This is a genomic window from Pseudophaeobacter leonis (genome assembly GCF_002087335.1).
Lineage (GTDB): Bacteria > Pseudomonadota > Alphaproteobacteria > Rhodobacterales > Rhodobacteraceae > Pseudophaeobacter > Pseudophaeobacter leonis.
Genome location: NZ_MWVJ01000105.1, coordinates 57,672 through 115,342 on the forward strand (window position 1 = coordinate 57,672; position 57,671 = coordinate 115,342).

Below are 57,671 nucleotides of genomic sequence, written 5' to 3' on the forward strand. Positions count from 1 at the left end.
GATTGACCGTGTGGCACACAAAACCAGCGCCAGAGAGCGCGAAGTACAGCTCCAAATGGCGCAGGTTGTTCCAGGCCAGGGTGCCGCAGCGTGATCCCGGTGTCGCCCCAAGGGCTTGAGTTGCCTGCGCCAGGTTTTTTGGCCCGCTCCTCGACCATCGGCCAGTTTGACGTTGTGATCTGTCCGTCTGTCTCAACCGACACAATGCGGGCGTTTTGGTGGTAGCGCGCCGCGTGCGTTAATAGCGCGTGGGTGGTGAGTTGGCAGGTCATCATGTTTCCGAGCCCTGGGTATTCCCTTTTGTTATTCCCCCGTTGCGGTGGGGCGAATTTATCCGATGAGGTCGCTGAAAACGTAAGGGTGTGTCGCCAGATCTGTTGCCAGGCGCCCTATCCTCTGGGGTCTTGTTGCAATCTCGCCCGTCATTATCAGTACGAATGTACAAAATAAAGATGGAAAATATTCACCATCCATATGTGGTGTGAAAAATTCGCTGAATTTTAGAATTTTAGGGGGAGTTTCGCGGCGCTTCTTAGTAGTACAAAAAAATAAATATTGTTTTCTCTGCGTGAAAGTCGGCCAGGCTCGGTGAGCTCCAGCTCGGAAGCTCGGAAGCTCTGATGCAAAGAATGGCGCGTGAAGGAGGGAGGAAGAGGGGGTGTGAACGGGGACGTGAAGGGAGCGCGCGGCCTTGGCTGCCCCCCCCCGACGTCACTTTAAGATGGCACAAGCAGTCAAGCCTCGGCCCTGTGCTCGCCAATCACCTGTGCTCGCCAGCCGCCAGCCGCCAGCCAGCCGCCAGTCGACTGGCAGCTGTCAGGTCAGCCCTGGATGGATCAAAACCCGCAAACTGCGGGTCTCTTATGGGCAATCTCTGCAGGCCGCGCAGCCCCATCGGGTCACTGCCTGGGCATCCCTTTCGGGCGCATCAGTCGTTTTTGGGCCGCTATTCGGAAGGGCGCATTTGGCGCGCCATAGCCTTTATAGCCGCCACGCCGCTCTACAATCTCAAAAAACATTCCGCCTGTGTAGGGGCGGGAATAGAGCTGAAAGAACGCGCCATCTGCGTCTTCGTCATAGAGAATATTGGCAGCTTTCAGCTCCGCCAGCATGGTCGCAGACAGATCAAAACGCGCGTCCAGGTCGGCGTAGTAATTTTCCGACATCGGCAGGGGTTCAAACCCTGTCTTTGCCATCGCGGCTGAGGTCGTAAAGATATCGTTTGTCGAAAGGGCGATGTGCTGCACGGACGCCCCAACGCTGTCGGCCAGGAAATTCCCGGCCATGGTGCGATGGGTTTCTGCGCCATTTAGGGTGATGCGGAACGAGCCATCGGCCGTTTCCAGCGCCTGACTGCGCACCAGGCCGTCCGGGTCGACAAAATCCCCCATGGTGGATGTCTGCATCTGGAAAAGCGTCGTATAAAACAGCGACCAGCTGAGCATTTCATCATAGCTCATGGTCTGGGCCAGGTGATCAATCCGAGACAGGCCTGCGCCTGTCTCGGCATCCTCAGGGGTGGTCGCGACAAATTCTACCGACCACACGTCGTTCAAACCGCTGGTTGGGTCTATGAAATGCAGAACACTGCCGCTTTGGCCGCGGATCGCCGGAATGTTCAGCTCGCCCGGGTCGGTCGCCTGCTCAAACGGGGCGGCCCCCAGAAATTTCGCCCGTGAAACCGCCTCGGCCGCCGCATCCACAGAAAGCCCGATATCGCAGACGGTCGTGCCATGCATGGTGTAGGCGCTGCTGGCATAGCCAGAGGTTTCGCGGTTTATGATGATCCGGATGTCTCCCTGCGTCCAAAGCGAGAGCTTTTTTGCGATGTGGGTGCCGGAGTGTTGAAAGCCAAGCGTTTCCAGAAGCGCTTCGAGCGTTTCTGCTTCTGCGCCGCGGCTGGCGAATTCAACAAAGGCCACGCCTTCAACCTGGGCGCGCTGCGGGATTGCAACCAGACCTTCGGCTGCTATCGGCTCTTGCCGCCGCACGTCGTCCATCAGGGCGACAAGAGAGCGATGCCCGTCTTTGGCAATGGTCTTGGGGTGGCCGCCCCGGAACTGGTCGTTGAAAATTTCCAAAGACACAGGCCCGCTGTAGCCCGTCGCCATCACTGCTTTCATAAAGTCGACCACGGGCAGATCGCCTTCGGCCGGCATGTTGCGAAAGTGGCGCGACCAGTACAGCAGGTCCATGTCAATCAAAGGCGCATCCGCCAGCTGGACAAAGAATATCTTGTCGCCGGGAATTCTGCGGATCGTTTCGGGATCAATCTTGCGGGCGAGGGTGTGGAAGCTGTCCAGGATCAGGCCAACGTTTTTATGGTCGGGGCGGCGCACAATTTCCCAGGCATCGCGGTGATCATTGACGTGACGCCCCCAGGCCAGCGCCTCGAAGCCGACGCGCAGATTCCGTTTGGCGGCGCGCTCGCCCAATTCATAAAAATCTGCCGCAGCACGGTCGATACCGCCAAGCGCCTGCGGGTGACAGGACGAGCACACCAGTACCAGATCCGTGCCCAGCTCCTGCATGAGATCGAATTTGCGCTCGGCGCGGTCAAATGCCTTTGCGCGCAACGGCTCGGGCAGGCCTTCAAAGTCCCGGAACGGCTGGAACAGGGTGATCTCAAGCCCCATGGAGCGGATCGGATCGCCAACCTCGCGGGGGTTGCCGTCATGGGCGATGAAATCCTGTTCAAATATTTCGATCCCATCAAAACCTGCAGCCGCAATCGCTGCGAGCTTTTCTGGCAGGTTGCCTGAGATCGACACCGTGGCGATGGAGGTCTTAATGCCTCTTCTCCCTGAATGGCCTGGCGCAGCTGGTCTGGGTCCAGATCAGTCGAGGTAAAGATCTTCCAGGCATCCATCCCCTGGCCAAAGAACAGCTCGTAGCCGGAAATGATTGTCAGATTAGCCTGGGCTGCATCCTGCAAAAACTGCGTATCAACAGGGGTGTAGACCGCATCAAAGGCCCAGCTTGCCCCCTGCATCGATGCCGCAGGCAACGGGGTGCCGCCAATTCCGACCATGCCCAGCGGGGTGCAGTTGATGATCCCGTCCGCACCAATTGCAGCGCTGGTCGCGTTGTCGGATGTCTCAATCACGGTCTCGGTCTCGGTCTCAAGGTCGCGCAGCGCCTGTGCCAGCGCCTCTGCCTTGGCGGGATCCAGATCAACGCAGCGGATGGTTTTTGCCCCCAGCGCCACCAGCCCAAAGGCCACCGCCTTGCCGACGCCGCCAGTGCCAATCAGGCAGACCGTGCCCGGGCTTTGGGCGCCGCGCAGCCTGCGGTACGCATGCATGAAGCCGGTATAATCCGTGTTGAACCCCTTTGGCCCCTCAGCGTCCAAAACGACAGTATTCACAGCCCCTATGGCGCGCACCAGCGGATCGGGAACGGTCACTTTGGACGTGACCAGATCCTTATAGGGGTAGGTGACATTGATGCCGCGAAACCCACCGTGTTGTGCCTGCTGAAATACCTCGTCAAAGGTGAGGTCCATGTCTTTGGGGATGACCCTGTCATAGGTGACCTGCAGCCCCGCCAGCTGGCCGGCCGTGCGATGCAGCCGCGGAGACTGGGACCGGTTGATGTTGTCGCCAATCAGGCCAAGCTTGATCAGTTCTGAAGGGGGGAATGTCATCACAGTGCCTTTCCAAACAGGCGGGTTTGTATGCCGGTCCAGACCGGCGTCTGGCTGACAAAAATCAGGATCACTGCCGCGAACAGAACCAAAGAGAGGGGGCTTGTGAGGATGCCCTCAAAAAAGCGACCCAGGTCTTCGCGTTCTGAAATGATGGCGCGACGCCAATTGTCATCAAGCAGACGCGACAGGATGACGCCCAGGATCACCGGGCCCAAGGGGTAGCCATAGTGACGCATGAAGTAGCCAAAAACGCCAAAGCCAAGCATCCAGTAGATGTCTGTGATGGAATTGTTCACGGCATAGGCCCCAACAACCGACAACAACAGGATCAGAGGAATAATCACGGACCGGGGCATCTCGACGATCTTGGTGAAGATCTTGATGCCGGTAAGACCAAAGATCAGCATAAAGATATTGGCCGTGAACAAGGCGCCAACAATGAACCAGAACATGTCGGGCTGATCAATCATTAGCATCGGGCCTGGATTAAGTCCGTGGATGAAGAGCGCACCAATCATGATGGCGGTTACCGCATCACCAGGGATGCCCAGGGTCATCATCGGAATAAAGGCGCCGCCGACGGCCGCATTATTGGCCGTTTCAGGCGCGACCAGGCCTTCCATCGCGCCGTCGCCAAAGGCGGGGCTGGGCTCTTTTGTGACCCGTTTTGCGTGATCAATAGGCCATCAGGGCCGCGATATCGCCGCCGGTTCCGGGCAGGGCGCCAATCACCACGCCGATAGAGGAGGTTTGCAGCGACAGCGGCAGGTATTTTTTGATGGTGCCAAAGGAGGGAATGATCCTGTCGATCTTCTGGCGGACTGCTGCGCGGTTGACGTTCTGCAGCTGCATCAGCGCTTCGGAGACGCCAAACATGCCGATCATCACCGCAATAAAGGAAATCCCGCCTTCCATGATCTGAAAGTCAAAGGTGAACCGCTCTGTAAAGGTGAGCGGGTCGCGCCCGACAGCCCCGATGGCGATGCCAAAGGCGCCGGCAAATATCCCTTTGATCATCGATCCGCTGGACAATGAGCCGACCAGTAAAATCCCGAGAACCGCCAGCAGCATATATCGCCGGCTGAAATTTGATCGCAAACTCGGACACAAACGGCGCCGCTAGGGCCAGAACCAGAATGCCGACCAGGCCGCCAAAGAAAGACATGACCGTGGTGACGCCGATGGCCTGGCCCGCTTCGCCGCGCTGGGCCATGGGGTAGCCGTCTAACGCTGTGGCAATCGCCGAAGGTGCTCCGGGAATGTTCAGCAAAATGGCCGTGCGCGAGCCGCCATAGACGCCGCCCATGTAGATGCCCACCATCAACGAAATTGCGGGGTAGACCTCCCAGGAGAAGGTAAAGGAAATCAGGATGGAGACCGCCATAGTGACCGAAAGGCCTGGGATCGCTCCAATGTAGATCCCAACAAAGGTGCCCAGTCCGACAAGGAAGAGCAGCTCTGGCTGGGTGAAGACAGTTAAAATCGCGAGAAATGTATCCATCGGAAAGCTCCTCCTAGATCAGGTTGCGGAAATACTGGATGAATTCGGCCTCGGGCAGGATCCCGGCAGGCAACAGCACGGTAAAGACGACCCGGAAAACCACCCAGATCACCAATAAGGAACCAAACGCGACCGCGAGGGTGTAGCCCCAGCCCCGCCGGGCCAGCACCTTGATCGTAACAGTCAGAAACAGGGCGGCCGTGAGGACAAATCCGAGCGGCTGCAACAGCAGGCCAAACACAATCAGAAACCCGATAAACAGGATCACTGTTCCCGGCAGGATGTCTTTGGAAACAGTTTCACTCGTTACTATTGGCAAGCGGGCGGTGCGCAGAACCACGCCTAAACCCGCTATTGCCATCACAAAGGTCGTGGCCATGGGAATAGCCCCCGGCGCGGACAGGGCTTCAAAGCCGGAAATGCCATAGGCGCTGTACAGCAGAAACAGGCTGGCCGCTGTCAGGAACAGGGCAAAGGCCAGCTCGCCGGGCCGCCGCATTTCAACATATCCGCCTGGCGTCGCGTCGGATGTGCCGTCGTGATGATCTGTATCACCTCTAAATTCGGGATCCATGATCCTCACCTCCCTGGAGTAAAATCCGGGTTTCTCCCCCCGGAACAGAAAATGCCGCCCAGCATCGTTTCACTCTGGGCGGCACCATGTTTGGCAGTCCCGAAGGCCCACCATCCGACAAGGTCGGGCTATGGTTTATGGACGGGCGATGCCGAACTCTTCAGGCGAGGCCTTGGCCAGGCCCGCGTCCTGAAGCAACCAGGCTGTGCCCTGCTGCCATTTGGACAGGAAGGCCGTGGCTTCGTCGCCGCTGATTCCCATCATTGTAAAGCCGCGGTTGTCCATCAGCTCTACGAAATCGGGATGGGCTGCGCCCTCGGAATAGGCAGCGCTCAGTTTCGCCACAACATCGTCTGGTGTGCCGTTTGGTGCGAAGACGCCAAAGAACGGGCCCCAGGGGAGATATGTGCTGTAGCCCTCATTGTAGGAAGTCACGAGCGGCACGTCTGGCAGTTTTGCGTTTTGCTCAACGTCAAAGATCGCAATCGGCTTCATCGCACCGGCACGGATGCTTTCGATTGCCGCGCCCAAAACCGCCGGCATCACGTCAATTGCTCCGCCCTGCAGCGCGGTCAGTGCGGGGCCGTCGCCATCATAGGGCACAGCGATGACATCGAGCTTGCCTTCAACCGTGTTCATCATCGCGGTGACAACCGAAGGCACGCCGCCTGGCCCGGTAGAGCCCAGTCGCAACGCGCCGGGATTTTTGGCGATATAGTCCAGCATGCCGGCATAGTCGTCGAACGGTGCATCGTTATTGGCCACGAGAATAGGTGTGCCACGCGCCAGGATGTTGATTGGTTTGAATTCAGAGTAGTCTTTGTCCCCAAGGCCCATCACTTTGTAAAGCAATGGGTTTTCGGCGCCCATGAGCAGGGTGTAGCCATCCGTTTTGGCCCCTGCGACATGGTTGAGAGCGATAGCTCCAACTGCGCCGGTCATGTTCTGCATCACAACCGTGCCACCAAGTGCGGCTTCGGCGTGGGGGGTTACAGACCGCATCACGGTATCGGTGGATCCGCCAGCACCCCATTGAATGATGCCCTGGATTTCTTTGGTTGGGTAATCCTGAGCCATTGCAAAGCTAGTGCTCAGTCCAAGCGCAACAACTGCGCCAATCAGTTTACGAGACATTTTTGTCCTCCCTAAGTGTTCTTTTCTGGCCGACGATTCGCTCCCCGCTTCGCCGTCACTCCGTCCTTTATGTACCTCGGGGTTAATTTGTCAATTGCAATGTACCTGGGAGTTAATTTCGTGGTACCTCAGGGGGAGAATCACAAGAACCTGAGAGGTGGGCGAAATGGATAGAGGCACGGGCCCCGCAGACAAAAAGCGGAAGACCTCTTGGAAAAAAGACCCTGAGGCAGTCAAGGAGAACATCCTGACCATCGCCACAGAGGAATTTGCGGCGCAGGGTCTTGCTGGCGCGAACATCAACGAAATTGCCAAGAGGACGGCGACCTCTAAGCGCATGATTTACTACTATTTCGGCGACAAAGAAGGGCTGTATCAACACGTCCTTGAACGGGTGTATTCCTCGCTGCGCAACACCGAACAGGCGTTGAATGTTGCAGATCTCGACCCTGTCCCGGCCCTGCGCCGCCTGACCGAAGCGACGTTTGATTCACATGTGAACAACCCCCAGTTCATCCGCCTTGTGATGATCGAGAACATCCACAATGCAGAGTACGTCAAGAAGTCAGAAATCATCCCAAAGCTGAACAAGGCCATCATCGACAAATTAGCTGACGTTTGTGAGCGGGGCAAAGCGAGTGGCGTTTTGCGTCAGGATGCTGACCCGCTTGAGCTCCATTGGATGACCAGCTCCGCGAGTTTTTATAATGTCTCCAATGAGGCGACGTTTTCGGCGTCATTTGGCAACAGCCTCCACACGGTGGAGGGGCAAAAGAGGTTGCGCCAGCGCGTTGTCGATATGGTTCTTGGCGCGGTGGTTATTGGCTATCAGCCGAATGAGCTGCATTCCAATTGACCTAGCCCCAGCCCACCTAGCCCCAGTCCGCCTATTCAGTCCATGCGGGAGGGTGGAAATGCGCTGCGCGAGCGGTTGAGGCGGTGATGCCAGGGCGGCGCATCAGATCCGCTGGAAACATAGCGACACTGCGCGCACGCAGATCCCCAGCCTGCATGAACCGCTTGCTCACAGACATTTCTGGCGGGCCTTCGGGAACTTCTTGCTGGCTCTCTCAAACCCTGGGAAGGAACACCCAGAGCAAGGCTGCGGGTTTCTGCCGTTGACTATCGGCTCAGAGCGTTGAAGTTGAGGCGGTCTGGCGTCTTGGGAATCCGGGCTCCTTTGGGAGGCGGATCCTAGGCATGGCGAAACCACTCACAGAAAGAGACCCCTTCGAATGGACCTCCCTAAAGCGATCATATTTGATTTGGACGGCACCCTCATTCACAGCGCACCTGACCTGCACGCCGCCATAAATGTAACGCTTGCCGCCCTTGGGCGTGCGGCGCTTGAGCTGCCTGTGGTGGTCTCTTTCATCGGCAATGGTGTGGAAAAGCTGGTTGAGAGGAGCCTCACGGCCACCGGCGGCTATGACGCGGCGTTGCGGGCACAAGCGCTGGAGATCTTTCTGGAGGCCTACGGCCAGAATATGACAACGCTGACCCGCCCCTATTGCGGGGTTGTGGCTGCACTTGGCGCCTTTCAGCAGGCTGGCATTGCGCTGGGCGTTTGCACCAACAAGCCCATTCAGCCTGCCCGTGACATCTGTGAGCGACTGGGGCTGAGCCGGTTTTTCAAGGTGATCTCTGGCGCCCAGGACGGTCTTGCGAAGAAGCCGGACCCCTGCGCCGCTTTTGCGCTGCATCAGTGAGATGGGGGCAGAGCCTGCGCAGGCGCTTTATGTCGGTGACAGCTCTATTGACTATCTCACGGCGCAAAATGCCGCCGTACAGTTCCGGCTGTTTTCCAATGGCTACCTGAACGCGCCATTGCCGGATCTCGCTGAGGCGGACCGCTTTGCGGACTGGACGGCGCATGGCATTCAGATAGGCGTGACGATTTGACACAATCCTTCTGGCAAAACTTTTCGTTTCGGGTAGTTTGATCCTCTAGGGAGGATTTCTGAATGAAACTATTGAACTCATTGATGTCTGGCGCCGCCATGGCATTTGCACTTTCGCTTGCCGGACCTGTTGCTGCGCAGGATTGCCCGCGCGGCGACCTGGACAAACAGTTTTGCGATGTTGATGGCGACCTGAATTGCGGACACCCCCACGGATCCGGCGGATCAGGTTGACCCTGACACGTTGATTTTTGCCTATACACCCGTCGAAGACCCCGCCGTCTACAAAGCGGCCTGGTCCGATTTCCTGACCCATCTGGAGGCCGAGACCGGCAAATCGGTGGTGTTCTTCCCGGTGCAAAACAACGCAGCCCAGATCGAGGCTATGCGCTCAGGCCGGCTGCACATTGCGGGTTTCAACACCGGGTCCAACCCTCTGGCGGTCAACTGTGCGGGCTTTAACCCCTTCACAATCATGGCGTCCAAGGACGGCAACTTTGGCTATGAGATGGAAATCATCACCTATCCGGGCTCCGGCATTGAAAAGGTCGAAGACATCAAAGGCAAACAGCTTGCCTTCACCTCGCCGACCTCGAACTCTGGCTTCAAAGCGCCCAGTGCGATTTTGAAGGGTGATTTTGACATGCTGCCCGAGCGTGATTTTGAACCGGTCTATTCCGGCAAGCACGACAACTCGATCCTGGGTGTCGCCAACAAAGACTATATGGCGGCCTCGATCGCCAACTCTGTCAAGGCGCGGATGCTGAGCCGTGATGTGATCACCGAAGATCAGGTCAAGGTGATCTACAAATCGCAAACCTTCCCGACCACGGGGTTTGGCACGGCGCATAACCTGACCCCAGAGCTGAAGGGCAAGATCCAGAATGCCTTCTTCAACTTTGACTGGGAAGGCTCCTCGCTGCAGGCCGAGTTTGAAAAGTCGAACGAAGGTCAGTTCCTGCCCATGACCTATAAGGTCTTTTGGGAGGTGATCCGCAAGATCGACGCGGCCAATGGCGTGAGCTACTCCTGCGAGTAATTAAACCTGATTTGGCGGGTCCTTTGGCCCGCCTTTTCCAACAAAAACATTTGGGGCGGGGGGGCTTTCATGCTGCGGCTTGAGAAGCTTATTAAGACATATAAAACGGGCGATCAGGCCCTAAAGGCGGTTGAACTGGAGGTGCCTGAGGGGCAGGTTCTGGCCCTGATTGGCCCGTCGGGCGCGGGTAAATCGACGCTGATCCGCTGCATCAACCGGCTGGTAGAGCCCACCGCAGGCAAGGTGTACCTTGGCGATGTTGAGTTGACCGACCTGTCTGCGCGCAATCTGCGCCGCGAGCGCCGCCGCATGGGGATGATCTTTCAGGAATACGCGCTGGTTGAACGGCTGACTGTGATGGAGAATGTTCTGTCAGGGCGGCTGGGCTATGTCGGGTTCTGGCGCAGCTTTCTGCGGCGCTATCCGCAGTCTGATGTCGACGAGGCCTTTCGCCTGCTCGACCGCGTCGGCCTTGCCCATATGGCGGACAAACGCGCCGATGAGCTGTCCGGCGGCCAGCGCCAGCGTGTTGGCATCTGTCGCGCCCTGATTCAGGACCCGGCGCTTTTGTTGGTGGATGAGCCGACAGCCTCGCTTGACCCGAAAACATCGCGCCAGATCATGCGGCTGATTTGTGAGCTGTGCAAAGAGCGCGGTCTGGCCGCGATCATCAATATTCACGACGTGGCCCTGGCGCAGATGTTTGTGCAGCGTGTCATCGGCCTGCGCTTTGGTGCGGTCGAATTTGACGGCGCCCCCGAGGGGCTCACGCCTGACGTGCTCACGACGATTTACGGTGCAGAAGACTGGGAAGCCACCATCGAAAAAGTCGATGAGGACGATGCTGAGGTCACGTCAGGAGCACGCCTGTAACTGAGCTGGAGACCTTGATTGGCAAGCCGTGGCGCAAGCCCTCCTTTATCAAACACCCCTGGCTCAGATGGACGCTGATGCTGGGCTTTCTCGCCTATCTGATCGCGGCCTATCTGACGATCGAGGTGAACTGGTCACGGGTCTACGAGGGGTTGGAACGCGGCAAGAAATTTGTGCTGGCCTTTACCAGCCCGGATTTCACCACCCGGTCGTCGGACATATATGAGGGCATGGTGGAAAGCATCATCATGACCATTGCCTCCTCGGTGGTGGGGATTGCCATCTGATCCCGATTGCGCTGGGCGCGGCCCGCAACATTGCCCCGCTGCCGGTCTATATCATTTGCCGCTCCATCATTGCGGTGAGCCGCGCCTTGCAGGAGATTATCGTCGCGATCCTTCTGGTGGCGATTTTTGGCTTTGGCCCTCTGGCGGGCTTTTTGACGCTCAGCTTTGCCACCATTGGGTTTTTGTCCAAATTGCTCGCCGAGGATATCGAGAGCATGGACAAGGTGCAGGCCGAGGCGATCAAAGCCACGGGGGCCAGGTGGACCCAGTGGATCAACTACGGGGTGCAGCCGCAGGTGATGCCACGTCTGATCGGGTTGAGCATCTATCGTCTTGATATCAACTTTCGGGAAAGCGCGATTCTGGGGCTGGTGGGGGCAGGCGGCATTGGTGCCACGCTGAACACCTCCTTTGACCGCTATGAATATGACACGGCAGCGGCAATCCTGCTGATCATCATCGTGATCGTCATGGCGCTGGAATACCTGTCCGGCGTGATCAGAGCGAGGGTGCAGTAATGCCAGTGCAAGATTTGAAAGGCCAAAAGATCTGGCAGCGTCGGACGGGCCGCGAAAGCCTCGTCCACTGGGTTCTTTGGCTGATTGGTGTGGCTGTCTTTGCCTATTGCTGGCAGCAGATCTCCGCCTCAACCACCTGGTTCTTTGTCTGGGATGCCCCGCGTATTGCCAATGACATCTGGACCCGGGCGACACCGCCGCGCTGGGAGTACATTGCGCAGCTGGGCAAGCCGATTTGGGACACGCTGAATATTGCAACCCTGGGCACCATCATCGCATTGCTGCTGGCAGTGCCGGTGGCCTTTTTGGCGGCCCGCAATACCACCGCATCACAGCTGTTTATACGGCCGATTGCGCTGCTGATCATCGTGTCGACCCGCTCGATCAACTCGCTGCTCTGGGCACTGCTGCTGATTGCGATCATCGGCCCCGGCGTGTTTGCCGGCGTTATTGCAATTGCCATCCGCTCGATCGGGTTCTGCGCCAAACTGCTGTATGAGGCGATCGAAGAAATCGACCAGACGCAGGTCGAGGCGATCACCGCCACAGGCGCGTCCGCTGGCAGGTGATGGCCTATGGTATCGTGCCGCAGATCCTGCCTGCCTTTGCCGGCATTGCGGTGTTCCGCTGGGACATCAACATCCGCGAAAGCACCGTTTTGGGCCTGGTGGGCGCCGGTGGCATCGGGCTGCAGTTGTCCTCGTCGCTGAATGTTCTGGCCTGGCCTCAGGTCTCGCTGATCCTGCTGGTCATCCTTGCGGCCGTGGTGATCTCGGAATGGGTGTCGGCCAAGGTGCGCGGAGCGATCATTTGAACGCGGATCAGGCTTTTGCCGCCTACGAGCGGGTGCGCCACCGACTGCCCCCCAGTCTTTCCCCCAGCCTGCCTGCGGGAGCGTCAGGGGCTGGCTGCCAGAGGCTGGCGAACCTTGATGCTCTGGCCGATGATATTGACGTCTTTCTGCTGGACGCCTTTGGCGTGCTCAATATTGGCGATACGGCAATTTCCGGCGTGCCAGAGCGTATCGCAGGGCAGCAAAAGGCCGGTAAGCGGGTGCTGGTTGTGTCAAACGCAGCCGGGTTTCCGCATGGCATGCTGATGGAGAAATACGCGCGCCTCGGCTATGATTTTGCGCCTGAGGATGTGATCACCAGCCGCAAAGCCACCCTGCAGGCCCTGCACAGGGCGCCGCCGATGAAATGGGGTCTGATGGCGACCGAAAGCCTGGGACGCGGCGATATCGAGGCCTTTGATATGGACTATCTGGCCGAGGATGCCGCGGCCTATGACGCGGTTGACGGGTTTGTGATGCTGGGCAGTGCGGTCTGGACGGAAACGCGCCAGTCCCTTCTGGAGGCCTCGCTGCGCGCCAATCCCCGGCCTGTCTATGTCGGCAACCCAGACATCGTCGCCCCCCGCGAGGCGGGGTTTTCGATAGAGCCCGGACATTTTGCCCACCGTCTTGCAGATGCGACAGGGATTGAGCCGCAGTTTTTTGGCAAACCCTTTGGCAATATCTTCGATCTGGCCTTCACCCAGCTGCAAGAAAGCGATCTTGCGCGCACCGTGATGGTGGGAGACAGCCTGCACACGGATATTCTGGGCGGTCAGGCAGCGGGGGTGAAAACAGCCCTGATCTCTGATTATGGCTTCTTTGCAGGCAAAGACCTGGCAGAGCCGATTTCTGTTTCCGGCATTCAGCCTGACTATATCCTGCAGCAACCCTGAGGGGGCGTCACAGTAACCAAATCTGATCGGGCGCTTTGCCCAGGACCTCGATAAAGAACAGGGCCTCGGTAAAGGAAATGTCAATTCTGTCTGGATAGTGTGCAGGCTCTCTGCGGATTCAGACAGAAGGCTGATATGAGCACATCCAGAAGGTTTCTGACCCTCACATCGTTGAGCGCGGCTGCATTTGCGTGGCCCCTGCTGCCGCTTGCTGCGGCAGAACAGTTTTCCATCGTGAATGAGGGCTTTTTTAAGCAAGGCGCTTCTGCAACGCAGCCGATACTGGCGCGTCACGCCCCCGCGTCGGTGTTGGAGGCGGAGCCTGCCTCACAGGGGCTTGAGGCAGAGATGGAGGCGGTGCAGACCAGCCTTGCCAGTCTCTTTACCGGCCGCAGTGGCACCAGCCTGTTCCGGGCGATGCCGCGTGGGGTGGCCAAGGGGGCCGTCAAAAAGCTGATGCAACTGATTGCCAGCGCCGAGGCAGGCAGCGCGCAGTATGATGCGGTGCAATATGCCGCCACAATCAAACCGGGTAAGCGACCAACCGCCATGACGCTGGGCGAGGTCTATGACTGGATCGCACGCACTCCGGGCCAGCAACACGCCATTGGGCGCTATCAATTCATCCCGGCGACCCTGCGGCGTTTGGCCAGACATGTTGGCGCCAAACGGGGTGATTTGTTCTCGCCGAAAATGCAGGACCGTCTGGCGCATCAGCTGCTTGAAGAGGCGGGGCTAAGTGCGGTGATGGCACAGGAGATGGATCGCAAAGACTTTATGCATAACCTGGCCAAGATCTGGGCCGGTCTGCCCACCGCCAGTGGCAGGTCCTATTATCACGGTCTGGCCGGCAACCGGGCGGTGCTGAGCTGGGAGCGGTTTGACGCGAAATGGCGCGGATTTTCCCAAGTTGAGGCCAAAATGGCGGGTTGTGGCTGTTGACGCTCCTGTCAATCCTGCCAGCCGCGATGTGTCGCCGGATCAATCGGTCGGCAGAGCTTTGGCATAGATCCGGTGCATCACCAGCGCGGTCAGATACATCGGCACCTGATAGCAGCCCAGAAAGATCAGCAAGGGATCGGTGGTGCTGGCCGGCAGGGCGATGAGGAACAGAGCAAAGTTGCGATTGCCCGCAACCACCGCAGTAGGCACGGCGAGTGGCGCTGCACCACGCCACATAAGCCAGCGAAAGCAGGCGTATTGCAATCCAAAATTGGCGACCAAGGCCACGGCCATCCACTGCGCCACCAGCCAGGGCGCGCTGTTTAGCGCCGGGCCAAGGGCCGCCATCAGGCCAATCACAATCACGGCCAGCGCCAGAATGGTCAGCCCGTCCACCGCAGTGGCAGCGCTCTCTTTCAGATTGCGCACGAACCAGTGACGGCAGGCAAAGGCGAGGCCCACGGTGACAGCAATGGTTGCCGTCAGGCGAAGCGAGGCCACCAGAACCTGCTGCAGATCACCCAGCGCGGGCAACAGCAAGAGCACCGGCAGAACGGTCAGGGGCATCAGGGCGGTGCCAAGGATCATCAGCCGAAAGGCAGGCTCGGGCGCGTGGCCGAGCAGCAGGGTGATATTGGGAGCACCAGTCAGTGAGGGCGCCGAGAGCATCAGGATAATCGCAGCCGCCAAGGGGGTGGCCAGCAGTCCAAACCCGTAAAAACAGCTCAGCGCCAGCAGCGGCAGCGCCATCTGCAGGATAACAACCGCCTTGAGGCTGGAGACACCATCGCGCAGCCCCCCGAGCGCGCGCTTGGCCCCGATGCGAAAGGCGGTGAGAAACAACAGCCCGGCCACCATTTGCGGCAGCCAGGGTTTGAGCACTGTGGCCAGCTGCGGCAGGGCAAACCCGGCCAGCAATCCCAGCACCATCGCCGCCCGTCCATGACGGGCGACTAAACTGAGGAATGCGATCATACCGGCCTCTCTATCCGCCCGAACTATCCGACTGATCTACCCACCTGATCTACCCGCCTGACGGGCCGCTGCGCAGGTTATTGGGCAACCAGGTGGCAAGCTCGGGCCAGGCCACAAGGATCACCACCATCAACAGCATCAGCCCAACCATGGGAATGGCGGTTTTGGCGATATACGAGATCTCGTGGCGGGTCATGCTTTGTAGCACAAACAGGTTAAACCCGATCGGCGGCGTCACCTGCGCCATCTCGACCACCACCACGATGAAGATCCCAAACCAGATGACATCAATGCCAGCCTGACGGATCATCGGCTCCACTATGGCCATGGTCAGCACCACCGACGAAATCCCGTCAAGGAACATGCCCAGCACCACGTAAAACAGGGTCAGGGCAATGATCAGCACCAGCGGCGACAGGTTCATCTGATCAATCCAGGCCGCAAGCGCACGGGGCAGGCCGGTAAAGCCCATGGCCAGCGACAGAAACGAGGCGCCCATCCGGATCAGCGCAATCATCGCCGAGGTGCGGGTTGCGCCCATGAGCGAGTCGCAAAATGTCGCCCAGCCAAGCGAGCCCTGAAACAGCGCCAGCGTCAGCGCGCCCAGAACACCAACGGCGGCGGCTTCGGTGGCGGTGGCGAGGCCCAGATACATCGACCCGATCACCACAGTGACCAACATCAGAACCGGGATCAAAAAGCGGCTCTCAGACAGCATTTCGCCAAAGCGCATGGCGGGCTCTGGTTCGGGGCGCTGGTGCTTGGCAAAGAAATGCCAGCCCATGATATAGGCCATGAACAGGCTGGCGAGCAGCAACCCCGGAAAAATGCCGGCCATGAAGAGCTTGGTAATCGATTCATTGATCGACACACCGTAGACGATCAGCGTCAGCGAAGGCGGGATCATCAGCCCCAGCGTGGCCGCCCCCGCCAGGGTGCCGACGATCATATATTCCGGATAGCCACGTTTGCGCAGCTGGGGGATCGACATTTTGCCGACGGTGGTCAGCGTCGCCGCAGACGAGCCTGACACCGCCGCAAAGATGGTGCAGCCGGCGATATTGGTGTGCAAAAGTCCTCCGGGCAGCCAGCGCATCCAGGGGGCCAGGCCGCGAAACATGTCCTGCGACAGGCGGGTTCGATAGAGGATCTCGCCCATCCAGATGAACAGCGGCAGCGCCGTCAGTGTCCAGCTTGAGGCACCGGTCCCGATGGTGGTGATCATGGCGTCACCGGCGGGGCGGGTGGTGAACAGCTCCATGCCAAACCAGGCCACGCCCATCAGCGCCAGACCAATCCAGACCGAACTGCCCAGAAGGGCAAACAGCACAAAGACAAAGATGAGGGTTGTATAAATCTCGCCCATTATTCCACGGCCTCCGAAGTAACGCTGGCCCGGCGGGTGATCAGCAGACGGCAAAGATAATCCCACAGCGCCAGCGCCAGCAGCACGGTGCCACTGGACATGGGCAATTGCGGCAGCCATACGGGCGTGTAGACCCAGTCGGACCCGGTCTCGGCCCAGAGCTTGCCCCACTCGCTTGGGGCGGTGGGGAACATGGCAAAAAACGACAACAGCCATTCAGGGGTGAAATCCTGCCCCTGGGTGCGGTCATTGAGCATTTCGGACATGATGTTGGTTTTGATGGCAAAACGGGCAAAATATGTGGCGGTTATGGCGGCGATCCACATGGCAAAAGCATCCAGCCACAGGCCAAAATGATGCCCCATATTAAGGAAGATCGAAACCCGGATATGCGCACCGCGTGTCAGCGCATGCGCCAGCGCGAAAAAGGAGGTCGCGGCCATAGCATAGCCTGCGTATTCGGTTGAGCCGGGAAAGGTCAGACTGCTCCAGCGGGCGACCATTTGCGCCACAATGAGCAGCAGGATGGTCACCATAAAACCCGAGGCCAGAACGCCGGAAAATAGATAAATGCGATCAAACAGCCGTTGCAGAGGCTTCAGTGCGCGGCCCAAAGGCTCTGGGGCGACAAGGCAGGCCAGTGCTACAATGGTAGGTAGTACAAAAAGCCACGCCCAGAGCGGCAGGCCCAGAAAAGGTTGCCAGTCACGCATAGGCCATCCCCCGAGAATTTTGGAAAAATGACGGCCCCCGTCATAAAAGAACAGGAGCCGCCAGCTGAGTGGTTGGGATCAGTTTGCGTTATAGGCGTCCAAGATGGCTTTGCCATCGTCGCCGGCCGCTTCGAGCCAGTCGGCGGTCATCTTGGTGCCGATTTCCTGCAGCTCTGCCAGGAACGCGGGGCCTGCATCGGTCACTTTCATGCCGTTGCCTGAGAGCTGCTCAAAATACCAGTTGGCCAGCTCTTCTGATTTGGCAGAGCAGGCAGCACCGGTTTCATCGGCGGCTTTTTGCACCTGGCCCTGGGTCTCGGCGCTCAGGCCTTCCCAGACCTGCTTGTTCACCATGACATAGTTGCGCGGCAGCCAGGCGTTGACCTTGTAGTAGTGGCTCAGATGCTCCCAGACCTTGCGGTCATAGCCGGTGGAGCCAGAGGAGATAAAGGCTTCGGCCACGCCGGTTGCCAGCGCCTGGCTCAGCTCGGCGGCTTCGACCTGAACCGGGATCATGCCCAGTTTCTCGGCAAAGGTGGCGGTGGCCGTGTTGTAGCTGCGGAACTTGATGCCCTGGGTGTCACCGGATGAGCTGACTTCCTTGTTGAAATAAAAGCCCTGACCCGGCCATGGGCAGGTATAGAGCGCCACCAGGTTGAGATCGGAGAGCTGGCCATTCACCTTATCCTTGGCGGCGTGCCACAGCTTTTCGTTTTCTGCATAGGTGGTTGCAACAAAGGGCAGGTTGTCCCAGCCCAGCAGAGGGGCCTCATTGGCATGGGCAGACATGAAGCGCTCGCCAATCGGGGCCTGACCGGTCTGAACCGCACGCTTGATCTCACCGCCTTTGAACAGCGAGCCGCCGGCATGCACGGTGATGTCGATGTCTCCGCCGGTGTAGTCGCGCACCTTGTCAGCAAAGACCACGCCCATTTCGGAATGAAAGTTGGTCGCGGCATAGGCCATGGGCATATCCCAGCTCTCTGCCGAAGCCGTGCTGGTGGCAAGCGCCAGTGCAGAGGCGGTAAAGGCCATTTTGATGGAGGTATTGGCAGTCATGATAGTCTCCCTGGAGGTTGGTTTATTGTTGTTGTTTTTTAAGGTTGTCGTTTTGTCGGTTTTTTATGTGTCAGTGTAATGTTGTCTTGTCTTTTTGTGTCCTGGGCACGCGTCAGGCGAAGCGATCAGGCTCAAACGGGCGCATATCGAGGTTCATCGGCTGACCCGTGATCAGGCCTGCGACCATTCTGCCGGTTTTTGCCCCACCTGTCAGGCCAATGTGGTGATGACCAAAGGCGGTATAGACGCCGGTCTGTCCAACCTCGCCAATCAGCGGCAGGCTGTCTGAGGGGGCAGGGCGAAACCCGAGCCATTCTTCCTCTTCTGCCGCCTGCATCTGCGGAAAGGTCTCTGCAATGGTGCGGCGTAACAGGGCCAGTGGTGCCTTTGACGGGGTTTCGTCCAGGCCGCCAAATTCGACCACACCTGCGCAGCGTAGCCCCTGATCCATTGGGGTCGCAACGAATTTCCCGGCCGCAACCATCATCGGATAGCGGGGGCGGATATTTGGGGACTTAAAGACGATGTGATAGCCACGTTCAGCCTCCAGCGGCACCTTCAGTCCCAGTTTAGCCATCAGGGGTTTGGACCAGATGCCAGCCGAGATGACGGCCTGATCGCACGCAAAGCGTCCCTGATCGGTCTCTACGCCGGATATGCGCCCGCCAGAGAGGTCAAAATTCTTCACCTCGGCCTGAATGAACCTGCCGCCCATCTCGACCAGCAGCTTGACCAGATCCTTGACGTAATGCGCCGGGTTCAGGATAAAGCCGTGGTTCTTGTTTATTGCCAACAGAGTGGTGTTGGAGCCCAGGATTGGTTCATGTTCCTGCACGGCGGCGCCTTCGATGATTTCGGGCACAAAACCGGCCTCGCGGCGCAGCTCCCAGACATAGGAATCGGCCTGAAACGCGGCGCGGTCCTTATAGGCAAAGTTGTAGTCGCTCTCCTGGACCCATTTTGCCGCCGGGGTGCCAGCAGTCAGCGCCTGATGTTGCTCAACACTGTCGCCGACGATATGGGTGAGCGATTTTGCAATGCGCCGGGTGTCGCTGTCATTGGCATGCGACAGATACTTTACCAGCCAGGGCAAAAGTCTGGGCGTGTAGCCCCAGCGCATAAACAGTGGAAATTTGGGATCCAGCAGGTATTTCGGCCCCTTGGGGATCAGGCCCGGCGTTGTGACCGGAACCATGGCGCAGCTGGCGAGAATACAGCCATTGCCATAAGAGGCCCCCATGCCGGGCTCTCCCTTGTCGATCAGCGTGACCTCATGGCCTGCGCGCTTTAGCCAGAGCGCAGTTGCAGCGCCGACAATGCCTGCACCAATAACAATTGTGTGCTGCTGGCTCATCTGCAAAGGCCGCGCGTGCCTTGCGTGCCGCGCTCACCTGGGTCGAAAGATGTGTTTTTCACGAAGGTCCCCGTCATGTTTTTTGGAAACCATGCCTATCGGGCGGTATCATTTCAAATATAAACTTCGATGCACTCCATAATAAAAAATGATATGCTCAGATATGAACCTTCGTTTTAGACAGCTGCAGGCCTTTCATGCGGTTATTGAAACCGGAACCGTCACCGGTGCGGCGGCACTTTTGGGGGTGTCACAGCCAGCTGTGTCGAATCTTTTGTACCAGCTTGAGCGGCAAACCCGGTTCAAGTTGTTTGAGCGCGACAGAGGGCGGCTGCGGGCGACGCCGGAGGCAAATCTGCGGTTTAGTGAGATCGACACCCTGGTGCGCGGGTTTGATCATGTGACCCAGGCGGTGATTGATCTGCAAAACAAACAGGCGGGTCAGTTGCAGGGGGCTTCGCAGCACTCGATGTCCTTTGGGTTTATGCCGAAACTGATTGCCCGCTTTGCCCGGGATCGCCCGGATATGTCGATCTCTTTTCAGTCGCAGTATTCCTCTAAAATTCAGGAGTGGGTGATGTCGGGGCTGTTTGAGATCGGCATTTGTGAGACGCCGCTGCTGCATGACGGGCTGCAGGCGCATCCGATCCGGGTGGAGACCCGTGTGGCCCTGCCCGAAGACAGCCCACTGGCGCGCCATGATGTGCTGACGCCCGCGCTGTTGGAGGGGGCTCCGTTTCTGGTCATGGGGCCGGATCACATGACGCATCGGCGCACCCGAGAGGCGTTTTTACAGGCGGGCATCCCGCTGAAGACGCGGGTGCATGCGCAGCTGTTTAAAAACTTGCTGAGCTTTGTGAAAGAGGGGATGGGGGTGGCAATTCTCGACCCGTTTGGGCTGGATTTTGACCGTGAAGGCGGCTTTATCACCCGACCGGTTCGCCCGCAGATCCTGATGGAGATGGCGGTGATTACCTCAACCTCGCGCCCCTTGTCTTCAATCGGACAGGAATTTCTGGCGCTGCTGAAGCAGGAGCTGGAGCCCTATTGCGCCCCCTGAACATGGATGAGAGAGGGGGCGAGAGGGGGGCGCTCCCGCGCGGATCAAGGCAATCAGAGATTGCCCGGATCCCCTTGGGCCTGGCGCCGCGCTGACGCGCGGCGCGGTCGGCGTTCTTTGTTGATGGTGGTGCGGAACAGAGTTTCGGGCCTTGGGTTGTGAGGCTTTGGCTCTGGGACGACGGCAGGCAGTCTTCTGCCCATTCGGCAAAGGTATCCAGTACGGCTCGTCCGGCTATATGCCAAAGGCTCTGCCCGTTCGGCAAGGCGCCCAGGGCTCCGCCCGTTCGGCAATGTGCCCGGGGCTCCGCCCGTTCGGCCCTGAAAGGCTCTCCCAGAGCCTTTCCGAGACGGGCCCCACCCCATCCAGCGCCGGACCGGGGCGTTGCTTTCCTCCAGCGCCTGGCAGACGACATCCACCAGGGTGGGGCCATCATGATGTACGGCCTCGCGCAAGACGCGGTCAAGATCGTCGGGATTTTCCACCCGCCAGCTTTTGACGCCGTAGGCTGCGCCAATGGCGGCGTGGTCGGTGCGGTTGAAGTCGACATTGTAGTAGCGCGCGTCTTTGTCGGCGAACTGGCTCGCCTTGATCCAGCCGAAACTGGCATTGGAAAACACCACAAAGGTGATAGGCGCGCGGCTGCGGCAGACGGGTTCCAGCTCGCCCACCGTAAAGCCAAAGGAGCGTCGCCCATCAGGGCCACGGTTTTTGACGCAGGTCGGCCATACCAGGCCCCCAGCGAGGCCGAGAGCGCATAGCCAAGGGCGCCATGCGCCCGGTTGGTGATAAAGTAGCGCCCGGGTTGCTGCAGCTGGTAGTAGGCCGAAAAATAGGGGCAGCTGGTGCCGGGATCTGAGACCACGGTGGCATCCGGCGGCAAAACCTTCATCAGCGCATCCACCACCCGTTCGGGGCGGATCGGTGTCTCGGTGCTTTGTGCCAGATGGCGGAATTTTTCAAACTTGCGCGCCTTGATATCGGCAATTGCTGCAGCGCCACCAAAGGTATCCGTGCCTTGGGCGCGCTGGTCCAGCACTGCGTTGACCTCGGCCAGGGCGAGACGCAGATCCCCTACCACCCCCACTTCGGTGCGGTAATTTGCGCCAATCACCATCGGGTCATTGTCGAAATGCACAACGCGGGTGCCTGGCAGCGGGGCCTCCCAGCGCGAGGTGGTGGTAGAGCCTGCGCGACAGCCCATAAAGATCACCAGATCGGCCGCCTGCATCATCTCCCAGGTCTCATCAGTGCCGCCATTGGAGCCCACCACGCCGAGGCAATTGGCATGGGTATCCGCAAGTGATCCCTGACCCGAGATCGAGGTGGCGACCGGAATATCAAGCCGGGTTGCCAGGCGGGCAAGCTCTGCCATCCCCCCCGCAATCACCACGCCACCGCCACAGATGATCAGGGGGGATTTGGCCGACAGGATGGCCTCAATCGCTGCCTGCGCCGCGCCGGGCTCTGGGGATTGCGGGTAGGCGGGGTAGCTTTGATGTTTGGGGTCGGCCCAGATATCACGGGCATCGACGCTGTCATATTGCACATCATAAGGCAGGCCAAGATGCGCCGCCCCCGAACGCCCGGTGGTCATCGCCTTAAAGGCGGTGCGCACCATGCGGGGAATATGCTGCGCCTGTTTGATCACCGTGTTCCATTTGGTCAAAGGCCGCATCAAGGCTTCCTGGTCCACCTCGGTCAGGGGGTATTTTCCATAAGAGGCCACCGAGATATCCGTGGTGATGCCCAGCACGGCATAGGAACTTTCCGAGGCCTCGATCAGGCCGGGCAGAATATAGGTGGCGCCGCCGCCTGAGGGCCCCTCGGCCACCCCGGGGCGGCCGGTGACGCGGGAATAGCCGTCAGCCATATAGGCGGCGCTGCGCTCGTCGCGGCTCAGCACATGGGTGATGCCATGACCCAGCCCGTGCATCGCGTCATAGAAGGGCAGGGTGGTGTCGCCACACAGACCAAAAATGTGACGCACGCCATGGGCCTCCAGCATCCGTACCATGGCCTCTGCGCCGTTCATTTCATTGCTCATGCTGGTCTCCCTTCATCGCTACGCATCTTGACGGTCCGTGTCGCGGGCGGCCAGTCGGGGCTTGTCGTGCCCGTCGTGCCGGTGCCTGTTTCGCCTCTGCGCCAATATTGCGCTCATAACTGTATACAGTTTGGAATTCATTATTGCGGACAAGTCAAGCCTGCTCTAGTTAGAAGGGCAAATGCGTGCGGCTTGGAATATGGATGGGGCGGGATGACAAAGCGCGAAAGCAATGTTGATCGGGTCTATGAGGCGCTGCGTCAGATGGCGGCGGATTTTGCCTTTAAGCCAGATCAGCGCATCAACGAAAGTGCTTTGTCTGATGTGCTGGGGGCCAGGCGCACGCCGCTGCGTGAGGCGCTTAACCGGTTGGTGGCCGAGGGGTTTTTGACCTTTCAGATCAACCGGGGATTTTTCTGCCGCCCGCTGACACCCAGCTATATTCTGGATCTGTATGAGGCGCGTGTTGCTGTCGAGTGTGAAGCGCTGCGGCTGGCCTGCCTGCGGGCCCCGGACAGCGAGATCGCGGCCCTGTCGGATTATCTTGACCGGATGGAGCCCGACTATCAAAGCGCCACAGATCCGGTGGAATTGCTGGCGCTGGACGAGAGTTTCCACAACCGCCTGGTGCAGCTATCCGGGAATTCCGAGCTGCTGCGCATGCTGCAGAACCTCAACGGCCGGATCCGCTATATTCGACTGATTGACCTGAAACGGATGCGCGATCAGGCTGATGGCGCGGCGCCGGGGGATGTGTCTGCCCATAAACGCGTCCTTGAGGGGCTGGCAGCGCGCGATGTGGTGGCGGCAACGGATGCCCTGCGCAGTCACATTGAAAAACGCCGCGAAGAGGCCACCGAGGCGGTGCGTATTGCCTTTTCTCAGCTTTATGTGCCGGACGATTAGGACGGCCAGATCAGAGCCAAAAGAGCCAGTGGCGAAACCGAAGGAGACGGGTATGGAGCATGGTGGCAAGACGGTCTACGGGGCCGCTGTGGGGATCTTGATGCTGGAGACGCAGTTTCCCCGCATTCACGGCGATATGGGCAACGCGCTGAGCTGGGATTTCCCGGTGCATTACCGGGTGGTGCGCGGCGCCACTCCGGATCTGGTGGTGCGCCACGACCCGACGGCGCTGGTCGATCTCTTTATCGAGGCCGGGCGTGATCTGGTGGCCATGGGCTGTGACGGCATCACCACCAACTGTGGCTTTCTGGCCCTGATCCTGGATCAGGTGAAACAGGCGCTGGGCGTGCCGGTTGCGACCTCCTCGCTGATGCAGGTGCCGATGGCGCAGGCTCTGTTGCCGCAGGGCAAACGGGTTGGCGTTCTGACGATTTCAAAGCAGACTCTGACACCGGCGCATCTGGTCGCGGCGGGGGCTCCCGGCGACACACCCGTGGGCGGCACAGATGGGCTGGGCTGTTTCAGCCGCGATATTCTGGGCGATGCGCTGCAGATCGATTTTGAGGCCTGCCGACTGGATATGATCGACGGCGCGCGCGCCTTGCAGGCAGAGACCCCTGATTTGGGCGCCATCGTGCTGGAATGCACCTATAGGGGGCCCTATGCCCGTGATATACGCCGTGCCACTGGCCTGCCGGTGTTTTCGATCCATAGCTTTGTGACCTGGTTTCAGGCCGGGCTGATGCCGCGCCGCTTTGACGTCGAACTGGATGATCCACGCTGGTAGTGCTCAGGACCCTTCGTGCACAGGACCTATTGTGCACCGGAGGTGTCGTGAACAGGACTTGGAATGGAGAGGCTGGTCCTGAACGCGCCTCAGCTGAGCATCAGCAGCCAGAACCAGACAGTGAACACCGAAGCGGCGGTGGCAATCAGCACGGATGAGGCGGCCACCCGTTTGGCGCGGCCATACATATTGGCAAAGATATAGGCGTTGAAACCAGGCGCCATGGCAGCGTTAAGCACGCCGGAGCGGAACAGATCCTGCTTCACTCCCAGAGTGCCGCCCATGATCCAGACGATGCTGGGATGCACCATCAGGGCTGTGACACAGACAAAACCGATGGCGCGCAGATCGCCTTCGGGGCGGTACTGAACCAGCACGCCACCCAGGGCAAACAGCGCCGTTGGCAGCGCCGCCTGGATCAACAGCTGGAGGGCTGCATCCACTGTCCCCGGTATGGTCAACCCTGCCAAATTAACAGCAAATCCAAGGGAGATGCCAAGGATCAGCACGTTTTTGAACATGGCCGTCAGCACCGATGAGACCGTCTTGAGGCTGCCTGCGCCGCGGTTTTTCACCACTTCCATCACCGTGATGCCGAGCCCGTAGCAAAAGGGCGAGTGAAAGGCGATGATCGCATAGTTGCCGGTGAGGTTTTCCGGCCCAAAGGCGCGCTCGGTAATTGGCAGGCCCAGCAGGACCGAGTTGGAGAACAGGCAGCAAAATCCGATTACGACAGCGTCTTCCCAGTCGCGTTTGAACAAGAGCCGCGCGCCCGTCATGCCAATGCAAAAACAGATCGCAGCCCCGGTGTAAAAGCTGATCAGGAGGCCAGGATCAAAGCTGTTGGAGAGATCCAGATTGGCAATGGCGCGAAACAGCAGGCAGGGAATTGCAAAGCCCTGGGTGAACTTCATCAGCCCATCAATCTGCGTCGGTGTGAAATAGCCTCTTTGCGTTGCGGCATAGCCCGCAGCCACCACCAAAAAGACCGGCAGGATGACGTCAATCAGACTTTGGAGCATGGGATTTTCCTGTCGGGAGCCGGGCAGGACCAAGAATTCAATCAGGTCTTCAGCCCGGGATACACATTGAGCCTAATAAGTTGCGCCCAATAAAATGGCGATACCAAAACGATGTCTTCACGGACAAATTTCTGCGGCCAGATACCGATCTGGCGACAGGGGCTGGCTGTTACAGCGGGCAGTGGAGCACCAGCCCATCATAGGCGGGCGGGATGTGGTCGGGGGTCTCGGACGCCAGGGTGGCGTAGTCGAGATCAATATGCATATTGGTCAGCACGGCCCGCTTTGGCTGCATCCGCTCGATCCAGGCCAGGGCCTGATCCAGATTGAAATGGGTGGGATGGGGCGTGCGGCGCAGCGCATCCAGCACCCAGCAGTCGAGCCCCTCCAGCGCCTCGGTGGCCGCTTCCGGAATCTCGATCACATCCGGCAGATAGGCCAATGAGCCAATGCGAAACCCCAGCGAGTCCATCGCGCCATGATTGACCTCAAACGGCAAGAAAGGGATCTCACCACCGGGGCCATCAATCGTGAAGGCGCCATCAATGGTGCGCAGATCGAGGATCGGCGGATAGGGCGAGCCTTCGGGCTGTACAAAGGCATAGCCAAAGCGCGACAGCAGGGCGTTTTGGGTCTCGCCGTCGGCATAGACCGGCACACGGGTGCGCATGTTGAAGACGATCATGCGCAGATCATCAATGCCATGCACAGGGTCGGCATGCGAATGGGTATAAACCACCGCATCCAGACGTACGACATTGGCGTCCAGCAACTGGCTGCGCATGTCGGGCGAGGTGTCGATCAGCACCGATGTGGTGCCACCAGGCCCGTCGCGTTCGACCAGCATCGAGCAGCGCCGCCGCGTGTTGTGGGGATTTTCCGGATCGCAGTCGCCCCAAGGGCCACCCAGACGCGGCACGCCGCCGGACGAGCCGCAGCCCAGTATGGTATAGCGCAGCTCTGCCATCAGGCTGCGGCCTCAAACTGCGCCGCTTTCCAGAACAAACGGTCAAAATTGGCCTGCGTCTGGGCGGCAAAATCGCTGTAGTCCAGGCCAAAGGCCTTGGCGCCGATCTGTGCCGTAAAGGCGCTATAGGCCGGCTCGTTGCGTTTGCCCCGATAGGGCGGCGGCGCAAGATAAGGCGCGTCGGTTTCCACCAGAATACGTTCCAGCGGTGCACTGGCAAAGATATCGCGCAGCTCCTGGCTTTTGGGGAAGGCGGCAATGCCGGACATCGACAGATAAAACCCCAGATCCAGCGCGGCGCGGCCGAGTTCGGCGGAAGATGAAAAGCAATGCATCACACAGCTATAGGCACCATTGGCCATCTCTTCGCGCAGGATCCGCGCCATATCGTCGTCAGCTGCACGGGCATGGATGATCAGCGGCAGCCTGGTGTCGCGCGCCGCCGCAATATGAATGCGAAGCGACTGCTGCTGCGCCTCGGCGCTTTCAGCGGTGTAGTGGTAGTCGAGCCCCGTCTCGCCGATGCCGACAAACTTGGGATGATCCGCGAGGGCGACCAACTCGTCATAGCTGGCCATGGGTTCCGAGGCGACGCTCATCGGGTGGGTGCCGGCGGCGTAGAACACCGGGGCATAGGCCTCGGCGATGGCGCGCACCTGTGGTTCGTTCTTCAGCTTGGTGCAGATCGTCACCATGCGTGTCACGCCTGCTTCCTGGGCACGGGCGATCACCGCGTCCAGTTCATCTGCAAAATCCGGGAAGTCCAGATGGCAATGGCTGTCGGTAATTTCTGGGGGTGTCTGGGGGAGAGTGCTCGTCATGCCTGCCTCAAATTGTCTTTGGCCGGATCCTGGCGCCGCCGGTAAAGGTCAACGGGACGCGGTCTCCTGCATCTTGAAAACCGTATCTAGGACAAGTGAAGCCGGGTCAAGGTTCACCGCCTGACCGTGGCGCGCCCGCGCCGTGGCCTCGGCAGAGAGATCTGCCCAGTCGCGGCCTTTTTGCGGATCAGCCGCCAGGCGCGCCAGTATCGCGCCTTCGCCCTGTGCCGCCTCGGGCAGGGGGGCATGGCCGGTGGCACCGGTGCGGGCGAGACGGGCCAGGGCGATTTCGATCAGGGTGAGCAGCAGTTCAAATTTCTCCGAGGCGCCGCGCTGGGCGGCGGCCTCGGCCAGGGCCATGGCGCGCTGGCGGTCCAGTCGGGGCATCGAGCCGAGGATCTGCATCAGTTCGGCATAGATCCTGAGGCCGCCAAGGTTCAAAAGCCGCAGCGCCGCCCCGACAGAGCCTGCCGCAAGGGCCGCCAGATGATCGGTGTTTTCAGGAAATTCCGCCCCCGCCTGCGTCAGCGCAGATTGCATGTCCGCAGGCGACAGCGGGCTCAGCCGCAGGGTGCGACAGCGTGAGCGGATCGTTGGCAGCAGCCGCGAGGGCTGATGCGAGATCAGCAGCAGAGTGGTGCGGGCAGGCGGCTCTTCCAGCATCTTGAGCAGGGCGTTGGCGGCGCTGGTGTTCATGTCGTCAGCCGCATCCACAATCACCACCCGACGGCCGCCATCGGTGGCCGAAAGGCCAAAAAAGCGGTTGAGTTTGCGAATATCATCCACCACGATCTGGTCGCGCAGCTTACCTTTGTCGTTGTAGCTGCGGCTGATCGGGGCCAGTCCCGGCTCGGCCAGGGCATGGATACGGTGCGAGACCGGGTGCTCTGGATCAATGATCAGCGATGTGACTGGGGGGGGGCGCCAAACAGCCCGTCTTCGGCGGCAGGTGTCGCCAGAAGGAAGCGGGCAATGCGCCAGGCAAGCGTGGCCTTGCCAATGCCCTGCGGCCCGGTCAGCAGCCAGCCATGATGCAGCCGGTCAGAATTAAAGGCGCTCAGGAAGTCCTGTTCCGCCTGGTCCTGGCCAAAAAGCTGTTGGGTTTCGCGCGGATGCGGTGCCCCAGGTGCCTGATCGGCACGGGGCAGCTCTTCGTCCGTTTTGACCTTGGGAGCCCGGCTCATGACGGCGTTGACCCGGAACCGGTGGCGCGCTTGCCTTGTGCCTCGGCTGTGTTGGCCAGTTCGTTTCTTGCCAGTTCGTCTCTCTCCTGGGCAGTCTCTTTTAGGGCAGCTTTGGTGTGGCGCAGAATCTCGGCGGCGACGGCATCAATGTCCTGTGCGCCGTCGACAACTTTGAAACGGCTGGAAAACTCCTGCGCCAGAGACAAAAAGCCCGCCCGCATTTTCTCCTGGAGACCGATGCCAAAATCCTCAAACCGTTCCTCGCTGCCCTGACGCCCCTTGGCCCGTGACAGACCCGTGGCAGGGTCCATGTCGATGAGCACCGTAAGGTCCGGCTCGCAGCCGATCATCAGCTGGTGCAACTGGTAGACAGTGTCGCGCAGATCGCCACGCGACAGCCCCTGATACATCCGGGTGCTGTCGGCAAAACGATCGCAGATCACCACTTTGCCTGCAGCCAGCGCGGGCAGGCTGGTGCGCTCAAGATGGTCGCGGCGGGCAGCGGTGAACAGCAAGATTTCGGTCTCGGCAGACCATTTGTCGGGATCGCCCTCCAGCACCATGCGGCGGATCTCTTCGGCACCGGGAGAGCCGCCGGGCTCACGGGTGAGAACAACGTCATGACCGGCCGCGCGCAGCGCCTCGGCCAGGCGCTTGCACTGGGTGGATTTTCCAGAGCCGTCAATGCCTTCAAAGGTCAGAAACAGGCCTGAGGCTGAGTGTGGGTTTTTCGAATCCATAGGAGAGGTTACGGGCTTATTCAAAGGCTTATTCTCAGGCTTTTTCACGGGTTTGATCACAGGCTGGGCTGTTGGTTCGGTCACTGGGACGCCTCGGGGCCATTGATAAGACGTCTGGACAGGACCTGAGCGGCAGTTTTGACGCGGACAAAGAAGCCTCCTGCAGAGACGTCGTTTTCTGCCACCAAAGGCAGGCGCATCTCGGGAAGGCCATCGGGCTGCAACACCAGTTCGGCCAATCTCTGCCCCTTGCTCACCGGCGCATTGATCGGGCCGCTATAGACCACCTCGGCGGCGATCTGTTTGCCCGACAAGGCCGGGAGCAGAATTTCCAGATCGGTTTCAGGCACCAGCCCTACCGATTGTGCAGATCCACGCCAGATCTCGACGCGGGCGACCGGGGTGCCGGCTGTGGCGATGGTCTTTTTGTCAAATTGGCGAAACGACCAGTTAACAACGGCCTCGGCCTCCTCTGCGCGCGCTTTGGTGCTGTCCAGCCCGGAGATGACAAAAATCACCCGGCGGTCGCCCTGAACTGCCGAGCCAACCAGACCATAGCCCGCCTCGGTGGTGTGGCCGGTCTTTAGCCCGTCGGCCCCGATGCCAAGCCCCAATAGCGGGTTGCGGTTGCGGGTGTTTGAGGGCGCGCGGCCGTCAAACGCAAATGACTTTTCAGAGAACAGTGGGTAGTATTGCGGAAAGTCTTCGATCAGGTGCTCTGCGAGGATGCCAAGGTCGCGCATCGACATGCGGTGGCCGACGGCGGGCCAGCCGTTGGAATTGGCAAAATTGGCATTCATCATGCCCAGCTCTCCGGCGCGTTTGGTCAGATACCGGGCAAACCCCGCCTCGGTGCCATCGGGGCTAAGCGCTTCGGCGATCACAGCACAGGCGTCATTGCCCGAGAGCACGATGATGCCGCGCAAAAGGTCTTCGACCCTCCCCCGATCAGTGGTGTCCAGAAACATGGTCGAGCCGCCATAGCTCATGGCGTGGGCACTGACGGGCAGGCGTTCATCCAGGGTGAGCCGGCCATCGCGCAGCGCCTCAAAGGCGACATAGAGCGTCATGAGTTTTGACATCGAGGCCGGCGGCAGTGGCACTTCGGCATTTTTGGACAGCAGCACCGTATCGGTGCCCTGATCCAGCACAAAGGCCGCGCGGGCCCGTGTATCAAAGGCGGCGAGCGGTAGCGCCGTCAGGCAAAGCCCGAATCCGGCGGCCAATACGAGTCTTGCTAAGGGTCTGACCATTGGTCTCACGCCTGCGATCTCCTGGGGCTTGGGCTGGGGGCTTGGGCTAAGGGCCTGGGCCGGGGTTTGGGAGTGGGTTAGTTGGTGACGGCATAGGCATCTGTAAAGCCGGCGGCTTTGACGCTTTTTAACAAATGACTGCGCTCCGAGCTGGATTGAGCGGGGCCTACCACGACGCGCCAGAAGGGTTTGCCATTGCTTTTTTGCGTCAACACCAATGGGATCAGCCCGGCGTTGCGCATTTGCGCGGCGGTGTTCTTGGCGTTGCTCTCGACGCTGAAGATGCCGATCTGAATAAAGGGTTTACTAAGCGGCGAGCTGCGCGTGGCCTGAGTGGCCTGAGTGGCCTGAGTGGCCTGAGGCGCTGTGGCGACAGGGGCTTTTGCCGAGGCCTTTGCCGACGCGGTTGGCGCGGCATCAATTGCGGCCGCAGCGCCAGCAATTGGGTCCAGAGACGAAGCTTCTATCGACCCTGTGTCAAGGGCGGCAGTGGCAGCCTCATCCAGGGGGGTATCTTGCGGCGTTGCGTCGGGTAGGGCTGCCTCAGGCAGCTCTTCGGCTTCGCGCCGCAGGGCCGTCACGTTCAGCTCAACCGGGGCTCCGGCCAACATCCCGAGTGCGGCGGCGGCGTCAGATGAGCTCTGCAGGCGGGGGCCGGGGATTTCGCGTTCACGACGGAACAGCGCCCCAATGACAAATTTGCCGTTGGTATTGTTTGCGAATGATCACACGCTCTGGCTCTTTAGCATCCGGATGCGCCACCCAGACGCCGCCCAGTGAGGGGCGACCATCCCAGAGCCCGGCCTCGGTGACCTGAAACACGTCAGGGGCCTCGACATCCCGTTCAACCAGTTGCGTACTGCTCGACCCTGTCACCTCGGCTTCTGTTGCTTTTGGTTTCAGGAAGGACAGGCCCGCGCCGTCTTCACAGGCGGCAAGCGCCAACAGCGAGACCGCAGCAAAGGCGAAGCCCGCCCTTGGTTTCCTTTTCGGCATAGGTCGTGTCATGGCTGTTTCCTTGCCTGTGCTCATTTGTGCCAAAACGGCTGCGCCGGATTTCCCGGTCATCACTATGATTTGCCGGATGATAGCCTGCAGCGAGTCGCATGAAAACCCTATGCTGGAGCGGCATTTGCGAAAGATGTTTGATTGGCATGATCCCGCGTGTTGCCGACTTGATCTGGGCCGCCGCACTGGGCGCATCACTGGCCACCGCACCGGGCACTGCACCGGGCACTGCACTGGGCGCATGTGGACCCGCATATGGTGCGGGCAGGGGCGCTTGCAAAATTTCCTCTTGCGTGTCGCGTTTCAGCGTCTTAAACCGCCATCAGATCGGGGAGGTGGCAGAGTGGTCGAATGCGGCGGTCTTGAAAACCGTTGAACGTGCGAGCGTTCCCAGGGTTCGAATCCCTGTCTCCCCGCCACTCACGAACAAAAGTGGGTACCCCTGAGGGGGTGACCTCATCCGATGCAATGGCGCGTTCAACCCGTGACCGCCGCCCGCGAATTTGGATGGATTTGTTGCCAACTTTGATTTCGTCAACGAACGATCGCAAGTAACCCCGTTTGGCAGCAACCGACTGTTTGGAAAGTGCAACTTGCATGGTAGAAACAAAGTTGGAGACTCTTGCGAGTGTAGCGCGCGCTTCTGGGGCGACTTCGGTAGCTACTTGGTCGCGCTCTTTTTGCGCTCTCTCAAATAACTCTTTGGCTTGCTGGAACCGTGCCCGGAAATCTTCGTCCGATGGGTCAACCAATTCCGTAGTTACCATGGAATACAAGTTGTCGAGGCTACGTTTTGCTTCCAGAACTGCGGCCTCCCGATCCGCAAGACGCTTGGCAATGTCCTCCTTGCATCGTGTTTGACGGTGTCGCATGGGCTGCAAGAGATCATTGATTTTGGTCATGGAAAACAAGTCTGACAACAATCTGTCTGTTACCAATTCGTCCAACGCTCCCATCGGTACGCGATGTCCCTCGCAGGATGTCGGGCCTTCACGCATCCTCTTGGAGCACGCATAGTATCTATATCGACCGTTTTTCCCTGTACTTGTAGTCATTCCACCGCCGCACTTTGGACAAGTGACAAGGCCGGTTAGGAGAACTTCACCTGTTGAAACGCGTGGCGGCATGCGGCGAGGGTCCTTGGCCTCCATGTTTCGCCGAAGCAGGTCAAACCGGGATCTTTCGATGATCGGTGGAACTGGAATCGGAATTTTGATGCCACCATCTTGTTTGCTGTTAAAGACGTGTTCACCAGCAACAGTAGTTTTTGAAAGAATCCTGTGAACGACAGCGGTGCACCATTTGTTGTTTCTTCGGGTTCGGTAGCCGCGTTCGTTCAGCCAGCTCACAAGATCCACGACACCCAATGGTCCCGATTGACCGTCACCAAATAGGGCAAGATTAAACATCAATCTCACATCGGCAGCCTCTGCCTCGTCAATGGCGAGTTTCTTCCTATTAGGTTTGCCCTTCCTTTCTACCTCGATGATTTTGTATCCGTACGGCGTAACCCCACCGTTCCAATAACCTTCTTGAGCGTTGTATGCCTGACTGCGAGTTACATGCTTGGACGTCTCATTGGAGCTGTACTCGTCGAACAACCCAAGTATTCGGCGGGTCAGCTGACCTTCAGGGCTATCGTCTGTCTTCTGGGTCAGGCTGATCACCCGAATACCCATCTTGGCGAGGGAGCGGATATGAAGTTCGGAATAGACTTCATCTCGGTAAAAGCGACTGTATGAGTGAACGATGATGAGGTCGCACCCAAGACCTCCTCGTTTAATGTCATCAAGCATCGCCTGAAAGCCGGGACGCTTGTCATCACGGCCGCTTTTAGCGTCCTTGTACTCGCCAGCTACTATATAGGCATGGTGCTTGCAGTGATCTCGAAGCTGTTTACGTTGATCCGGAAGGGAAATGTCTTTTTTGGCTTGCTTGCCTGTCGAGACTCTCAAGTAAATGACAGCGCGGCTGCCTGGCGGCGCGACAAATTGGTTTTGCACGGCAGATCCTCCATTTGGAATCGCAGCTTGAACGAAAAATGTAAGCAAGATAAGGGCACACAATAGCCCTTTGGTGATTCGAGGTGCAAGCAAATGTTCACGTTTGTTCCTCTGACGTCTTTGGCCGACGGGTACGATTTCTTGGTGCAATTCGAATTGAAAGCACCAGAGAAATGCGCCCGGACCAAATCCGACAACACGCGTGCGCGTTGGCTGAAATTCTCAATTCCAAAGAAAATAAAGTAAAATAAACAGCCTGTTAGGAGGGTTGAAACTTGCGTAACCTGAGTTCATCTATCCAGTACACAGGGCAGATTCCCCGTGTCCATCTCTTGAGTAGGCATTCGGCCTGCACGGAACCTGTCGTCTTTCAGGTTTCCACCGACACCTGCGAACCGCATTGGCGGGATCGCCCCGGTATGGAGATGAGACACGATGTCTTGCGACCCTACTACCCATGTGCCGAAGTGAATGCCTTCGGTGAAAAACACCCATCAGAAGGGGCGGTTCAGCGATACGTCCCGATTTTTCGTCATGAACGAACTGAAGTCAGTCCGTTTTGTGGCGGATGACGAAATCCGGGCCCTCGAAACTTTCTATCACCAGGTACTGTATAATCTGGTGGATGCGAAGAAGAAGGGTAATAAGCCACAAAGGCAAAACCGTGACAAAGCAAACGGTCGGGCGCCATCTTTTGGGAAAGGCGGCCGAAATTGAGCTACCCCTTTGGCAATGCCCTTTCTGAAACCGAATCCAACGCAATCGCCTATGGGCGGGTCTCAACCAATCGTCAGGCAGAGCACGAACTTTCGATCGCAGAGCAGCTACAAAGCATAAACAGATTCTGCGAAACATGGGGGATCAACGTTGTTCACGAATACAAGGATGCGCACACCGGTCGTGAAATGGACGGTCGTTCAATCGATGAAATTGTCGACCTGATCGAAAGCGGTACCGAGTCGATAAACATGCTGATCGTCCATTCCTTCAGTCGTCTGGCTCGGGATGCATTTGCACTCGAAATGCTCCGGCGCAAGCTCGAGAAATGCGGTGTTCAGATCATCAGCATTACGCAGCCCATAGATGATACGCCGACCGGTGATCTGCTTCGTCAGGTGATAAGTGCATTCGACGAATACAATTCGAATGAAATCGCCAAACATGTCACACGAACCATGAGGTTCAATGCGGAGCAAGGCTTTTGGAACGGAGGCATTCCCCCCTTCGGGTATTGTGTAGACGAAGCTGGCAAGCGGGGCAAAAAGACTAAGAAAAAGTTGGCGGTGGATGCCAATGAAGCCGAGGATGTTCTTCTGATCTACACGCTGTATCTCGACGGTGACGGATAATCCGGTCCTTTGGGGGTCAAGAAGGTCGCGCAATGGCTGAATGCTGCTGGCCGCCCTCGTCGGGGAAAATACTGGAACCACTGGTCAGCTTCATCGGGTCCTGACGGATACCATTTATATCGGTGAGAATGTCTTCGGGAAAAAGAAGCCGAAGGATGAGCAAATCATCGTGGAGGTTCCCGCCATTATCGAAGCTGCCATCTTCGACAAGGTTCAGGCGCGGTTGCGTAAGCATCATCCAATCAAGACCCCTCCCAGGGAAGTTAGCAGCCCGATCCTGCTCACTGGAACCGCCCGCTGCGGACATTGCGGCGGCGGGATGATCCTGTCGACGGGGAAAAGCAACCAGTACCGGTACTGCACCTGCAGCAACCACAAGCGGAAAGGCAAATCTGTCTGCGATGGGCAGAACGTACCGATGGAAGTGCTGGATGGCATCGTGACAGACGCATTGGTGAGTGCCCTCGATGATATGAAGCGCAGCAAACAAGTTCTGGAGGCGCTTTCCCAGCGCATGGACGCCCGCAACATCGACGAAAGGTCCCGGACTGCCGAGCTTAACCGCGTGATGAAGGACAAGGAGCAGGCTGTTGTCCGCCTTTACCAGGCGATCGAAAAAGGTGTGTTCGATCTGGATGACGAATTGTTTCGGGTTCAATATCAGACGGCATGCTCGGAACGAGATATTGTTCGTGCCAAGCTCGATGCACTGACCCGCGACAGGGATGTGCGCATGCAAATGTCCCCGACGCAGGTGGCTGAATTCGGCCATTTCCTCAGAAATGCGCTTCGGGAAGGACCTGTTGCGTTCCGGAAGCAGTATATCAAGACATTTCTGCATAGTGTTGTCGTGTCGGGTGATGTGATCCATCTCGTGCCCCGTGATGACGCAGAAGAACCCCCTGACGTTCATAGCGGCAAGAAACCGAAAAAAATCTGATGTGATGCGTTCGAACCTTCAGGGGTTTCTCGGTGAACCCCATGAAGGTTTCGATCCCGACCACATCCAAAAAGCGCCGGAAAGGAGAGAAAGGCGCTCTTGAGGCCGCCAATGGTTGGCGAGCCATTAGCACAGGAGGTAACCATGTGCTCATTCATCCCTCGTCCCCTCGCCGAGCTCCAAGAGTTCGCCAGGTTTCATTACGAGCCTCTTCAAAACGCTGCTTTGCTGCTGGCTGGTCCGTTCGCACTGAAGCGCGTTCAAACGCTGTTGGATGACGTTCTCAGTTCGGCAACGATCACACGCCGGCTGCAAGTGGGCGTCGTTGATGTCCACAAACTGCTTTCGCTCTACCACGTGAATAATCCGGATCGGATCGAAGCTGCGTATTTCGCCGAAATCGACATGTGCGATCCCTTCATTGAGGACATCTGTCTGATGACTGAGGCGCTCACCGACATTTTGTATCGACTCGACCTCGATCCCGGTCAGCCGCTGGCTGACTATCTAATTGCCGCCTGACGCAGGCACAGGCCAGCCGAGATTTCGGCTGGCTTCTTGAGGGCAGGCATCCTGCCTGACCCATTGCGAAAGGAGCAAATATGTTCGAGCAAACATTGGAAGAGCTGGCATTCGACTGCCTACGTGTCGGGCGTCAGCTCGGCAGTGCCTGCGAAAACGCCGATATTTCCGTCCCGCCGGAAATGGCCAAAAATTTCCATCAACTGATGGAACGCCTCTCCGAAGGCGAGATCCTGTGCATCAAGGAATTTCAGTCCCTCGAAGAGCTTCGCTTGCTGATCAGGGACGCCATGAACGACCTGCGTCCCGGATTCGGGGATCAGGAATTCACCCGCTCTTCGGAATCATACGACATCATGCATCGGGAGCTGAAGCTCCTGCACGTTGCGATGGTCTACTATGAACAACTGGTCTACCGCCACAGTCTGGTGCAGGACCGGCTGACTGCTTTTCGCTGGATGCGCTTCAAGGAGCGCCAGGCGCGGTCTGGGACCGGCTAAACCAGGGATTCAGCCCGGAGCGGCCATCTTACCCAAATCTCTTCTTGACGCGCGCCGTGCCCAGCTTTCGGGGCGACCACGTCATGAGGTTCTCGATGTCTGCTTTCCAGCCCCTGCGCCGAGGGCCAATTGTCGGCGCGGGACAGTCGAAGGCAATTTGTCCTATGTGGCGAACTTTTCAGCGGGTACGTATTGATATCTGCCCTTCGCGTTGGGATCTGCGCTGTTCACGTGGGATCGGAATGGCAAGACTGGTCATTGAAGTGTTTCTGATCGCTCCTGCGCTCGAGCGCTATCATCAACACTTCTGGCAAGAGGCTTGGTCATTGGCGTGAGACTGGGTTTCCCGCCCCGCCATGAGGTGGCCTTTTAAGGGGTAGCGAAGCAATGGGAAGGTAGCGCGGTGGAAGGTCCGGGTGCAGGGAGTCGAGAACGATAAGTAGACCATTGATGACTTGCCTGGGTTTCGTCCCGGGCGATTTTTTTGGGACTGATCGATCGCTGATTGCGGATGACTTCACCTGCCAATAGGTTGGTTGGCAATAAGAAAGAAAAAAAGTGACTCCATGCTCACAAGCACAATCCGCATTGAAATCGACCAGATCTGGAAGGCCTTCTGGTCCGGGGCTGTTTCCAACCCACTGTCGATGACCGAGCCGCAGCCCTTTCTTTCGTTCATCAAGCGATCGGTAGAACCGCACAACCTGTACCTTGTCGCAAGGAGGTTTGGTGACGTTTTTTCCGTTAGAATATGACTTAGCTCAAAGAAAAATTACAGGATTTGCCGAAGTGTTAGAAACACCCCCGCATTCTTCAAAGTGGACCGAGCTCATTGGTGATTGACGATCTAAATCAGATTGAGAGGAACCTGGATTCCGCTTGGATTGCAGACGGAGCGTCTCCCTTCATCGCCGACTTGGTCGTTTCAAATGACATCTTCGACTCCGCCCGACGGGTCGCACGACAGTACCCGATAACGATGTTGCTCCATAGATTTCCAACTCTCGGTGTCTGGGCTGTCCTCTATCCGCTTTCGAAAAACTATGAAGCGGCCAGTCGCGAGGTTTATCCGCATCTTGAAGATTTTTTCGGAAAGCCGATCTGTGCTGGTGATAAAGACCTCTTGAAGTCCCGTTTCCGAAAAGCTGCAAGACATATCGGGATTCCGGTGCCCAGCGGTAACCATCCGACTCAGGTTTTTTTCTCCCCTCTGGGTGTGCCTGAGCCTCAGCATGACCGACTTGCGCGCGCCTTTCTTCGCACGGCTACTTACAAGGGCCCACCTGCCATCGAAGATACAGTTGCTTCACGTAACTGGCAGCGTATTGCTGTTGTTGAGTATTGCCCAAGCCAGAAGCGTCTATATGAAACCATCGTCTTCGATGAATCTGCGCATTATGCGCGTCGCTTTGATGCCTGGCGACGAGGAGAACCTGGACAGGGCAAGGGTGAACGAACCCTGTTCAAGGCATACGATGATCAGGCGAGCCTGATGGGGCGGAAGAAATCTGATTTCGTAGGACCTCCATCTCTGATCTGGCAAAGAGACCGGCTCGGCCTTGCAGCAGAGATTTCCGCAAAGCGGCAGGTCATTGCGTGCGGGGCTTTCCCGACACAAATTGCGAGCGGCAAGCGGATCACGATCAACCCGCCCTGGCCGGAGACCGTTGAATGGACCTCTGGTTCTATGTCGGTTGATGTACCTTTTGCGCCGACCGCACTGGAAGTTCTTCTCTTCGACGCAGACAGCGGAGCGCTCCTCCAGCGTATTGCGCCCAAAGACCAGCTCGTGGAGGTGCCAGCCTCTCGTCTTGTCGCTCTAAGTAAGGTGTATTTCCAAAGCCCTTCATTTGGATCAGCGATCTCTACAGCTGACCCAGAAATTTTTTCAGCCTGGATTGAGTGTGGCGAAACGCTGTGCTTCGAAGGTCGAGCCGATCTCAAGATTTCCCGGCCGGTTGATACGTCTATCTGGTTCGACGGATCAGTACTCGGAAGAAACGGGAGCACTGCCCTCTACGCGAATGACCTTAATATCCTGATGTGTCTGGATCCGGATGTTGGCGGGCCGACACGAATTGTCCGCGCAACGATTGAAGGTGTTGCGCGCTTTGTGAGTATCAATGTTGACGAGAACAATCAGGCAGCAGTTGCTTTCACGGCGTTCGGGTTTCAAGCCGAAATCGACCCAGGACGGGCGGCCTTTGAGGTTCTTGTGCCGGGAGCAGCAGGTGATCCAAATGCGCGTGCTGATCTAAAGGCTCAGTGCTGGGTCTGGCCCGGAGTTCCACCTCAGTCAGGCGACCTGACCTTTGCGCCAGTTCCCAGTAACTACGACCAGGCACGAAGCGCCGGACTTCATGTTGATTCCTATGGCCGCCTTTCGGTCAATGAGCATTCCGACATTGAGACGCCCATTCTTGGCTTGAAACAAACCGACAGGTCTCTCGAATTCGATCTCGTCGCGCGAAGCGAAAAGCTTTGGCAACAACGCGTTGATCGCGGTCACCGCGTCTACGTTCCCAAAGGAGACACCCTGCAGTTCGGATACGACAACCGCCACGACACACTTCTCTTGCGGTGCTTTGATCGCGATGCCGATCTCATCGTGCTTGTAGCACTCATAAAGCGTCCGTTCATTCAGCGGCAGACTTTTGAGATCGGTGCTGAAAAGCTTGAACTGGATACCGGAGACGATCGCATTGCGATAAGGCGCGCCGATGGACATGTCGAAAGTCTGACGCGCCTCAGGCGCGTAAATGACACCGGCGCCCTAAAGGTCAAAGAAAAAGAAAACCTCATCACCTTCTCTATCCGCCCCAACGAGGATGTCGAAGGCCTTCGCGTTGCACTCCAGCCGGTCAGTGGAGAGCTGGTGGAGGGTGACTACCAATTGGGGCACATGCCTGCCTCGAAACCGGTGATCCCTGGGATCAGCGTCGAACAAAATTCGGTGGACCAAATGACCAGTGTCGAGATCCAGGCCGCAAAGCTAACACGTCCTGCACGCCTTCTGTTTTCAAGCCTCGATGAACAGGGAGTTGCCTCAATCATTCGGGATGCCTCCTTCGCTCCGGTTGCGATTGGCCTCTCTGGAGTTATCGCGAACCCGAGTAGGGCTGATCTCGCAAAGCTCGCCAACTTCCTCGCTGAGCCAGAGGCTGAGGGTCTTGGTGGACAGTTGAGCCGCACTCTATATCCAAGCTACCGATCTGCCTTCGACACTATTGGTTCGAACAGGACAATCGGGTCGGTCAAGCCGGCGCTTAACGTGGTGAGGGGCGATGGCGGCACGGCGCGGCATGACATTGTCGGCGTAGCACCTTGGGTTTTTGAGGCGCCACTACCGGCTTTGACGGGGTTCTTAGAGGGAACTGGGCTTTCTTCTCTCGATCAAATGCACGTCATTCCCGCGCCAGAACCGCGACCCGATCTCCGCGTTCAAGATCCTCTTGCGGCTTGGCTTTCTCGCGTGAATTCAGAACACGACCTCCCTAAATCGCTCGACGGGGAAGCTCTTCAGCACGCCTTCCGGGCCTTGCGGTTCAGGATGCAGGAACGGGATATGAAGGACCTCCGAGATGACGGGCCTATAGGAAACGCTGCACGCATCATCTGTTCCGCGCATTCCGAGAAAATAGACGAACTGCGCGCCCTTTGATACGGAAGGTGGAGGTGATGTGTTTCCGGCCAAAGTTGCAGTTCAAGTCGAACGCTTCGCCCGGGCTGCCACACACCGCCGCGCCGGTGATTTCATGGCCGATCTCTCGTCACGAACAGGGCTTGCCCAAGAGGACTTGGGGCCCGCAATGACCATGATGATCCGCGCTGGCATTCACTTCTTCGTCTATTTTCGAGCCCTTTGGGCGAACGCCATGACCGTCGAGGTTTCCACTAAATGACCATTCTTGATCCCAATTCTTATCGCGAGAGCTTGAACCAGACACTTGCACGTTTCGTTGCTACATCATCACCGATCAACGAGGTGCGAGCGCCGCGGCTCGCTGAACAATTGCGAGAAAAGATCGGATCACTTCAATTCGTAAAAGGGCCGTTCGTTGAAACCCTTCCCGACTTTGAAAAGGGTCGAAGTCTTGAGCAGCTTCACCAAGCCAGTATCCTCGACCCGCGTTGGATCGCCTTTGGAGAAAACGATGCGAACGTCTGGACCCGAGCGCTCCATGCGCACCAGGAAGAGGCGATGTTGCGCGAACCATACGTGGAGGCTTGGGGCGGACCGGTTGGCTTGACGGCAACGCCCGGCGGCGGGCAACGGAAACTTTTACGTCTTGTTCCTGGCGGCATTGCCATTGAGGAAGATGAGGAAGACACTGACGACAGTACGGGACAGGTCATCTACTTCGACCCGAATACCGGGAGCTGGATGGAGGAAGAGGCCAGCGGTGGTGTTGCTCTTGAGAGCGTCGAGCTCAGGGAAGATCCTGATGATGGTGCACTCTACATGCACAGGTGCGCGGCCTGTAATCACCGCTCCTCTCGCTATCCCGAGCCTATCACTACTGTCAGGCCAGGTGACGAGGCTCTTGCCGCCGTTGCCGCACAGTCGATTCTCGAAGCGATGCCTAAGCGTGACCACGGTGACAACCCACCTATGAGTGGTCGAAACCTATTGGTTTTTTCTGACAACCGACAGGATGCTGCGTTTTTCGCGCCTTTTTTTGAGCGAACCTCAAGGCAGCAAGCGCTGCGCAGCGCTATCCTGCGCGCCGTTGACGCCAACGGGGAAATCGACATCGACAATCTTGTCACCGCTGTGCGCAATGAGCTTCGAAGAGACGGGCTACGTCTCTACCGGCCAGGCGTTTTAGCAGAGCTTGAAACTGGCACAAACGAAAGCCTTCGCCTGAAGGCCCTGATCGTTGCCGAACTGACTACCTTGGGGCGCGGCCGGCTCGGCCTCGAAGGCTTTGGTCGCCTTGGCGTAAATTACGTGGGTTTCGACCGCGTGATTGCAGCCGTCGAGAAAGCGATGCCTGGAAAATTGAGACCTTATGCCGAGGCCTTTGCGAGATACGTTCTCAAGATGATCCGTGATTATCGTGCAGTTTCCGATCAGCACTCAAGCATGATCGACCTCGATGATGAGAGCATTTGGACACGCATCGCTGCTCAGCCATCACGGTGTTTTACGCGAGAAAAAAATCCCCGCGCAAAGGTCGCAATGAATCTGGTACCTGCTGGAAACCGGCCTAATCGGTTCACGGCACTAATCAAAAAAATGGCAACGGCGACCGGTGAAAATCTCAAGAATTCAGATGTCCTCGACGTCATCACCGCCTTCTGGAAGGCCATGGAAACCCGCAAATGCCGCGACGCGATTGCCACCTGCGGCGCTCATGCCGTCATCCCACCTCGCAAGAATGCCCAACCGTGGAAACCCACGAGCACCGGGGCCACCGCCAGAAACGAAGCGATCAATGCCTCGCGATATCTGGGACGTGCTATTTGGAGAAAGTGGAGCGGATACCACCGCCGGAGCCGTATCGAAACGAAGATGCATTGTTTGAAAAAAACTGGGCCAGCGCCTTGTGGCGCGTTACTTCGACAGGCGGGCCGCTGAAATCCAGGTCCGCATCTTCTGCTCTGAAATTTGCTGTGTAGCTGTGCTGTGAACAGCTTGAGTTCCTGTCAAAAGCCATACTGAGCCAAGTGCTGCAACACTTCCGATAGGAGGCCAGTGTTCAGACCGAAGCCTTTCTAATGGCTCGGTCCACCGCATTCCATGCTTGTCTTCGGGTGACCGAGGTTACCCCCTGAACTACCGTGACAAAGTCTTGGCGATTTGAAGCGACGGCCTCGATCCCAAATTCATTGATCAATCTCTCTGCTTCAATCCGCTGAGTGCTGAGTTTTGGAGATCTTGCGTTATGCCAGGAAAATGGTCCTTTTATTTCAATGTGATAGTAGTTCTCACTTTTATCCCACTCGGCCCGCCACCAAATCAGCCCCTTACGTGACTTTAACACACCAGTCAAAAACAGGTCGGTTTTCGAGTTTCTCACTCAAGTTTCCCACGTTGATGATCCGTTCCCTAAGACTCTGAGCCTCCTTTGCCAGGCGTTTTTGTCTCGCACCCTTCGAATATTTGTGAACCATCGACAGGCTTGTGAACCCGTCCTTTGCGCCACACTGGCCGCGGCGCAGCATTTGCAGTTTTGGCTCGAAGCAAACCTGCAGAAATCTAACGCTATCGCGTCGTTGTTTTTGTCGTGCTCAGAGGTGAGGGTTTGATGCACTGGGTGATCCGGAGTGCGACGGGTCGGCTGAATTATGTCTAGAAAGGGCCTCTGGAATAGGGTAGCGCTATGAGTTCCTGTTTCTTGCTCGCTGTCGCAAGTATTTGCGCCTAGGGGCGTATTTACTTCTGCGAAGACTTTACCGTTTGGATTTCCTGGATGTCGTTACCTGCCAGCCCGCGCGCCGCATTAAATTGCGATCATACCTACTTTTATGACGCGCCTTTGGCCCTCCCGGTCGCCAATAATGAACCGGCTCCCGGCTGCGGGCATTTGCAAGCAAGGTTGAAGCCGTGAGTGATATCGCAAATAACCAGAAAGGCGACAAAGGCCCCTTGATGCTACTGTCTTCGGGCTTTTCTGATTGGCTTGAGGCGGCTGACGTATCGCTGGCCTCACGACTTATCAGGCGGGCCGTTTGTTTTTCATTGGCCGCAAAACCGATGGAGGCGTGCGTGCCCATGAGCGCATGATCGAACAGTGCCAGGGCCTGTGGACGGATGGAAGCTCGCTCTGGGTTAGTGGCCTCTACATGCTCTGGCGGTTCGAGAACGTGCTGCGCAATGGTGCGACCACGCCGGTGGGCGCAGATAGCAAGTTTGTTCCCGTAGAGGGGCGGGTGGTCGGGCGCACGGATGTGCACGACATCGGCCTTGGTGAAATCGAGGGCGTCCGGCGTCCGGTTTTCGTCAACACGCTGTTCAACTGTCTCGCTACGATCAGTGACACGGCAAGCTTTCGACCCATATGGCGGCCGAACTTCATTAGTGCTCTGGTTGCAGAGGACCGCTGCCATCTCAACGGGCTGGCAATGGAGGGAACCCGACCCGCCTATGTCACCGCCGTGAGCCGCTCGGATGTCTTTGACGGCTGGCGCGACCGTCGGCACGATGGCGGTGTTGTGATTGACGTAGCCAGCAATGAGATCGCAGCCAGTGGTCTGTCGATGCCGCATTCCCCACGCCTGTACGATGGGAAGCTGTGGCTCTTGAATTCGGGGGCCGGTCAATTCGGCTATATCGATCCAATGGATGGCAGGTTTACGCCGGTCTGTTTCTGTCCTGGCTATGCCCGCGGGCTCGCTTTCATCGGGCGGCATGCTGTCATTGGCCTGTCGCGTCCCCGTAATGGTGGCGCGTTCTCTGGGCTGGCACTTGATGAGCGCCTCTCCGAAAGGGACGCATCGGCGCGCTGTGGGCTACTGATCGTCGACATCGACAGCGGCAGCGTTGTTGAATGGTTGCGGTTCTCGCATACGATTGACGAGCTCTATGACGTTGCGGTCTTGCCAGGGGTACGATCTGCCGAAGCGATCGGCTTCAAATCCGACGATATCCAGCGTGAGATCACGATCGAGCACCCTTAAGCCCGGCGGTGCGACGCCTTGGCGTTCATCTGATGATACAAGACCTGTGCGCTGCAGGCTTATCGCGGGCTACGGTTGGTTCCCTGCGCCCGCAGCCTCGAGATGCGCAAGGGGGGCTGTCGAAACGCCTCGCGAACTACGGGGTTTCATCTTTGATTGATGTGACTTGCGATATTTTAATCATGTGTGCTATTTGCATTTCAAGTGTTTTGAATTTTCTTTTTTTGCGAAATCAGGATGATATCAGACATCGCGCGAAATTAGCTCAGGTATTGAACGGAGATCGCCGCAATGGCTCAGTTTAACACAACCTCGTTTGGTATTGGCATCAGTCCAGTTTCCAATGCCACTGCTGATCTGGACGGTGACGGTGACCTGGATCTTCTGGCCACCAACTATATTAGCGACAACGTTTCTGTGCTGCTGGGCGATGGGAGTGGAGGCTTCGCGCCGACCGCTACTGTGCCGGCCACCAATGGCCCGCGTCAGGTCGTGGTTGGGGATCTCGACGGCGACGGCGATATCGATTTTCTCGCCTCCAACTATTCCGGCAACGATGTCACGGTTGCGCTCAATAACGGCAGCGCCGCTTTCAGCGTGTCGTCCGTCGCAGTGGGGAGCACGCCTCGCGGTCTGGCCACTGCTGATATTGATGGCGACGGGGATCTGGACATTGTTTCCGTCAATTACGGTTCAGACAACCTGTCTGTCGCGTTGAACAACGGCAACGGCACCTTTGCAGCGGCCACCACGGTTGCGAGCGGAGGAGTCCGACCGGTCCAGATGGTCATTGCGGATTTCGACGGCGACGGTAACGCTGATCTTGCAGTCACCAACAACAGTGACAACAACCTCGGCATACTGATTGGAAACGGCGACGGGACCTTTAACGCGGCGACGCTTGTCACCACTGGTTCTGGCCCTCGGGGCCTGACGACTGGTGACGTAAACGGCGACGGGCATGCCGACCTTGTGGTCACAGATTTCAGCGCAAATACTGCCTCGATCCTGCTCAACAACGGCAACGGCACCTTTGCCGCGCGCACGACGGTTGCGACCGCAAATAATCCCTATGATGTAAAGCTGGGCGACCTCGACGGCGATGGCGACCTCGATATGGTGGTCAGCAATTCCGGCTCCAGCTCTCTGAGTGTGTTTTTCAACGATGGCGCGGGTGGCTTTACCGCGGCGAGTGATTCGCCTTTCGCGGTCGGCGTCTCTCCCGGTGGTCTGACGCTGGGCGACTTCGACGGTGATGGCGACCTGGACATCTCGAGCGCGAACTTCGGCTCGAACACCGCCAGTATCCTGATCAATACCATGTCGCGCTATTCGATCGCCTCCGCCGGTTCGGTGTCGGAAGGGACGGCTGTGGGGGCCGGTGGGGTTCTTGCCTTTACCGTCAGCCGCACAGCCACGTCGGAAGCAGAGGATGTCACCTATACCCTCAGCGGTACGGCGACAGCTGGCACCGACTATACCGCTCCGAGTGGCACCGTCAGCTTTGCCGCAGGCCAAGAGACTGCAGAGATCCAAATTTCGCTTACGCCAGATGCCATCAAGGAAATGAGCGAAACCATTGTTGTAGACCTCACCGGCGTTAGCGGCGAGGGTTTCATTGCCGCCTCTGCTGCCAGCGCCACGGGCACAATCGCCAATGACGATCACAATACCGTCTCTGGCGGCGACACCGATGATTACCTGGCCGGGACCGGCAACAGAGACTTTCTCTTCGGCAACGGGCAACGACGTGATCATCGGTGGTGATGGCAACGACCGCATCCTGGGCGGCGCCGGCGATGACAAGATTTTTGCGGGCGCCGAGGATCAGGGCAATGACGTGGTCTTTGGTGATGCCGGGGACGACGTGATTTACGGCGGTGGCGGCAACGACTATCTGTATGGCGGGTCGGCAGCGACACGATTTATGCCAGCAAGGGTGACGACTATCTCTGGGGCGATGTCGGCAATGACATTCTCTATGGCGGCCAGGGCCGTGATATTCTGCGCGGCAATACCGGCAACGATAAGATCTACAACGGCGCCGGCTCAGATACCGTTGATGGCGGCAAGGGCGCTGACACAATTTTTGGCGGCGCTGGGAATGACCTGCTTTATGGTGGCAACAAGCACCGCTCGGGCGGGGATGGGGCTGAGGATGTGTTCATTTTCACCGCGACCAGTGGCAAGGATAGAATCGTTGATTTTGAACAGGGGATCGATGTGATCAACCTGCGCAAACTCGATGTTGATTTCTCCGACCTCGTCATAAGCGACGGCAATGTTGTCACGATTGAGGGTATCGACTCGTCCGATCTGACTATCACCGTGAGCGGTGCTACGCTGACCGAGAGTGATTTCCTTTTCTAGCCGATATAACGTCGCCAACTGGGAAAGGGAGCCGAGGGGCTCCCTTTCGTTCAGGCTCTGGATTCAGCACCTGTCATAGCCAGTTGACGACGCTTGCGGCGGGCTGCCTCTGTGTGGAGCAGCAGACAGGCTCGCAAAGCCACTCTCCACGTTCACCATACATTCTTGATATGAGGCGGGGAGGCTGACCTATCGCCTGCCTCGTTTGTCTCATGACAGGCGGGCATAAAGCCCGTTTTGGGCGCGCAAGTCGTCATGTGTGCCAGCCTCAACCCTTTGCCCTGCCTGCATAACAATGATCTGATCGGCATGTCTCACGGTTTCCAGGCGATGCGCGATGACCAGCGTCGTGCGCCCCTTTGAAAGCTGCTCCAAGGCCTGTTGGATCTCACGCTCCGTCTCTCGGTCCAGGGCCGAGGTCGCCTCGTCGAGAACCAGGATCGGCGGATTTTTGAGAAAGGCGCGGGCAATGGCGACGCGTTGTTTCTGACCACCGGACAACATCACACCGCGCTCGCCTACGACTGTGTCGAGGCCATCGGGGAGACGCGCGACAAGCGCGCTCAACTGTGCGTTCTCGACCGCGGCATGCAGTTCGGCCTCGCTGGCGCCTAGCTTGCCGTACAGGATATTGTCACGCAGGGTGGATCCGAACAGGAACACGTCCTGCGACACCAGTCCAATCTGCGCGCGCAGACTGTTCAGGGTCATGTCTGCGATGTCGATCCCGTCGATGGTTATTCTGCCGCAAGTTGGGTCATAAAACCTTGGCAACAACGCCAAAAGCGTCGTCTTGCCAGCGCCGGAGGGGCCGACAAAGGCCACGGTTTCTCCGGCCTTTATTGTGATCGTGACACCCTGCAGAACGGGTAAAGGGCTGTCATAGGCAAAGGACACATTCTCGAACCGCACCTCGCCCCTGAAAGCCGGCGCCGGGCCTGCGTTCGGGCGGTCGCTCACATCGCATTCGGTTGCCAGCAGCTCAACGTAGCGCTGAAAGCCTGCGATGCCACGCGGATAGGTCTCGATCACGGCAGCGATTTTTTCCAGTGGGCGGAAAAACACGCTCACCAGCAGCAAAAAGCCGACAAAGCCTCCCGTGGTCAAGGTGCCCTGCAGCACAAACCCCGCGCCTGCGACCATCACCACGACCTGCACGAAACGCAGCCCCATATATTGTATGGCGCTGGCTTTTGCCATGATCGCATAGGCCGATAGTTTGGTGTCGCGATATGCGGCATTGTCGCGGGCAAACAACTCTTCTTCGTGGCGCTCATTGCCAAAGGCCTGCACCACGCGGATGCCGCTGATTGCCTCTTCCAGCCGGACGTTAAACGCCCCGACGCGGGCGTAGATATCGCGCCAGGAGCGGGTCATGCGCGCGCCGTATACGGCGACAACCCAGACCATCAGCGGCACAATCACAGCCGTGATCAGGGCAAGGGTGACATGCAGGTTCATCATCAGCAAAAAGGCCCCGACAAAGGTCATCACCGCGATGAAAAGGTCTTCTGGGCCGTGATGGGCGACCTCGCCTATTTCTTCGAGATCGCGGGTCACACGGGCCACCAGTTTGCCGGTGCGGGCGCGCGGTCATACCAGCGCCACGACAGGCGGGTGAGATGCGCAAAGGCGCGGCGCCGCATTTCCGTTTCGATCTCAATTCCCAGCCGATGGCCCCAGTAAATCACAATCCCCATGAGCAGCGTGTTGAAGGCATAGACCAGCAACAATCCGGTCGCCGCCAGAACGGTCAGCCCCCAGTCCCCCAGCGGCAAAAGGGGGTCAATAAACGCGGTGATGGCGAGGGGGAAGGCAAGTTCGAGAAGGCCGGAGAGAACGGCAGAGCCGAAATCGACCCAGAACAGGCGTGTATGAGGGCGGTAGTATTCAAAAAACTGGCGAAGCATAGGGCTGGCTTTCGGATGACTGGCTTGCAGATGACTGTCTTGCAGATGACTGGCTTTGGGATCAAAGCGGGTGAACAACGGGGCTGGGCTGGGCATTGATAACCTGCATGGGCACGCCATAGATACGCTGAAGCGCCTCGGGGCTGAGCAGCTCTTTCACGCCGCCCTCAAGCACAACGCGGCCTGCGTCGAGCGCGATGACATGATCGCAGAACCTCACGGCCATATTGACGTCATGCAGGACGACAACGGCCGAGAGTGCGCCTGTGTGCACCGTCTCACGCAACAGGCCCAGCACCTCGATTTGGTGGGCCACATCCAGCGCAGAAATCGGCTCGTCCAGCAGCAGAGTGCGCGCGCTCTGCGCCAGCATCATGGCGATCCAGCCGCGCTGCTTTTCTCCGCCTGACATGGTATCCACCAGTTGGTCGCGCTTATCCGTGAGGCCGCATCGCGCAATCGCTGCGTCAATCAGGGACTGGTCCTCAGGTCCGAGACGCCCCAGGGCACCGCGCCACGGATAGCGCCCCAGCGCCACAAGTTCACTGAGCAAAAGCCCCTCGGTTGCTGGCGTCACCTGCGGCAGAAAGGCAAGGTCGCGGGCAAAATCCTTTGCCTTCCAGTCCCGCAGGTCTTTGTCGGCATACTGGATGGCGCCACTGCTTGGCCGGGTTTGCGCGGCGAGCATTTTCAGCAGCGTCGATTTCCCGGACCCGTTGCGCCCGACAAGCGCCGTGATCCCGGTCTCAACTGACAGGGTCAGGCGATCCACCAGCCGTCTGTTGGGCACGTCGAAGCAGACATTGTTGAGCGAAAAAAGAGTCATGCGTGTCTCCGTCCAAGAAGGGCCATGAACAGCCAGGGCGCGCCGATCAGCGTGGCAAAAAGCCCAAGTGGCAGATCATAGGGGTAGCTGGCAGTGCGGGCGCCAAAGGCCGCCAGGCTCATCAAAAGGGCGCCCAGACACCAGCTCGCGGCGAGAAAGGGAGCGGGGCGCAACAGGCCAAGGCTGCGCGCAATATGGGGGGCCATCAGGCCAATAAAGCTCACCGGGCCTACCAAAACGCTTGCAGCGCCGGTTGCCAGTCCCGCCGCAAGCACAAGGCCCAGCCGCACCCGCCCAAGCTGCATCCCCACACCCCGGGCGACATCCGCGCCGAGGGGCAGGATCTCGAACCACCGAGCGAGCAAAAGTGCAGCCCCCAGCCCGACCGCGGCCAGGATGGCCAGGGCCAGTGCACCGGCGACAGTGGCGCGTGCCGCACTGCCTGCAAGCCAGCCCAAAAGCGTCCAGGCGCGCGGATCACCAGAGGCCATGATAGCGGCCAGCAGCGCCGTGGCAAAAGCCCCAACCGCCAGACCCGCCAGCAAGAGCCGCGCCGGGGCCATATCGGCGCGCATGGCATAGGCAGACAGAATAATCAGCGTCACCGCAGCCCCCGTGGAGGAGCCTAAGGCGAGGGCAAAGGGCGACGGGGCAGGGGTCAGAAACAGGGTTGCGGCATATCCCAGTGCCCGCCGCCAGTGACGCCAAGAACCTCGGGGGCGGCCATGGGATTGGCGGTGAGTCGTTGCAACACCGCACCCGACAGCGCCAATAGCGCTCCGGCAGAGGCAGCCGCCAAAATGGCCGTGGCGCGCAGGGGCCGGAAGGTGGCGGCGATGGCGCCGGAGATCATCCCCCAGCCATCGGGGCCGCGACCGCCAAACAGGCTCAGCACCGTCAGGATGAGCGTCGCACAGGCCAGCAGACCACCCCGTCTCCACGGGTGTTTGGCACGCGGCGGCAGGGTCTCATTGCGTTCGGTTTCGGGCGGCACGATATGGCGCAGTTTGGGCAGCAACGCGATCAGGAGCGGCCCGCCGATCAATCCCGTCAAGGCGCCGGTTGGCAAGGCAGGCCCGCCAAAGGCCACAAGCGCTATGAGCCCGCTGTCAACGACAGACAACAGCACCGCCCCCGCTAGCGGTGACGCCAGCAGCACCTGTGCGACAGAGCGCGCCCCAAGACGCCGCACCAGCGCCGGTGCGGCCAGGCCGACAAAACCGACGAGGCCAACCTCGGCGGAGACCATGCCGGAGAGAAACACTGCAAGCGTCAGCGCAGCGAGACGTATCAGGCCAACCCGCGCGCCCAGGGCTTTGGCCGTGGCGCCGCCAAGGCTGAGAACCACCAGCGGACGCACCAAAAGTGCGGCCCCCATGCCGCCAAGGATCAGAACCCCGATGAGCCGACACACCCCGTGCCAGCTGTCTTGTGTCAGCGCGCCGCCATTCCAGATAACCAGCGACAACAGGTAGTGCCCTTGTCCCAGGGTGAGGGCGGTTGAGATGGCAGAGGCGAGCATCCCCACCAGCATCCCGGCGATTGTCACGGTGACGGGGGCAAAGCCACGCCGGGCCGCAAGGGCCATGACGAGCCCGACCGCCAGGGCGCCGCCAATCAGCGCCACGGGGCCGCGCCCAAGCGCCAGCGCCTCGGGCCAGATCAGGGTGGCGAAAACCAGCGAAAGCTGGGCTCCGGAGGCGACACCAAGCGTGGTCGGATCAGCCAGCGGATTGCGCAGGACCACCTGCATCAGGGCCCCGGACAGGCCCAGCAAAGCGCCAATGAGCAGCGCCAGCACCGCGCGCGGCATCAGGCCAAAGGCAAAGAAAATCTGTTCAGGCACAAGGCCATCCGGATCGGCCAGGGGCAGGACCCATTGGGAAAAAGGCAGCGCGTTCAGGGCCGCAACACTCCACAGGCCAGTGGAGACGAGGCCAGCGGAGACGAGGGCAACCAAGATAAGGGCAGCCGAGCCGGGGGCGGCAACAGACAGCAGGCGGCTCATGCGGTTTCCAAAGCGGTCACAAGGTTATCGGCAAAACGCAGCGCCGAGGGCGCGCCACCAAAGGGGTGGTTGTCGTTCAGCTGTATCACACGTCCGGCGCGCACCGGGTGCAGCGCGGACCAGAGGGCGCTTTGCGCGATGGCCCGGCGTGCAGAGACAGGCAGCGGCCCGGCAATAACCAGCCGCGCCTCGGGAAAGGCGAGAAGTTTGGCCAATGGCACAGGCGCGTTGAAGCCAAATTCAGTGTCGCCGCTCCAGGCATTTGACAGGCCAATGCGGGTCAATGCCCCGCCATAGACGCTGTCGGTGCCGTAGATTTGCACGTGGCGGGCGTCTCCGACCGTCATGAGAATGCAGGGCCTGCCCGCAAAGGCCGCGGCCCGTTGTGCCAGGTGATCGAATGCCGCCTCGTACTGGGCGCGGATCTGTTGGCCATGGCGGCCAAGACCCAGATGCACGGCCAGAGATTCCAGCGCCGACAGGACCTTGGGCAGGGCGGGGTCGTTGGGGACAAACAGCGGGCGCGTGTAAACTGGCGCGATCCGCTGCAACTGCGGCTCAATGAAGCTGTAGTAATTCGAGGACAGGATCAGATCAGGGGCCACGAGGCTCAGCGCTTCGAGATTGGGGGCACCGCGCAGTCCGAGGTCGGCGCAGTCCGGTGGCAGGGTGACGGCAGAGGCCCGGATGAACTGCCGCTTTTCCGCCAGGGCCACCAAAGGCAACTGCAGGGCGGCAGCCGTTTCCGCCATCGCCCAATCGATTGCCGCGAGGCGCGGCTGGCTGGTTGCCCAAACAGGTGTTGCCACAAGAGCCGAAGCTCCTGTGGCAACAAACGCACGACGCGTCAGGGTCATCAGCGGCTGTTTTACCACTTTTTGGTGAGCGTGGCCGAGACCGTGCGACCGTCGCCAAAATAGGTGGAGAAATAGCCCACCGATGACACATAGGCCTCATCGGTCAGGTTGGTCACATTGAGCTGAAGTTCGGTGCCGTTGCCAAAATCATACGAGACGGCGGCATCAAACAGGGTGACGGAGTCAAGACTGTTGGCGTTGGCATTGAAGGCGTAGCGCTCGCCGATGTAGCGCGCGCCGGCCCCCACAGTCAGACCCGCAAGTGGCCCGCTTTGGACTTCTTTCGAGGCCCAGAGCTTAAACGTGTTTTTTGGCGTCAGGCCCAGCTCATTGCCATTATTGTCGCCACCGATGATTTCGCTGTCTGAATAGGAGTAGCCGCCGGTGAAGCTCCAGCCATCGGCCAGATTGGCGCGCCCTTCCAGCTCTAGCCCACGGATGCGGGATTTGCCAACCTGATCATAGACCGTCACGCCTGCGCCATTCTGGACATAGACGGCGCGGTTCTCTTCGTCGAGCTGATAGAGCGAGGCGGTGACATAGGCGTCGATCGTTGCAGGCAGGTATTTTGGCCCCAGTTCCCACTGCTCACCTGTGGTCGGATCAAGCGGTGCACCGTCATCGCCAGGCTCGGCAAAGCTTTGGAATGAGGTGCCATAGGACAGATAGGCGGACACCCCGTTGTCCCAGACATAGCCAAGGCTTGCCTGGCCTGTGGTGGCACTGTCGTCGCGTGTCAGATTGGTTGTGCCGGGATAGCTGCCGACACCGGGAATGGTGTACAGCGTCTCGGACTGGCCTTCAGCCTTGTTCTGGTCGTGACGCAGGGCCAGGCCCGCGCGCCAGTTGCCAAATTCCAGCTCATCGCCAAGATAGATGCCAATCTGTTTCACCGTCACGTTTTTATCGGCAGACCAGCTGGTGCCGTCCTGAACCGCTGTGATCGGGGTATAATCCGGATTGGCGTAATCAAGGGCAGCCTGACCGTAGTAAAAGATGCTCGACGCGGTTTCCTCAAACCGGCTGGCATCAATCCCAAGGGTCAGGTTGTGCCGTACATTGCCGGTGTAGACATCGCCTTCAAGCCGCAGGTCGGTGGCGTAGGAGAGGACATCCTCGTCCTGCAACAATTGCGTACGGGCCACATCGTTGCCACTCACAGCGCCGACAGACAGGTTGGAATAGGTCCAGTCGAATTTGGTGAGCCCCGTGTTGCTCACAAGTCGCCAGCCATTGGCGAACTCATGGGTGATCTGAGCCCCCAGATTGAAGGTCTTGCGATCCCCGTATTCCAGCGCTTCGTTGCCGAAATAAAAGTCGCGCAGATCTTCGTTCGAATGCACGCCAACCAGTGCATTTGGCACGCCAGAAGGCGAATCCGGGTCGTCATTCTGGTAGGAGCCCAGGAATTCAAAGGTTGTGGCGCTTGTCGGACGGTATTTCGTGGCAAGACCCAGATAGCCACCGGGATTGTCATATTCGCTGATGCCCAGCACCCGGTTGCCGGCCTTGCCAACAAAGCGATAGGCAAACTGGTCGCTCGCCACGCGGTTGGCATCGCCAAATGCATAGTAGGACCCGTTGCTGTCAACGTGCAGCCCGGCCTCGTTTGTATCGCCATCGAACTGCGCGCGTTTCTGGATCAGGTTCACAAGGCCAGCCGGTGAGCCCGCGCCATAAAGCACCGAGTTCGGGCCGCGCAAAAGCTCTACCCGCTCCATGCCATAGAGATCCAGCGAGGGTGCTCCGTAGTCCGGCCTGGTTGAGCGGCTGAAATGCAGCCCGTTCAGATAGATCTGGTTCTCCAGGTCCGCGCCCCGGACCGAGATCGAGTCAAACCGCGGGTCGGCGCCATAGGCCTCGGTCACAACGCCCGCAGAATACCCAAGCGCCTCTGACAGATTGTTGGCCGCCGTGTCCTCAATCTGATCCGTGGTCACCACGGTGACCGATGCGGGCGTTTCCAACAAAGAGCGTCCGCTTTTTGTCGAGGCCGTGGTGCCTGCCGCGTAGCCGACAACCGGGCCGGTGGGGTCTTCTTCGGACTGGATGATGATCTCATCAAGCTCGATGATGCTTTGCGCCTGTACAACGCCGGCCATAAGGGCCAGCGCACTTGTGCCGAGCAGGAGGGAAAATGTGAATTTCATGTCAGTGACTCTCGCTGGTCATTTTCCTGAGTGTTTAAATCAACTATTAAACGCCGTCTTGAACGGTTCCGCCGTCATTTGTGCCAATCCGCCGCAAAGGTAACTCTTGTGTGTCGCGCCGCCATTGCGAGGGTGGCACGCCAACGGAGCGGCGAAACACCCGCGACAGATGGGCCTGATCGGAAAATCCCGTGGCCACCGCGATATCAGCCAGAGGACGCTGCGGGTCTGCCATCATGGCCTTTGCGGCGGCAACGCGACACTCTGCGATCCAGCGTTGCGGCGAAAGCCCGGCCGATTGTTTGAAGACGCGGCTGAACCAGCTCTCAGACAGCCCCACCACCTTGGCAAGTTCGGCCACGCCGACGGATCGGGCTATGGTTTGTGTCATGTGACGCTCAAGCGCGGCCATGTGCTGTGGCGGCAGGCCGCCGGAGGTGTGCGCCGGGGCGTTCAGCGGTGGCCCAATGACCGCCCCCAGCAGCGCCTGCAACAAACCTTCCAACACAAGTGCGCCCCGTTGGGGGGCCTCGACCTCGCCGGCGGCAAGGCGGGCCAGGGTCAGCAAGGCGCTGTCGTCGGGGGCAAACATCGCTTTGTGGGGGAGGCCCTGCACACCAACCGCCATGAGCCGCGCCTGCAGGGCGGCGGCATCAAAATGAAAATCGATATGGCTGAGGGTCTGCGCTTTGCCCAGCCTGCTCCAAAGCGGCACACCTGCGGGGACGAAAAACGCGCGGGTGCCAGGCCCGCCGACGGCCCCTGCCGCAGTTTTCAGCGCCATCAAGGGCGGCGTGACATCCAGGAAAATGACGAGACGCGGATCAGGCGCGGTATAAAACCCGCCGCCGCCTTGATCGCCTGCGACATGCCAGACATCGGCAACCGCGCCCGAAAGGGGCCGGAACCTCAAAGGTTTGAGCGTGCGTAAATGACGGGTCTGCGCCTCCATACGGGGGAGGAACGCCCGCGGGACGCGCAGGGATGGCAGGGGTGCGGAGGGCATAATGAGAATTGGTGAGACGTCTATGAGGGTTAGTTTTTTCTTACCTGACAAAAACAATAAGATAAGTCAATGCTGCCGATAAACATGGTTAAGGCCTAAAGCAACAGAGCTCTGAGCCCCCTGCGCAGTATGGCCAACTGTATCTGCGCCCCGGTTTCAGCCTGGCTTTTGCCCTGCTTGGCTCGTCAGTCATCGCAGTAGACAGGCACCGCAGCAGGCCGGCACCGCAGCAGACAGGCTAGCTGGATGAAATCCGCTCAGGGCCCGCGCGTGACTTTGCATCGGCCACTCACCGGCTTTTCTGACCTTGGTCAATGCGTGGCTATATCTTTGGGAGGGAGCCGACTGCTGATACCTTCCGGTTATCACGCTGTATTAATGGGGAGAATATCATCCGGGGGTAGCGAGGTCGGCAAGCCCAAGACGCGACAAAGCCCCGGTGATTTACCGGGGCTTTGCTGTTTACATCAGGCTGCAGAATTAGCCGAAGAGGAACAGGTCCGAGTTGGACAATGCAGCGAGACTGACATCATCGAAATCCAGCGTCACGTCGTCAAATGTGACCCGTGTTCCGGTGCCAGTTTCGGTGAAACGCAAGTCTTCGTAGCGGTTGGCGCCAGTTTCAATCTGAATCAGATCCCGGTTGACATTAAAGTCGGTCAGCGTGTCATGGCCATCACCAGAGCGGAAGGCAAACACATCGGCCTGGCTGCCGCTCGTGAGGACGTCATCGCCCTCACCGCCGCGCAGGGTGTCATGGCCGCCACCACCAATCAGCCGGTCATTGCCGCTGCCACCATGCAGGTAGTCGGCATTTTTATTGCCAATCAGACGGTCATTGTCATCTCCCCCCGCGAGGGTGTCGCTGCCCTGGTTGCCGCGCAGAACGTCATTGCCATTGCCGCCATAGATCAGGTCATTGCCGGTGCCGCCATCCGCAGTATCATTTCCGGTCAACAGGCTGATTTCGTCGCTGCCGCCGCCAGAGTCGATCCGGTCATCTCCCCGGCTGCCGGTCATGTTGTCAGAGGCACCTGGTCCCTGCTCGACCATGGGATCCTCCGGATCGGGGGTAGGCTCTGGATCGGGCGTAGGTTCCGGGTCAGGGGTTGGCTCCGGGTCGGGCGTAGGCTCTGGGTCAGGCTCTCCGGGGATGCCTTGGCGCAGATCGATCACCTGGTCGTTCAGCCGCAGGAATTCGACCGAGTTCAGGGTGTCGGTGCCAAAGCGGCTGGTAACCTCGATCCCTGATGAGGTTTCAGCCAGGGTAACCTGAGAAGAATGGGCCCGCAGGACAAAGGTATCTCTGCCCGAGCCGCCATACACAGTGTCGTCGCCCTCGCCGAGCTCGATGACGTCGTTGCCGGTGCCCGTCATCCAGAACTCTGGTGCTGAACTTGCAGAGGTGACGCGGGTATTTCCCTCAAATACTTCGTTGTTTAAAGTAATGAGTGACGCATTTCCGTATGCCAGCAGGCCCATATCCAGACCAGATACAGAGGCCACGGCTGTGCCATATTGCGCCAGGGATATGCCTGTAACCGTCCAGCTGTAGGCTGAACTGCTGCTGAAGTCCCCGGTGATGGCCCAAACGTGGCCGTTGTCCCCAACCATTTCAATGCGAGAGGAATTTATCTGGGTTACTGTGGGGTCTGTTGCGTCTTCGTGAACAAAGAGGTCGTAGAAGCCATGATTGCCGCTTGAATCTGCTATAGTCACAATGGTCATTTTAAAAATACCCCAATATTTCAGTGTGTTGAGTGTATTTCTAATATACTTAAAGTTTATTGCAAGACTTATTTAACACTTGGTTAATACCGGCCAGTCACGGGATCTTAGACCGCGCTGAAGAACGGCTTTGGCGGAGTTTTGCGTGGTCGGGCAGATTTCAGCGCTCCTGCACTGCCAGATCAAGGGGGCGCGCGGTGCTGCGCCGTGTCTTTGTCAGAGGCTCGTGGCTGCTGCTCATTGGTTGTCGGTCATTGGTTTTAACGGCGGCCACTGTCTTGCCGAGTGTGGCGCGCAAGCGGATCTGTTCCTGCTCAACACGGGTCTCAACACGGGGCGCAATTTTGGGCGCAGTCTGTGCCGCAGTCGCCACATGCTGAGTGTCAGGTTGTTTTCCTTTAGGGCGGGATGCTGATGATCGGAGCGCAGTTTGCCTTTGCGCTGGGCACTCTCACAGGCTTGCAGGTCGGC

39 protein-coding genes, 1 tRNA gene and 14 pseudogenes (1 of these 54 only partly in view) are annotated in these 57,671 nt (G+C 58.7%); 25 read left to right on the forward strand and 29 right to left on the reverse strand.

Annotation, left to right across the window (positions count from 1 at the left end; translation table 11 throughout):
• From B4968_RS19740 to B4968_RS19765, 7 genes and pseudogenes are all read right to left on the reverse strand, one after another.
• A protein-coding gene (locus B4968_RS19740) for a long-chain fatty acid--CoA ligase (RefSeq protein WP_338153317.1) crosses the window boundary here: on the reverse strand, nucleotides 1–205 show its 5' portion. Its footprint begins 1,472 nt before the window's first position; the window shows 205 of its 1,677 coding nt (coding positions 1–205); its start codon is at nucleotides 203–205; its stop codon lies off the left edge, out of view.
• 694 nt (nucleotides 206–899) lie between these two features.
• Nucleotides 900–2,792: a bifunctional sugar phosphate isomerase/epimerase/4-hydroxyphenylpyruvate dioxygenase family protein gene (locus B4968_RS19745; protein WP_083101010.1), complete on the reverse strand. Its 1,893-nt coding sequence runs from the start codon at nucleotides 2,790–2,792 to the stop codon at nucleotides 900–902.
• A 257-nt stretch (nucleotides 2,793–3,049) separates the two neighbouring features.
• Nucleotides 3,050–3,646, reverse strand: a pseudogene (locus tag B4968_RS19750) (shikimate dehydrogenase family protein); the annotation flags it as partial.
• Nucleotides 3,646–4,272, reverse strand: a complete 627-nt coding sequence (locus B4968_RS25395) for a tripartite tricarboxylate transporter permease (RefSeq protein WP_277620969.1) — start codon at nucleotides 4,270–4,272, stop codon at nucleotides 3,646–3,648. The gene B4968_RS25395 and the pseudogene B4968_RS19750, both read right to left, overlap by 1 nt.
• A gap of 52 nt (nucleotides 4,273–4,324) precedes the next feature.
• Nucleotides 4,325–5,150, reverse strand: a pseudogene (locus tag B4968_RS24840) (tripartite tricarboxylate transporter permease).
• A gap of 13 nt (nucleotides 5,151–5,163) precedes the next feature.
• Nucleotides 5,164–5,724 carry a tripartite tricarboxylate transporter TctB family protein gene (locus B4968_RS19760; RefSeq protein WP_083101011.1) on the reverse strand — a complete coding sequence of 187 codons (561 nt, stop codon included), beginning with the start codon at nucleotides 5,722–5,724 and terminating at the stop codon, nucleotides 5,164–5,166.
• 135 nt (nucleotides 5,725–5,859) lie between these two features.
• A complete protein-coding gene (locus tag B4968_RS19765; RefSeq protein ID WP_083101012.1) occupies nucleotides 5,860–6,858 on the reverse strand; it encodes a Bug family tripartite tricarboxylate transporter substrate binding protein in 999 nt (332 codons plus the stop codon).
• Between the two features lie 166 nt (nucleotides 6,859–7,024).
• Here B4968_RS19765 and B4968_RS19770 point away from each other — a divergent pair, with 166 nt between their 5' ends.
• The 9 genes and pseudogenes from B4968_RS19770 to B4968_RS19805 all read left to right on the forward strand — a co-directional run bounded on the left by B4968_RS19770 (nucleotide 7,025) and on the right by B4968_RS19805 (nucleotide 14,146).
• The gene (locus B4968_RS19770; protein ID WP_083101013.1) at nucleotides 7,025–7,714 is read left to right on the forward strand and encodes a TetR/AcrR family transcriptional regulator; all 690 of its coding nucleotides are present in this window, start codon (nucleotides 7,025–7,027) and stop codon (nucleotides 7,712–7,714) included.
• Between the two features lie 379 nt (nucleotides 7,715–8,093).
• Complete coding sequence (locus tag B4968_RS19775) at nucleotides 8,094–8,567, forward strand: HAD hydrolase-like protein (RefSeq protein WP_241525870.1); 474 nt, start codon at nucleotides 8,094–8,096, stop codon at nucleotides 8,565–8,567.
• A gap of 1 nt (nucleotide 8,568) precedes the next feature.
• Complete coding sequence (locus tag B4968_RS24845) at nucleotides 8,569–8,760, forward strand: HAD family hydrolase (RefSeq protein ID WP_241525871.1); 192 nt, start codon at nucleotides 8,569–8,571, stop codon at nucleotides 8,758–8,760.
• Between the two features lie 62 nt (nucleotides 8,761–8,822).
• A pseudogene (gene phnD / locus B4968_RS19780) lies at nucleotides 8,823–9,798 on the forward strand (phosphate/phosphite/phosphonate ABC transporter substrate-binding protein).
• Nucleotides 9,799–9,867: 69 nt separating this feature from the next.
• Entirely contained in the window at nucleotides 9,868–10,671 is an 804-nt protein-coding gene (phnC, locus tag B4968_RS19785) for a phosphonate ABC transporter ATP-binding protein (RefSeq protein WP_083101014.1), read from the forward strand.
• Between the two features lie 5 nt (nucleotides 10,672–10,676).
• A pseudogene (gene phnE, locus B4968_RS19790) lies at nucleotides 10,677–11,476 on the forward strand (phosphonate ABC transporter, permease protein PhnE).
• Nucleotides 11,476–12,290: pseudogene (gene phnE, locus B4968_RS19795) on the forward strand (phosphonate ABC transporter, permease protein PhnE). Before phnE (B4968_RS19790) ends, phnE (B4968_RS19795) begins: the two co-directional pseudogenes overlap by 1 nt.
• Nucleotides 12,254–13,204, forward strand: a complete 951-nt coding sequence (locus tag B4968_RS19800; RefSeq protein WP_083101015.1) for an HAD-IIA family hydrolase — start codon at nucleotides 12,254–12,256, stop codon at nucleotides 13,202–13,204. Before phnE (B4968_RS19795) ends, B4968_RS19800 begins: the two are co-directional and overlap by 37 nt.
• A gap of 135 nt (nucleotides 13,205–13,339) precedes the next feature.
• The gene (locus B4968_RS19805) at nucleotides 13,340–14,146 is read left to right on the forward strand and encodes a lysozyme family protein (protein ID WP_241525872.1); all 807 of its coding nucleotides are present in this window, start codon (nucleotides 13,340–13,342) and stop codon (nucleotides 14,144–14,146) included.
• Between the two features lie 39 nt (nucleotides 14,147–14,185).
• Here B4968_RS19805 and B4968_RS19810 read toward each other — a convergent pair whose 3' ends face one another.
• The 5 genes from B4968_RS19810 to B4968_RS19830 all read right to left on the reverse strand — a co-directional run bounded on the left by B4968_RS19810 (nucleotide 14,186) and on the right by B4968_RS19830 (nucleotide 19,613).
• Complete coding sequence (locus tag B4968_RS19810) at nucleotides 14,186–15,121, reverse strand: hypothetical protein (protein WP_083101016.1); 936 nt, start codon at nucleotides 15,119–15,121, stop codon at nucleotides 14,186–14,188.
• 49 nt (nucleotides 15,122–15,170) lie between these two features.
• Nucleotides 15,171–16,487: a TRAP transporter large permease gene (locus tag B4968_RS19815; protein WP_083101017.1), complete on the reverse strand. Its 1,317-nt coding sequence runs from the start codon at nucleotides 16,485–16,487 to the stop codon at nucleotides 15,171–15,173.
• Nucleotides 16,487–17,200 carry a TRAP transporter small permease gene (locus B4968_RS19820; RefSeq protein ID WP_083101018.1) on the reverse strand — a complete coding sequence of 238 codons (714 nt, stop codon included), beginning with the start codon at nucleotides 17,198–17,200 and terminating at the stop codon, nucleotides 16,487–16,489. The genes B4968_RS19815 and B4968_RS19820 overlap by 1 nt, the downstream gene beginning before the upstream one ends.
• Before the next feature lie 78 nt (nucleotides 17,201–17,278).
• Entirely contained in the window at nucleotides 17,279–18,235 is a 957-nt protein-coding gene (locus B4968_RS19825) for a TRAP transporter substrate-binding protein (RefSeq protein WP_139792932.1), read from the reverse strand.
• A gap of 136 nt (nucleotides 18,236–18,371) precedes the next feature.
• Entirely contained in the window at nucleotides 18,372–19,613 is a 1,242-nt protein-coding gene (locus tag B4968_RS19830) for an NAD(P)/FAD-dependent oxidoreductase (RefSeq protein WP_083101020.1), read from the reverse strand.
• A gap of 163 nt (nucleotides 19,614–19,776) precedes the next feature.
• On the opposite strand from B4968_RS19830, the gene B4968_RS19835 reads away from it, so the two are divergent.
• Complete coding sequence (locus B4968_RS19835) at nucleotides 19,777–20,673, forward strand: LysR substrate-binding domain-containing protein (RefSeq protein WP_083101021.1); 897 nt, start codon at nucleotides 19,777–19,779, stop codon at nucleotides 20,671–20,673.
• Between the two features lie 359 nt (nucleotides 20,674–21,032).
• Here B4968_RS19835 and B4968_RS19840 read toward each other — a convergent pair.
• Nucleotides 21,033–22,720 (reverse strand): annotated as a pseudogene (locus B4968_RS19840) (thiamine pyrophosphate-binding protein); the annotation flags it as partial.
• Between the two features lie 213 nt (nucleotides 22,721–22,933).
• Between B4968_RS19840 and B4968_RS19845 the strand changes: the two are divergent.
• Together B4968_RS19845 and B4968_RS19850 are read left to right on the forward strand one after the other, a co-directional pair.
• A complete protein-coding gene (locus tag B4968_RS19845) occupies nucleotides 22,934–23,626 on the forward strand; it encodes a GntR family transcriptional regulator (protein ID WP_083101022.1) in 693 nt (230 codons plus the stop codon).
• A gap of 52 nt (nucleotides 23,627–23,678) precedes the next feature.
• The gene (locus tag B4968_RS19850; protein ID WP_083101023.1) at nucleotides 23,679–24,413 is read left to right on the forward strand and encodes an aspartate/glutamate racemase family protein; all 735 of its coding nucleotides are present in this window, start codon (nucleotides 23,679–23,681) and stop codon (nucleotides 24,411–24,413) included.
• Nucleotides 24,414–24,502: 89 nt separating this feature from the next.
• On the opposite strand, the gene B4968_RS19855 is transcribed toward B4968_RS19850, so the two are convergent.
• The 7 genes and pseudogenes from B4968_RS19855 to B4968_RS19885 form a co-directional block, all read right to left on the reverse strand.
• Nucleotides 24,503–25,435, reverse strand: a complete 933-nt coding sequence (locus tag B4968_RS19855) for an AEC family transporter (protein ID WP_083101024.1) — start codon at nucleotides 25,433–25,435, stop codon at nucleotides 24,503–24,505.
• 169 nt (nucleotides 25,436–25,604) lie between these two features.
• Nucleotides 25,605–26,402 carry an MBL fold metallo-hydrolase gene (locus tag B4968_RS19860; RefSeq protein ID WP_083101025.1) on the reverse strand — a complete coding sequence of 266 codons (798 nt, stop codon included), beginning with the start codon at nucleotides 26,400–26,402 and terminating at the stop codon, nucleotides 25,605–25,607.
• The gene (locus tag B4968_RS19865) at nucleotides 26,402–27,223 is read right to left on the reverse strand and encodes a TatD family hydrolase (RefSeq protein ID WP_083101026.1); all 822 of its coding nucleotides are present in this window, start codon (nucleotides 27,221–27,223) and stop codon (nucleotides 26,402–26,404) included. Before B4968_RS19865 ends, B4968_RS19860 begins: the two co-directional genes overlap by 1 nt.
• Before the next feature lie 48 nt (nucleotides 27,224–27,271).
• Nucleotides 27,272–28,407, reverse strand: a pseudogene (locus B4968_RS19870) (DNA polymerase III subunit delta').
• A complete protein-coding gene (gene tmk / locus B4968_RS19875; RefSeq protein ID WP_083101027.1) occupies nucleotides 28,404–29,147 on the reverse strand; it encodes a dTMP kinase in 744 nt (247 codons plus the stop codon). Before tmk ends, B4968_RS19870 begins: the two are co-directional and overlap by 4 nt.
• 80 nt (nucleotides 29,148–29,227) lie before the next feature.
• Nucleotides 29,228–30,400, reverse strand: coding sequence for a D-alanyl-D-alanine carboxypeptidase family protein (locus tag B4968_RS19880; RefSeq protein ID WP_083101028.1), 1,173 nt, complete (start codon nucleotides 30,398–30,400; stop codon nucleotides 29,228–29,230).
• Between the two features lie 77 nt (nucleotides 30,401–30,477).
• Nucleotides 30,478–31,408, reverse strand: a pseudogene (locus B4968_RS19885) (SPOR domain-containing protein).
• Nucleotides 31,409–31,737: 329 nt separating this feature from the next.
• Between B4968_RS19885 and B4968_RS19890 the strand changes: the two are divergent.
• A tRNA-Ser gene (locus B4968_RS19890) sits at nucleotides 31,738–31,827 on the forward strand.
• Nucleotides 31,828–32,340: 513 nt separating this feature from the next.
• On the opposite strand, the pseudogene B4968_RS26300 reads toward B4968_RS19890, so the two are convergent.
• Nucleotides 32,341–33,411: pseudogene (locus B4968_RS26300) on the reverse strand (recombinase family protein); the annotation flags it as partial.
• Nucleotides 33,412–34,124: 713 nt separating this feature from the next.
• Here B4968_RS26300 and B4968_RS19910 point away from each other — a divergent pair.
• The 7 genes and pseudogenes from B4968_RS19910 to B4968_RS19940 all read left to right on the forward strand — a co-directional run.
• Complete coding sequence (locus tag B4968_RS19910; RefSeq protein ID WP_161492621.1) at nucleotides 34,125–34,760, forward strand: recombinase family protein; 636 nt, start codon at nucleotides 34,125–34,127, stop codon at nucleotides 34,758–34,760.
• 40 nt (nucleotides 34,761–34,800) lie between these two features.
• Entirely contained in the window at nucleotides 34,801–35,700 is a 900-nt protein-coding gene (locus B4968_RS19915) for a recombinase zinc beta ribbon domain-containing protein (RefSeq protein ID WP_083101031.1), read from the forward strand.
• A gap of 144 nt (nucleotides 35,701–35,844) precedes the next feature.
• Nucleotides 35,845–36,222: a hypothetical protein gene (locus B4968_RS19920; RefSeq protein ID WP_083101071.1), complete on the forward strand. Its 378-nt coding sequence runs from the start codon at nucleotides 35,845–35,847 to the stop codon at nucleotides 36,220–36,222.
• 80 nt (nucleotides 36,223–36,302) lie between these two features.
• Complete coding sequence (locus B4968_RS19925) at nucleotides 36,303–36,722, forward strand: hypothetical protein (RefSeq protein ID WP_083101032.1); 420 nt, start codon at nucleotides 36,303–36,305, stop codon at nucleotides 36,720–36,722.
• An 832-nt stretch (nucleotides 36,723–37,554) separates the two neighbouring features.
• Entirely contained in the window at nucleotides 37,555–40,383 is a 2,829-nt protein-coding gene (locus B4968_RS19930) for a hypothetical protein (RefSeq protein WP_083101033.1), read from the forward strand.
• A 19-nt stretch (nucleotides 40,384–40,402) separates the two neighbouring features.
• Nucleotides 40,403–40,624, forward strand: a complete 222-nt coding sequence (locus tag B4968_RS19935) for a hypothetical protein (RefSeq protein WP_083101034.1) — start codon at nucleotides 40,403–40,405, stop codon at nucleotides 40,622–40,624.
• Nucleotides 40,625–42,030: 1,406 nt separating this feature from the next.
• A pseudogene (locus B4968_RS19940) lies at nucleotides 42,031–42,355 on the forward strand (transposase); the annotation flags it as partial.
• 69 nt (nucleotides 42,356–42,424) lie between these two features.
• Here B4968_RS19940 and B4968_RS23570 read toward each other — a convergent pair.
• Nucleotides 42,425–42,745: a hypothetical protein gene (locus B4968_RS23570; RefSeq protein ID WP_161492622.1), complete on the reverse strand. Its 321-nt coding sequence runs from the start codon at nucleotides 42,743–42,745 to the stop codon at nucleotides 42,425–42,427.
• 619 nt (nucleotides 42,746–43,364) lie between these two features.
• On the opposite strand from B4968_RS23570, the gene B4968_RS19950 reads away from it, so the two are divergent.
• The 5 genes and pseudogenes from B4968_RS19950 (at nucleotide 43,365) to B4968_RS23765 (ending at nucleotide 46,715) form a co-directional block, all read left to right on the forward strand.
• Nucleotides 43,365–44,345, forward strand: a complete 981-nt coding sequence (locus tag B4968_RS19950) for a TIGR03032 family protein (protein ID WP_277620972.1) — start codon at nucleotides 43,365–43,367, stop codon at nucleotides 44,343–44,345.
• Between the two features lie 291 nt (nucleotides 44,346–44,636).
• Entirely contained in the window at nucleotides 44,637–46,112 is a 1,476-nt protein-coding gene (locus tag B4968_RS19955; protein ID WP_083101036.1) for an FG-GAP-like repeat-containing protein, read from the forward strand.
• Nucleotides 46,039–46,245: pseudogene (locus tag B4968_RS26305) on the forward strand (calcium-binding protein); the annotation flags it as partial. The gene B4968_RS19955 and the pseudogene B4968_RS26305, both read left to right, overlap by 74 nt.
• 23 nt (nucleotides 46,246–46,268) lie before the next feature.
• Nucleotides 46,269–46,430: pseudogene (locus B4968_RS26310) on the forward strand (calcium-binding protein); the annotation flags it as partial.
• A gap of 138 nt (nucleotides 46,431–46,568) precedes the next feature.
• Nucleotides 46,569–46,715 (forward strand): hypothetical protein, encoded by a 147-nt coding sequence (locus B4968_RS23765; RefSeq protein ID WP_173907559.1) that lies wholly within the window; start codon nucleotides 46,569–46,571, stop codon nucleotides 46,713–46,715.
• Between the two features lie 210 nt (nucleotides 46,716–46,925).
• Here the strand turns inward: B4968_RS23765 and B4968_RS19970 are convergent.
• From B4968_RS19970 to B4968_RS23255, 7 genes and pseudogenes are all read right to left on the reverse strand, one after another.
• Nucleotides 46,926–48,625 (reverse strand): annotated as a pseudogene (locus tag B4968_RS19970) (ABC transporter ATP-binding protein).
• Nucleotides 48,626–48,686: 61 nt separating this feature from the next.
• A complete protein-coding gene (locus B4968_RS19975) occupies nucleotides 48,687–49,451 on the reverse strand; it encodes an ABC transporter ATP-binding protein (protein ID WP_083101038.1) in 765 nt (254 codons plus the stop codon).
• Nucleotides 49,448–51,459 (reverse strand): annotated as a pseudogene (fhuB, locus tag B4968_RS19980) (Fe(3+)-hydroxamate ABC transporter permease FhuB). The gene B4968_RS19975 and the pseudogene fhuB overlap by 4 nt, the downstream one beginning before the upstream one ends.
• Entirely contained in the window at nucleotides 51,456–52,316 is an 861-nt protein-coding gene (locus B4968_RS19985; protein WP_083101073.1) for an ABC transporter substrate-binding protein, read from the reverse strand. Before B4968_RS19985 ends, fhuB begins: the two are co-directional and overlap by 4 nt.
• Before the next feature lie 11 nt (nucleotides 52,317–52,327).
• On the reverse strand, nucleotides 52,328–54,466 hold the full coding sequence (locus tag B4968_RS19990) for a TonB-dependent siderophore receptor (RefSeq protein ID WP_083101039.1): 2,139 nt from the start codon (nucleotides 54,464–54,466) through the stop codon (nucleotides 52,328–52,330).
• 46 nt (nucleotides 54,467–54,512) lie between these two features.
• Nucleotides 54,513–55,418 (reverse strand): helix-turn-helix domain-containing protein, encoded by a 906-nt coding sequence (locus B4968_RS19995; protein WP_083101040.1) that lies wholly within the window; start codon nucleotides 55,416–55,418, stop codon nucleotides 54,513–54,515.
• A 534-nt stretch (nucleotides 55,419–55,952) separates the two neighbouring features.
• Nucleotides 55,953–57,200, reverse strand: a complete 1,248-nt coding sequence (locus B4968_RS23255) for a calcium-binding protein (RefSeq protein WP_139792931.1) — start codon at nucleotides 57,198–57,200, stop codon at nucleotides 55,953–55,955.
• Nucleotides 57,201–57,671: the final 471 nt, after the last annotated feature.

Excerpts from the sequence above, each read along its gene's own strand:
- B4968_RS19955 (WP_083101036.1), top strand. The coding sequence starts at position 44,637 with ATGGCTCAGTTTAACACAACCTCGTTTGGTATTGGCATCAGTCCAGTT.
- B4968_RS19765 (WP_083101012.1), bottom strand. The coding sequence starts at position 6,858 with ATGTCTCGTAAACTGATTGGCGCAGTTGTTGCGCTTGGACTGAGCACT.
- B4968_RS19815 (WP_083101017.1), bottom strand. The coding sequence starts at position 16,487 with ATGGGCGAGATTTATACAACCCTCATCTTTGTCTTTGTGCTGTTTGCC.
- B4968_RS19990 (WP_083101039.1), bottom strand. The coding sequence starts at position 54,466 with ATGAAATTCACATTTTCCCTCCTGCTCGGCACAAGTGCGCTGGCCCTT.
- B4968_RS23255 (WP_139792931.1), bottom strand. The coding sequence starts at position 57,200 with ATGACCATTGTGACTATAGCAGATTCAAGCGGCAATCATGGCTTCTAC.
- B4968_RS19810 (WP_083101016.1), bottom strand. The coding sequence starts at position 15,121 with ATGATCGCATTCCTCAGTTTAGTCGCCCGTCATGGACGGGCGGCGATG.
- B4968_RS19855 (WP_083101024.1), bottom strand. The coding sequence starts at position 25,435 with ATGCTCCAAAGTCTGATTGACGTCATCCTGCCGGTCTTTTTGGTGGTG.
- B4968_RS19880 (WP_083101028.1), bottom strand. The coding sequence starts at position 30,400 with ATGGTCAGACCCTTAGCAAGACTCGTATTGGCCGCCGGATTCGGGCTT.
- B4968_RS19825 (WP_139792932.1), bottom strand. The coding sequence starts at position 18,235 with ATGGCCTTTACCGCCTCTGCACTGGCGCTTGCCACCAGCACGGCTTCG.
- tmk (WP_083101027.1), bottom strand. The coding sequence starts at position 29,147 with ATGGATTCGAAAAACCCACACTCAGCCTCAGGCCTGTTTCTGACCTTT.
- B4968_RS25395 (WP_277620969.1), bottom strand. The coding sequence starts at position 4,272 with ATGGAAGGCCTGGTCGCGCCTGAAACGGCCAATAATGCGGCCGTCGGC.
- B4968_RS19760 (WP_083101011.1), bottom strand. The coding sequence starts at position 5,724 with ATGGATCCCGAATTTAGAGGTGATACAGATCATCACGACGGCACATCC.
- B4968_RS19775 (WP_241525870.1), top strand. The coding sequence starts at position 8,094 with ATGGACCTCCCTAAAGCGATCATATTTGATTTGGACGGCACCCTCATT.
- B4968_RS19860 (WP_083101025.1), bottom strand. The coding sequence starts at position 26,402 with ATGGCAGAGCTGCGCTATACCATACTGGGCTGCGGCTCGTCCGGCGGC.
- B4968_RS19925 (WP_083101032.1), top strand. The coding sequence starts at position 36,303 with ATGTTCGAGCAAACATTGGAAGAGCTGGCATTCGACTGCCTACGTGTC.
- B4968_RS19820 (WP_083101018.1), bottom strand. The coding sequence starts at position 17,200 with ATGCGTGACTGGCAACCTTTTCTGGGCCTGCCGCTCTGGGCGTGGCTT.
- B4968_RS19805 (WP_241525872.1), top strand. The coding sequence starts at position 13,340 with ATGAGCACATCCAGAAGGTTTCTGACCCTCACATCGTTGAGCGCGGCT.
- B4968_RS19830 (WP_083101020.1), bottom strand. The coding sequence starts at position 19,613 with ATGAGCCAGCAGCACACAATTGTTATTGGTGCAGGCATTGTCGGCGCT.
- B4968_RS24845 (WP_241525871.1), top strand. The coding sequence starts at position 8,569 with ATGGGGGCAGAGCCTGCGCAGGCGCTTTATGTCGGTGACAGCTCTATT.
- B4968_RS19835 (WP_083101021.1), top strand. The coding sequence starts at position 19,777 with ATGAACCTTCGTTTTAGACAGCTGCAGGCCTTTCATGCGGTTATTGAA.
- phnC (WP_083101014.1), top strand. The coding sequence starts at position 9,868 with ATGCTGCGGCTTGAGAAGCTTATTAAGACATATAAAACGGGCGATCAG.
- B4968_RS19975 (WP_083101038.1), bottom strand. The coding sequence starts at position 49,451 with ATGACTCTTTTTTCGCTCAACAATGTCTGCTTCGACGTGCCCAACAGA.
- B4968_RS19845 (WP_083101022.1), top strand. The coding sequence starts at position 22,934 with ATGACAAAGCGCGAAAGCAATGTTGATCGGGTCTATGAGGCGCTGCGT.
- B4968_RS19985 (WP_083101073.1), bottom strand. The coding sequence starts at position 52,316 with ATGACCCTGACGCGTCGTGCGTTTGTTGCCACAGGAGCTTCGGCTCTT.
- B4968_RS19850 (WP_083101023.1), top strand. The coding sequence starts at position 23,679 with ATGGAGCATGGTGGCAAGACGGTCTACGGGGCCGCTGTGGGGATCTTG.
- B4968_RS19915 (WP_083101031.1), top strand. The coding sequence starts at position 34,801 with ATGCTGCTGGCCGCCCTCGTCGGGGAAAATACTGGAACCACTGGTCAG.
- B4968_RS19865 (WP_083101026.1), bottom strand. The coding sequence starts at position 27,223 with ATGACGAGCACTCTCCCCCAGACACCCCCAGAAATTACCGACAGCCAT.
- B4968_RS19770 (WP_083101013.1), top strand. The coding sequence starts at position 7,025 with ATGGATAGAGGCACGGGCCCCGCAGACAAAAAGCGGAAGACCTCTTGG.
- B4968_RS19800 (WP_083101015.1), top strand. The coding sequence starts at position 12,254 with ATGGGTGTCGGCCAAGGTGCGCGGAGCGATCATTTGAACGCGGATCAG.
- B4968_RS19995 (WP_083101040.1), bottom strand. The coding sequence starts at position 55,418 with ATGGAGGCGCAGACCCGTCATTTACGCACGCTCAAACCTTTGAGGTTC.
- B4968_RS19920 (WP_083101071.1), top strand. The coding sequence starts at position 35,845 with ATGTGCTCATTCATCCCTCGTCCCCTCGCCGAGCTCCAAGAGTTCGCC.